The following is a 57,671-nucleotide window of genomic DNA, read 5'->3' as shown; positions in this document are numbered from 1 at the left end:
GATTCAACTCAATCAACAGGGTAATCTCAAACATTTCTTGACCATTGACGGTCTTTCTAAAGAAACCCTGACCAAAATTCTTGATACAGCCAATTCCTTTTTTAATGATCAAAATCAACTGATAACGACGCCTTTATTAGAAGGTCGTACGGTCATGAATTTGTTCTTTGAAAATTCGACACGTACGCGTACCACTTTTGAAGCAGCGGCAAAACGCTTATCAGCCAATGTGCTGAATATCGATATTGCACGCTCAAGTACATCAAAAGGTGAAACATTACGAGATACCTTGTGGAATCTTGAAGCGATGGCAGCGGATATTTTCGTGGTTCGTCATTCAACTTCAGGTGCGGCACATTTTATTGCACAAACCGTTTGCCCGCATGTTGCGATTATTAACGCAGGTGATGGCCGTCATGCGCATCCGACTCAAGCAATGCTGGATATGTTGACCATCCGCCGTGAAACTAAAAAGCCATTCGAAGCTTTAAGTGTGGCCATTATTGGTGATATTAAACATTCACGTGTGGCACGTTCAGATGTAGCCGCATTGCAAACTTTAGGCTGTAAAGACATTCGTGTGATTGCACCCAATACTTTGCTGCCTTATGGCTTTGAAGAATATGGTGAAGATATTCGTCTGTTCAATAACATGGAAGCAGGGATTAAAGATTGCGACGTGATTATTACCTTACGTATTCAAAATGAACGGATTGATTCTCCAGCGCTGGCTTCACAAGCTGAATTCTACAAAATGTACGGTTTGAACAAAGAACGTTTAGCGATGGCGAAACCTGACTGCATCGTGATGCATCCGGGGCCAATGAACCGTGGAGTAGAAATTGATTCCAGTATTGCTGATGGTCCGCAAGCGGTTATCTTGCATCAGGTGACCAATGGTATTGCTGTGCGTATGGCGGTACTGGCGCTGTCTATGCAAGGTCAGTTGCAAGAAAAAGGTTTAATTGAAGCAATTGCGGGATAGGGTAAAAGTCATGAGTATTGTAAAAATTGAAAATGTACGTGTCTTAGACCCAATCAAAAAAACGGATCGTGTACAAACAGTATTTATCGAAAACGGCAAATTGGTTGCGGCAACGGATCATGTAAGTGAAAGCATTGATGGTCAAGGTCAATGGCTGATGCCCACCATGGTCGATTTGTGTGCACGTTTACGTGAACCGGGTCAGCAACAGCACGGTACCTTAAAATCTGAAGGTAAGGCCGCGCGTGAAAACGGCATTTTGCATGTCTTTACTCCGCCAGACTCAAAACCGATTGTGCAAGACAATGGTGCGCTGATTCATGGCCTGGTTGAAAAAGCCATGCTGGATGGCGGCATTTATCTACAAGTGATTGGTGCGCAAACTCAAGGTTTGCAAGGTCAACAACCTGCAAATATGGCGGGCTTGAAAAAAGGCGGTTGTACTGCTGTTTCGAATGCCAATGCACCGTTTGCTGATGATGATGTGGTGATTCGCACTCTTGAGTATGCTGCAGGCTTAGGCATGACTGTAGTGTTCTATGCAGAAGAACATCAAATTGCCAAAGATGGTTGTGCACATGAAGGCTTTATTGCTTCACGCCAAGGCTTGCCAATGATTCCGGCATTGGCTGAAACCGTTGCGATTGCTAAATATTTGCTCATGATCGAAGCAACTAAAGTTCGTGCACATTTCGGGTTGTTATCTTGTGGTGCATCTGTTGAATTGATCAAAATTGCCAAAGACAAAGGCCTGCCTGTTACTGCTGACGTGGCGATGCATCAATTGCATTTAACCGAAAGTTTAACTGATGGTTTTAATTCTTTGGCACATGTACGCCCACCATTACGCGCTGAAAAAGATAAACAGCTATTACGTCAAGGCGTAAAAGACGGTGTGATTGATGCGATTTGTACCCATCATGAACCGCTCAGCAGTTCTGCAAAATTAGCCCCATTTGCCGAAACACAACCGGGTATTACGGCTTTTGATACCTATGTTGCGTTTGGTATTCAACTGATTAATGAAGGACTATTTGAGCCTTTAGAGTGGGTTGAAAAAGTGACCCTTGCTCCTGCTAAAGTGGCGAATATGGTCGATCGTTGGACTGATGAATCGGGTTGGGCGTTGGTTGATCCTAAACTTGAGTGGATGGTCTCAAAAGAGTCAATTCTTTCACAGGGTAAAAATACCCCGCTCATTAATCAAAAAGTGGTAGGTAAAGTGGTTCAAACTTTTGTGGCTTAATTGATTTAATATTTTTTTATGATTTATAAAAGTCAGCTTCGGCTGGCTTTTTTTATTGCTAAAAAATAATAGTATTCAAATAATACAATTAATTACACTGTCTAAAAAATGAGCATATAAACTAAAAATGCACGTAATAAAACGAGAATAAGAGGAATAATGGATGAATACTAATTTAATTGATTTACTCAAGCAGAAAGTATCTGCGATTGTCCTTGAGGGTGAAACGGAATATCTCAGCGAAAAGAGTCAGGCATTAAGCAGTTTTTTTCCTATCCTCCTGTCACTTTTTAAATCTAAGCCAGAGCTTATTGAAAATTTACAGCGGCAATTAAATCCGAGATTGACGGATATCTTTGCAACACATCCCGATTTAAAGCAGGAATTTTTAGAACAGGTTTCTGGAACAGTCCCGACCGGTGCAATTGAATCTACTTTAAATCGCTCGATTTCGCCCACACTGGGATTTTTAGAAACTGAAGCCGGTTCTTCTGAACCAAGTGCGATTGCACATCTTATTGAAACACATTGGCCAGCAGTGTCGAGTGCCTTGCCACATTGGGCTACAGCACTTTTAAGCGCTTTGGGTGTCGGTATTGCATCTGGGCGCACTTTGCACCAAGCTACCGAAGCTGAACCTTATAGAGCGGTTGAAGAAAAAAAGAAATCAAGTTTTCTCTTGCCGCTCATTGCTTTCATTGTTTTAGCTGCACTGCTGGCTTTAATGTTTAAAGCCTGTTCAGATAAAAAACAAACTGAGCCAGCAAGTGGTGTACCTGCACAGACGGCAACCAGTGAGCCAGCAAAATTACAACTTAATACCGGTTCGACAGGAGAGTTAACAACCTGTCAGGTATATTCTGGCAATGCGAGTTATACCGATATTCTGCAAAAAGAAATTAAACAAATTTTTAATCACAATATGGGTTGTGGTGTAGAGACGAACGCAAGCTACCATACCGAATTCATTGATCAAGATGCCATCCCAAGTGTATTGAAACTGGTCAAAGGTGTGCCAAATGCTTCATTAACCTGGATAGGTGATCAACTGTCTATTCAGACCGCTAATCCTGCTGATGCAGAGCAATTGGCAGCTAAAATTCGACCACTTGTTAAAAATATGACAGTGATGACGCAAGCAACTACCGCTGCTTCTGCACCTGCTGATAGCACTACTGCAATAAGTACAGGTAATACCAATGCAGAAAAAGCCTTGGCAGAAATTAATCCAGATAATATTCGCGCATTAGATGTTGCAACTGCACTGAACATGCAAATTATCAATTTTGATACCGCAAGTACAACTATCCCAGAGGCCAATAAATCGATATTAGATCAAGCTGCTGCATTGATTAAACGGGCATCACACGTGCATTTAATGGTTAAAGGTCATACTGATGCTGTGGGTAATGCTAAAGCGAACAAAGCATTATCACAAAAACGTGCGCAAGCTGTTGTAGATTACCTAGTGAAACAAGGTGTTGACCCTGCACAGTTGCAAGCTGTCGGTTATGGTTCGGAACAGCCTGTTGCAGATAATGCAACACCTGAGGGTCAGTTTAAAAATCGCCGTATTGAGTTTGAAGTGTTAAATACTGAAACAGGCGTAGCTCGTGAAGTAAATGAGCAAGGCGTCAACAAACAGTAGATATATAGTTTTAATAGCTTGATAGTCTTCATAACAAAATCCCTGTATGACGCAGGGATTTTTACAAGAATGCTTTTAAATGCTCATTAAACAAAAGGACGAATTGATTCGTCCTTTTTTTATTGGCATGCTGTGGTTAATTGTAAAAGGTGAAAATATTATGCGTATTAGTTTTATTGGGGCGGGACGGGTTGCGCATCATCTTGCTCATATTTTAAGTCAAGATTATCAAATTATTCAAATTTATAGTCGTACTTTAGCGCATGCACAGACTTTAGCTGCACAAGTTGGTGCAACGGCAACGGTGAATATCTCAGAAATAAATACTGAAATTGATTTAGTGATTATTGCGGTGAGTGATCAAGCGATTGCATCAGTGATTGCAGAAGTTCATCAACACTTACCTGATGCTCTGATTGTACATACCTCGGGCAGTACAGATATTGAAGTCTTGGCAAAAATTCATGCCCGCGCTGGCGTATTTTATCCTTTACAAACCTTTAGTCTGGATCGGGAAATTACATGGTCAGATACGCCACTATTTGTAGAAGCCAAGTCTGAAGATGATCTGGTTTTATTAACAGAGCTTGCCAATCAGTTAAGTAAATGCGTTTATCAATACACATCGGCACAGCGTTTAAGCCTGCATTTGGCTGCGGTGTTTGCCTGTAATTTTAGCAATTATTGTTATGACATGGCGAAGCAGATTGTCGATGCACAGCAGGTCGATTTTTCATTGCTTTATCCACTAATTTTAGAAACAGCCCGTAAAGCCGTTCAGCATGATCCTGAACAGATGCAGACTGGACCTGCGATGCGGGGTGATCAAAATATCTTGAATATGCATCAACAGATGTTACAAGATGCTCAGCGAGAAGATTTAAAAAAAGTGTATAACTTGATGAGTCAACAGATTTTGCAATCGCATCATCCTAAAGAGTCACTTAAACTGAAATAAATAAATTTAAGCAATGTATTGTAAAAGGAGGCGCGTATGGCAAAGGATTTTAATAGCCAGTATGTTGTTGATGGCTATGATGAGCATATTCGGAAATTAATTCCCGGCTATGATGTTGTACACCAGCAAATTAAAGCTTTATTGCAAACATATGCAGATGAATATGCACATGTATTGATTGTGGGTTGTGGTACAGGTTATGAGCTGGGTTATCTATTGCGATCGTTTCCTGACTGGACGTTTACTGCAACAGAGTTGTCGGAAACCATGCTGGAGAAAGCCAAACACTATATCCATTCCTTAAATGCATCGCATAGGGTGGAGTTTGTGTTGGGAGATGTAGACCAGTTAAAAAAAGGTCAAACATACGATGCTGCACTTTCTATTCTGGTCACGCATTTTGTGAATTATTCAGATAAGCCCAAGTTCTTTAAAGCGATTTATTCACGTTTAAAACATCAAGGACTATTCATTACTTTTGATTTGACTCGAATCAAGTCAGAGCAGGAACTGGAAATACTGAAACATGTATGTGAGGCAAACTGCTTAACGACTTCGCAATCTGCGGCAATGATTGATCGTTTAGAAGATGATTTTTATCCGCTTTTGGAACAGGAAACATTTGAACAATTGAAGTTGAGTGGATTTGATTTTGTAGAGCGTTTTACCCAAATTTTATCCTATCAAGGTTTTATGGCACTCAAAGCTTAAACTTTAAGAATAAAAAAATGGCCCATACATCGATGAGCCATTTCTAAGGTATCAGTTAAAGTTATTTAATTTTCTTGAACAGGAAGTCGTTAATTTGATGACCTTCCTCAATCCCGCGACGTTCAAACTTGGTTTGTGGACGCCAGTCAGGGCGAGGGTAGCTATTGCCTTTACCTGCCATATTTTCAAGATTTGGACGGTTATCTAAAACATCCAGCATCCATTCAGCATACGGTACCCAATCTGTAGCCGAGTGAAATGTACCGCCCATTTCCAGTTTTTGTTCAACCAGTGGCATACGGTCATGCGATACGAAACGACGTTTGAAATGACGTTTCTTTTGCCAAGGATCAGGGAAATAAAGCTGCACGGCATTAATGCTGTTCTCAGGCATTTCACGAAGCACTTGAATGGCATCGGCATCGAGTAAACGTAGGTTGGTTATACCTGCCATACCGGCTTCATATACACATTGCGCAATACCGGGTACATGTACTTCGATACCGACATAGTTGCGTTCAGGATTGGCTTTTGCCATAAGCACAAGCGAACGGCCCATACCAAAACCAATTTCAACAGTTAAAGGGCGTTCTGGATGTTCAAAGTGTTGACGTAAATCACCCACCGGATATTCCAAAATTAGGTGACCATATTGTTCAAGCGCAGTACGTTGAGAGGTATTCAGTGGAGATGAACGACGCATAAAAGTGACAATTTCGCGATGTTCATTCAAGTTGTCCAGCTCGACGACTTGCGGGTCTAATTGATCGTTCGACATAACTTTGGCAAATGTAAAAAATTCGAATGCGGTATTTTAAGTCCTGAGCCTAACAAGTCAAACTTTTTCATTTTTAAGATGCGACAAAGACAGCAGAGTCATGCTGTTATTGCGTCATTATTTGTTGTAAGGGCGGTTGAGACCTAGGAAATAACTGGATTGAGTGATGCATATTTATTGTTTTATAAAAAAATTGGCTTAGAAAATGTTGAAAGGGATTTACGTTATTTTAAGGCAATTGTGAGCACGCCCAGAGCAATCAGGACAATGCCCAAGTATTCTTGTAGGCTTGGTCGTTCACCTAAAAAAAGCACAGCAAATAGGGTCACTAAAACCACACTGAGTTTATCAATCGGTGCCACTTGCGATGCTTGACCGAGTTGTAGCGCTCGAAAATAACACAGCCATGATGCGCCGGTCGCTAAAGCCGACAAAGTCAAAAACAACCAGGTTTTGCCTGAAAGTAACAAGGGATTCTGCCATTTACCTAATCCCCAAACCATTAAACTTAATACAAAGACAATAATCACGGTGCGAATCAAGGTTGCCAAGTCAGAATCGACCTGTCGCAAACCCACTTTGGAAAAAATGGCAGTTAAGGCCGCGAAGCAGGCAGATAATATCGCCCACATAAACCAGTGATTCGTATTCATAGTACTGCCTATAATTTTTTTAGTTTTGGGCTGCCATCATATTGGAAATTTAGGAACGATAGTAGCTATGATCTCACTGTTATTTTAATCAAAAGTTAAAGCGGATTATAGCGATCAATTAAAGTGCTACTCGCCTCATTTAATCCAATAATTTCGACTTCAATATTTTGATCTTTAAATTTCTGCACTACATTGTTCAGCATGTTGACCGAAGTAATATCCCAGATATGTGCATGGGTGAGATCAATCTCAACCTTGGAGATATTTTCTTTAAAGTCAAAAAACTGGAAAAATTTGTCTGAACTGCTAAAGAAAATTTGTCCAGAAACTACATATTGGCGTGTATTAGCGCTTAAAAGAGTAGAGCTAACCTTTACTTCACTTTCGAGCTTATTGACTAAAAATAAAGCCGAAAGTAACACACCGACAAATACCCCAAGCGCAAGGTTATGTGTTGCTAAAACAATAATGACTACAGCCAGCATCACGATATTACTTTGCTTGGGGTGTTTTTTGAAATTACTCACCGAATCCCAGTTAAAGGTGGTGAAAGCCACCATAATCATAATGGCAACTAAGGCTGCCATAGGAATGTAGGTTAGCCAGTCTTTAAAAAACACCACCAAACACAGTAAAAATACACCTGCAACCAAAGTTGATAAACGCGTACGTGCACCTGAAGATACGTTAATAATGGATTGACCAATCATGGCACAACCAGCCATGCCGCCCATAAAACCACTGACGATATTGGCATAACCTTGTCCACGGCATTCTTGATGTCGATCAGCTTCAGTTCCCGTAACTTCATTAATCACAGTGGTGGTCATCATGGTTTCTAATAAACCGACTGTAGCTAAAGTGATGGAGTAGGGAAAAATAATGGTTAAAGTTTCTAAGTTCAGTGGAATTTCAGGAATTAAGAAAATGGGCAAAGTGTCTGGAAACTGCCCCAAATCACTGACGGTACGCATATCTCCACCAAGGAGTATGGCTAAAAGACTAAGAACCACAATGCAAATTAAAGGCGAGGGAATCGCTTTACCAATTCTGGGAGTGTATGGGAACAGGTAAATAATGGCCAAACCTAACGCCATAAATAAATAGCCTAAGCCATCCATTTTGCCCATTTCAGGAAGCTGAGCCACAAAGATTAAAATTGCCAATGCATTTAAAAAACCATAGACCACGGACTGCGATACAAAGCGCATTAATTTGGCGACTTTAAAATATCCCGCAATCACTTGAATGATGCCGGTCAAAATCGTTGCTGCGAGTAAATACTGCAAGCCATGGTCTTTGACTAAAGTAATCATCAGCAAAGCCATGGCACCTGTGGCAGCAGAAATCATGGCAGTGCGGCCGCCAAAGAAAGCAATGGTGACGGCTATACAAAATGACGCATATAGACCGACTTGCGGATCGACACCTGCAATGGCTGAAAAGGCAATTGACTCGGGGATAAGGGCTAAACCCACGACCAAACCTGCTAATACGTCGGTGCGGATATTGGAAAACCATTCTTCTTTTTTAAGGCTAATCACAACGTTAATTTTCATCAAACTTTAAAGCTGGGTATGTTAAAACAGTTTTATAGAAAAAAGCACAGCAGATTGACTTGATAAATACTGCATTTTGGACAATATTCTAAAGGTAAAGGTTTTTTACGCATTGATGCTTTTTTGCAATTTACAGGTACGATCACTTGAAAGTTTGTTAGAAGAGATTTAAAACAGTTAATAGTTAAATAACAAGGATCAGATATGAAGCTTTATTACGCCCCTGGCGCGTGTTCACTAGCATCACATATTATTTTAAATGAAATTAATGTCGATTTTGATTTAGAGCGTGTAAATTTAAAAACCCATAAAACAGAAAAAGGTGCTGATTATTACGCAATTAATCCAAAGGGCTATGTTCCAGCTTTAGAAATTAATCCAGGCTTGATTCTGACTGAAAATGTGGCAATTTTACCGTTTCTTGCACAACATGATCCCAAACAAGATTTAATTCCGCCATCAGGTTTAGGGCGTGCCAAAGTTCTTGAATGGCTGGGTTACTTGAACTCTGAATTACATGATGCTTATGCCGTATTTTTCGGTGCATCATTGTCGGATGAAGCGAAAGAAAAAGCTTATGCAGAAATTGACCGTTTGCTTACCTATATTGAAAAAGCTATTGCTGAGTCTGATAACGATTATTTAGTTGATGATAATTTTGGTCCGGCGGATGCCTATTTATTTGTGTTAACCAATTGGTCAAATGGTATTGGGCATGATCTAGCGCCGTATACCAATATTATTGCCTTGCGTAATAAAGTGGCAGAACGCCAATCCGTACAAATCGCCATGCGTGATGAAGGCTTAATTCCTTAATTTTTTTGTATTGATCTGAATAAGCACCTGATGGTGCTTTTTCTTTGCTTTTAAAATGGTTCGATTTTGAATGATTTAAAATTCTATTGTTGATTTTTTATCAATAATATTTTGCAAATTTATGAATTTTTAGCAATAAAATATTTGAGTATATTGGCCACTGAAAACAAATCATCAAAGGCGAATGAATGAGTAATATCATGATTGTGAATGGTGCCAAGCAATTTGCACACTCGAATGGCGAGTTAAATGATACGTTGACTGAGTTGGCAAATACTGTGCTTGGCGAACTGGGGCATCGCGTTAAAATTTCTCGTGCAGATAGCGACTATGAAATTCAGGAAGAAATTCAAAAATATGTATGGGCGGATGTCATTATTTATCAAATGCCGGGCTGGTGGATGGGGGCACCTTGGACAGTAAAAAAATATATTGATGATATTTTTACAGAAGGGCATGGAACTTTATATGCCAGTGATGGTCGATCACGTTCGGATGCCTCGAAAAAATACGGTTCAGGTGGTCTCATTCACGATAAAAAGTATATGTTATCGTTAACTTGGAATGCACCCATCGAAGCTTTTAATGATGCTGATCAATTTTTTCATGGGGTCGGAGTTGATGGTGTATATCTGCCATTTCATAAAGCCAATCAATTTTTGGGTATGAAAAGCCTAAATACCTTCATTGTGAATGATGTGATTAAAATGCCCAATGTAGCTCAATATGAACATAAATATCGTCAACATCTTATGGATGTTTTTGCCTAATTGATGGGTTCTTTCAGGAGCAAACTATGTTGATCGTTATTGCAGATATTCAGATCCGCTCAGGTGCCCAACATCGTGAAAACGTGTTGAACGCATTTAGAAAAATAACACCTGTTGTTTTGCAAGAAGATGGATGTTACGGCTATGAGTTATTGGTAGATCATGAATCAGGGATGGATTATCAGACAAAAACACCTGATTCAATTACGATGTTGGAACATTGGGAAAGTATTGAACATTTGAATGCTCATTTACAGACACCGCATATGCAAGCGTATAAGCAACACGTTAAAGATGATGTGCTTGATGTTAAAATCCGGATTATGCAAAAGGGTTTAAGTATTTAAGTACATTCTTGAAATATAAAAAAAGGACTCATTTGAGTCCTTTTTAAGGTCTTCAACTTTATTTAAAGAAATAACCTGTTTCAGGTGAACTTGCATTTGCCATACGTTTACGTGGCATGCGACCAGCTAAAAATGCTTCACGACCGGCTTCAACTGCTTTTCTCATTGCAGATGCCATCAAGATAGGGTTTCGTGCAGCAGCAATCGCGGTATTCATGAGTACGCCGTCGCAACCCAGTTCCATGGCAATGGCAGCATCACTGGCTGTACCTACACCGGCATCTACCAATACAGGAACTTTAGCATTTTCTTTAATAATGGAAATGGTGTGCGGATTCAAAATACCCAAACCTGAACCAATCAGGCTGCCTAAAGGCATAATCGCAACACAGCCCATGCTCTCTAACTCTTGAGCCACGATTGGATCATCCGAGGTATAAACCATGATTTCAAAGCCATCGTCAATTAAAGTACGAGCAGCTTTTAAAGTTTCGGTGATATTTGGGTAAAGTGTTTTTTCATCACCCAATACTTCCAGTTTAACTAGGTTGTGACCATCCAGAAGTTCACGTGCAAGCATACAGGTACGAATAGCACTGTTGGCATCAAAACAACCTGCTGTATTGGGCAGAATGGTATATTTTTCAGGTGGCACAACAGAAAGCAAATTCGGCTGGTCAGGGTGCTGTCCAATGTTCACACGACGAATTGCAACCGTCACAATTTCTGCGCCACTGGCTTGAATGGCTAAATCGGTTTCAGTTAAATCTTTATATTTACCTGTACCGACCAATAAGCGTGAATTAAATGTACGAGAACCAATTATAAGCGGGGTATCTTCCATGGGAGCTCCGAATTAGCCGCCACCGACGGCATGAATAATTTCGATATGATCTTCAGCGCAAATAGGGGTTTGTGCCAATCTGCTTTTGGAAATGATCATTTCATTCTGTTCTACAGCAAAGCGTTTGCCTTCCAAGGCTAATTCTTGAATCAATTCTAATAAATTAGTACATGAGGTATTTTGCGATTCGCCATTTAAATAAATATGCATAGTCATTTCTCCCTGTTCCTTAACTTTATTTTGCATATTTCAATGCATTCCAAGCCAGTACCAGCCAACCTGCAATCATTAAAGCCCCGCCAATTGGTGTGATGGCGCCTAAAACACGCGGTAAGCCTAATGCCATCACGTAGAGCGAGCCACAGAAAAAGAAAATACCGACTTGAATCAGGATAAAACTGGCTTTAATAGGCAGTTGGGGAATAACTTTGCTTAGAATGGCGAGCGCCAAAAGTCCAAGAGCATGATAGAAAAAATAGTCAGTTGCTGTATGCCACCAAGCCAATTGAGCTTCGCTTGCATGTGCTTTTAAGCCATGCGCGCCAAATGCACCTAGCATGACCGCAAATGCCAAGTTAAGGGCTGAAATTGCAATCCACATAAGCAATGATCACCTGAGTAAATTTGCGCTTAACTTAGCATATATTAGCGTTTATACGAAAGGCAAAAAGCAACAATACAAATGTCTAAATATAAAAAAAGGGCACGCAGCCCTTTCTTTAAAAACGAATAAAATGAGTCCAATAGCTTAGTTAGAAGACATTGCGACTTTAATTTTTTCCATTGCATTTTTTTCGAGCTGACGAATACGTTCCGCAGACACATTATATTCAGCCGCCAATTCATGCAGCGTTGATTTTTCATCATCTAGCCAACGGCGCTGCAAAATGTTACGCGAACGATCATCAAGCTGATCCATTGCACTATGTAGTGCAGAAGTACTTTGTTGCTCGTAGTCTTCTTCTTCAGCTAAACGTGCTGGATCGTAACGATTGTCTTCTAAATATAAAGCCGGTGCGACATGAGTTGAACCTTCATCATCGTCATCACCCTGAGCTTCAAATGCTGCATCATATGCTGTTAAACGGCCTTCCATTTCCAAGACTTGTTCTGGTGTCACATTTAAGTCATTGGCAATCGATTTTGCTTCTTCGAGTGTCAGCTTTTTACTCGATTTTTTTAGGCTACGTAAGTTAAAGAATAGTTTACGTTGCGCTTTGGTGGTCGCAATTTTAACAATACGCCAGTTACGAATCACATATTCATGAATTTCAGCTTTAATCCAATGCACGGCAAAAGAGACCAAACGCACACCCATATTCGGGTCAAAACGTTTAACCGCTTTCATTAAGCCCAAGTTGCCTTCTTGAATCAGGTCGCCCTGTGGCAAACCATAGCCTGCATAACTACGTGCAATATGGACGACAAAACGCAAATGCGACATGACCAGCATTTTTGCGGCGTCTAAATCTTGGTCGTAATAATACCGTTCGGCCAACTCTTTTTCTTGTTCAGCCGTTAAAATAGGAATCTGATTGACAGTACTGATATAAGCACCGAGATTTACCCCTGGCGCCGATAATGACAGGGGCATCAATTGATTGCTGCTGTCACTCATGTGTTCTCCTTCAGAATGGATGACATAACCACTTAAATTTTATCTTAATCCAATATTTTCCTGAAATAAGGAATATTGGGTAGCGAAATGTAATTTTTTATGCAAATTTGAAAAGTTCTAGTTTAATTGAAAATAATTAAGATTCAATTAAGTAGTGATATTCAGTATCAGTTATTTTTGTCATAGTGCATTTCAATTGATGCATTTGGCAATAACGGGTTACATCTTGCTGACTATGTGGATCTGATGATTTTAATAAAAATAGATGATCTGATTTATTCTTGATCGCTCGCTTAAGCATCAATAATGGCATGGGGCAGGGTTTGCCCATCGCATCTATGATAATCGCTGGATTGGCTAGATCATTCATCTCATTAAATTTCTGAAAAAACGTTCTGAAATGTTAGCAAATTTGGTGCCAAAGCTAAATGAAATTATATAATCTCAACATAAAAAGTACTGATATAAAATAGATAAATAATTAGTAAAATAAAACTCGATCAAAAGGGAAATTATTCAAAAAAAACAGTATGAATTGTTATAAACCCATGGTAAGCTCGTCGCGTATTCAGATTAATGACACAGTTAAATTTGTCTTAAACTTGAATATTGAAATGGATGTAACCGGGATTTTGTTAATAGTAATACAGAATGATTACAAGCTTAGAAATAATAAATATTTTTAAACCTTGTTTACTCTGCTGTTTGCAACACCGGGTGGTCCTTCTATTAAATACAATGAGGATTAACTTATGACAGCTCGTGAACAAGGCGTAGTTAAATGGTTCAACGACACTAAAGGCTTCGGCTTTATTCAACGTAACGGCGGCGACGACGTATTCGTTCATTTCCGCGCTATACAAGGTGACGGTCACCGTTCACTTCGTGACGGCCAACGTGTTGAATTCAGCGTAGTTAAAGGTCAAAAAGGCTTCCAAGCTGAAGAAGTACAACCTTTAGACTAATCGCCTGATTATTCATGAGAACGCCCCAATGTAATTTGGGGCGTTTTTGTTTATAATAGGCTACAATTTTCCTGATTATTAAGTTAGAGCGCATTTATATGTCATCTGGTTTTGAAACCTTAAATTTACATCCGAAACTTAAACAAGCTATTGATGCCTTAGGTTTCAAAGAAATGACACCGATTCAGGAAAAGGTTTTGAAATTCACTTTGGCTGGACATGATGCCATTGGTCGTGCCCAGACAGGTACCGGGAAAACAGCCGCTTTCCTTGTTAGTGTGATTAATGATTTGCTTAATAATCCGATTAAAGAACAACGTTTTCGTGGTGAAGCACGTGCCTTAATTCTTGCTCCAACACGTGAGTTGGCTTTACAAATTGAAAGTGATGCTAAAGATTTAACCAAATTTACCGATTTGCATGTGGTTACCTTGTTGGGTGGTGTTGATTTTGATAAACAAAAAGCACAACTTGATAAACAGTTTGTCGATATTATTGTGGCGACACCGGGTCGTTTAATTGATTTTGTTGAACAAAAAGAAGTTTGGCTGGATCAAATCGAATTTTTAGTGATTGATGAAGCAGACCGTTTACTTGATATGGGCTTTATTCCGTCGGTAAAACGAATTGTGCGTTATTCACCGCGTAAAGAACAGCGTCAAACGCTCATGTTCTCTGCAACCTTTAGTTATGATGTTTTAAATTTGGCGCAACAATGGTTGTTTGAACCTGTTACTGTTGAAATTGAGCCAGAAAAGAAAACCAATGCAGATGTTGAACAACGCGTTTACATGGTTGCAAAAACAGATAAATATAAATTGTTGCAAGAAATTTTACGCGATGAGCCGATTGAAAAAGTCATGATTTTTGCGAATCGTCGTGATCAGGTGCGTAAACTGTATGATCATTTAAAAAGAGATGGTTATAAGGTCGTGATGTTGTCAGGTGAAATTGCACAAGACAAGCGTACCAAAATGCTCGATCAATTTAAAAGTGGCCAGCATAATATTATGATTGCAACCGATGTTGCCGGTCGTGGTATTCATGTGGATGGTGTTTCACATGTTATAAACTTTACTTTGCCTGAACAATCAGATGATTATGTACACCGTATTGGTCGTACCGGTCGCGCAGGCGCACAAGGTGTCAGTATTAGTTTCTTGTCTGAAGATGATGCGTTCTATCTTCCAGAAATTGAAAAAGCCATTGGTCAAAAACTACCGTTAACCCGTATGGAAGGTTATTGTTAATTTTGGTATTAAATAAAATGTAAAAGAAAAGCCGCTTATTTAAAGCGGCTTTTCTTTGTATGCTCAAAACATCATATTTTATTGATGTAATCACATAAAATTATCATTTAGATATTTAGTTTGCTCGGCAAGTAAAGGTTAAAACTGTTTGATAGTCGTCATCACGAGCGAGACTGCCACTTTTTCCTGCTAAAGTACCTAGAACGCTGGTTGCAGCCTGAATCATTTGTCCTGTTTTTTCATCAACAACGCCTTTTAAAGCACCGTTGTATTCAGTTTTTTCATCAATCACAACTGGAGTGGCTTTTTTGCCGCAAGCATTGTTGGCAGCAGTAATCGCATTGTTTTTAGAAATGAGATTACTTTTACCTACGCCGGTCACTTCATATTGGTTATTTTGTTTTTGAATGGCTAATGATGTGGTTGGGTTGGATGTACATGCAGTTAAGGCAAGAGCAACGGCAACTGTGGAAGAGAGTGCAAAAACTTTATTCATCTTTTTCCCCTGATTCGTTTTAAAAAAGAATAAAAAGCATTTGAGCATAACTTTTTGGATGCTTTTTGAAAGACTTGTATAAAATATGCAGTTTTATATGGTCCCTCTGTGACTGTCTTATAAGTAAGGGGGGAATAGAGTGAAGGGCGTTGCCTAATTGCTCTAGAGTATCTTAATAAGAATATGCTAATCTTAATGAAATATTTTAGTACACAGATATAGAAGTTAATGACTGATTCAGCGGTAGATATGGTTCATTTTAATATTCATCAACGTCAGTCGATTGGCCATTTAGTTGAGCCTGCGCCAAATGCAGAACAGTTGGAAAAAGCCTTTCAAGCTGCATTGACTGCGCCAGACCATCATCGTTTAAAGCCGACCCGTTTTGTGGTGATTTCAGCGGATCAACGTGAAGCTTTTGGTGAATTATTGTCTAAAGCTTTGGCGGATTTGGGTGAAACCGATCAGACTCAGTTAGACCGCGTCAAAAATCACCCATTTCGTGCACCACTTTTGGTTCTGGCATTAACGAAATTTCAGCCACATCCCAAAGTTCCTAATTTTGAACAAACCTTAAGTACTGGTGCGGCAATACAAAACTTTTTATTGTCGTTACAAGTGCAAGGTTTTTCAACCATGTGGCGCAGCGGTGTTGTGATTGAGTCGAATCTGTTTAAACAGGCTTTAGGTCTTGCAGAAGATGATTTAATTTCTGGAATTATTTATATTGGAACGGCAGCAAAAGCCATTCCCGCACGTGCAGAAATAAATACACAAGATTATGTGAGTTATTGGAATAAATAACTTTATTGAATACTGAGTCATTAAATACTGAGTCGAGATATAAAAAGAATGTCAGAGTTGAATTTTTCGGATCTTGTTGAACCTGTTTTAGTTGATCAAAAAACGGCGTTACGCGTAACAGTTTTAGGTGGCGGTAGTTTCGGTACTGCAATGGCAAATACTGCGGTACGTAATGGTTGCGATACCATGATCTGGATTCGTGATGAAGTTGCCGCAGCAGAAATTAATCAAACCCACGTGAATAAACGTTATCTACCCGATTTTACTTTAGAGTCTGGTTTGAAAGCGGTGACCGATTTAGAAACGGCTATTTGTAACCGCGACATTATTTTAGTGGCGATTCCAAGCCATTCTTTTCGTGATGTGCTGAAACAAATTAAACCATTTATTACTTCACAAGCAGTCATCTCTTTAACCAAAGGAATTGAAGCTAAAACCTTTAGTTTTATGAGCGATATTATTCGTGAAGAATTACCTGAAGTGCCTTATGGTGTGCTTTCTGGACCGAATTTAGCTAAAGAAATTATGGCAGGACAACCCGCAGGAACCGTTATTGCAAGTGAATCAGAACTGGTGCGTTATGCAGTACAGCAAGCCTTACACAGCGCATTATTCCGTGTGTTTGCCAGTGATGATGTACATGGTGTGGAACTTGGCGGTGCTTTAAAAAATATCTATGCTGTTGCAATGGGTATGGCTGCTGCCTATAAAGTCGGTGAAAATACGAAGAGTATGATTTTAACCCGCGCATTGGCCGAAATGAGCCGTTTTGCAGTGAAATTGGGTGCAAATCCGCTGACTTTCTTGGGTTTGTCAGGGGTCGGTGATTTGTTTGCGACCTGTAGTAGTCCACTTAGCCGCAATTACCAAGTCGGTTTTGCTTTGGGTTCTGGTAAGAGCTTGGAACAGGCAACCAAAGAATTGGGTCAAACGGCAGAAGGGATCAATACCATTATTCAGGTACGCAGCCGTTCAGAAGAATTAGATGTGTATATGCCAATTACCAGTGCTTTATATGATGTGATTTTTGAAGGTGCACCGCCTTTAAGCATTGCACTTTCACTTATGAAAAATGGGCATCGTAGTGATGTGGAGTTCGTTTTACCTCACCATGAAGTATAATTTTCAAATAATGGAATATTCAAATAATGGAATAAATAAGCTCTGTCATAAAGTTGGGTTATAATTGCGGCATATATAGAATAAGGAAATTTTATGCAACTCACTTTAGTCCGTCATGGTGAAGCCTCTCCTGCGGTCAATGGAAATGATGACAAGCGTCCATTAACCAAGCGAGGGCATAAGCAGGCGCAACAAACTGCAGAATATTTAAAGGACATGATTAAACCCGATGTATTTGTGGTGAGCCCTTTATTGCGTGCACAAGAGACTTTGGCGCATCTGCAACATTATTTTCATGATGTACCTGTGCTGGTATGTAATAAGATTAAACCTGAAGATGATGCGAAATCAGCAGTTGAATGGTTGTCCCAGTTGCCTTATGAATCGATTGTTGTGGTGTGTCATATGAATGTGGTGGCGCATATTTCATCATTATTGACATCCGAGTCGTTCCATCCGTATGCTCTGGCTGAAGCGCGCATATATGAGCAAGCAGTCATTGCTGCCGGATTATCAACACAGTTAAAAAGTTTTATTCCAAACACATAAAATATTAATTAAAACGGCAGAAAAACATTAATGTTGTATTTATGGATGCCTGAAGCCAATGGGGTTTGGCAATGGTCGACTGGAGAGAGCTGGTATCCAGTCTCTAGTCTCGAGCATTTGATTCAAGAGACTCAAGCCCATCATAGGGAAGAAGCCATCGTGTTTTTTCCAAGCCGTGATGCGCAAATGCTGCAACAGACTTTAGCCAAATCACAATATAAAAAATTGGGTGTTGACGGGGTTAAATATCTATTAGAAGAATTTGTGGTTTTACCCATTGATTCAATGAAGGTATTGCATCATTTTCAAAATCTAGATCAGTTGGTCATTTTGGGTGTGGCAAATAGCACAGTGGAAATGCTGCAAAATGCCTTGAGCTTGATTCCGGTCAAAGTCATTTCCCTATTGCCTGATTTTCTGATTTTACCTATTCCTGAAGCAGGACAAACCATCATTGCCAATGTATCAGGACGTTTGCTGGTACGTGAAAACGAATTTATGGGAAATTCGGTTGATGATTTAGCCTTATTTTTAGATTATCAGCCGAAAGGGCGTCGTTATAAAGTTAGTGATTTTACTGCTGAACAAATGCAAAGCCTTGAAGCAATGGTCACGCATGAGCAGATTGAATCTTTTCATTATGAGTTGCCTGTCTTAAAAAAAGCCAAAGCTCATCCTTTTAATATCCTGCCGAAAGCGAAAAACAGCACCGGTGTAGCAGGGTATTGGAAAGCATGCGCTGCCGTGTTGGTCGCTGCTTTGATGGTTCAGTTTAGCTATGATGCAACACGCTGGTATAAATATAGAAAAGTGGCAGATCAGACTGCGCTACAAGCGATTGATCAATATAAATACTGGTTTGGGCAAAGTAGCCGTGTCACTGAACAGAATTTAAAAAGTCAGTTTGAAAGTCATGTGCGTTTGAATAAAAGTGCTAACACTCAAGCCTTGCAATTACTCAGTCGTGTGGGTCCCATTTTAATGCAAAATCAAATTGTAGCCAATCGTATCAACTACGATGCTTCAGTTTTAAATATGGAATTGAAAGCCAATTCTGCTACGGCATTGCAAACTCTAACGCAACAACTGAATCAGCAAGGGTTTAAAGTTGAATTAGGCAATATTCAGCCGAATGGCACCGGTGCACTTGGATTGGTGAAAATACAATAATGAAAACATCAGAAAAACTGCAAAGCTCGATTGATCAATCGATAGAGAGAATCGCGGATTATTTGGATCGGTTGTCTGTGCGTGAACGCTATATGGTGATTTTTACCACCATTTTTGTTCTGGTTGCGGCGATTGGTTCGGCACTTTGGTTTATGCATGCAGCGGCCAATAAACAGCAAAATCGGGTCAATGATTTAAAAGACATGATGGTCTGGATGCAAAGTAATGCCGTGACCATGAAACCTGCCGATGATTTGCAGTTAACTGCGGCAGATAAAGTACAACGTGTTGCTCAGCAACAAGGACTATCGGTTGCATCACAGCAAGCAGGTGAACAAATTCAAATTGTGGCAGTGCATGAAAATTACGCCATTTTGGCAAATTTTTTAACCCAATTGGCTCAGATGGGACTAAGTCTTGAGAAAATAGAGTTAATTTCTGAGGCAGGTCAGATTAAATTAACAGCGACAGTGCAATAATGGGTAAAAATAAAGATCTGCTAAGCATGGTGTTTTTCATGGGCTATGCCTATAATATGGCGACTTAAAAAGCAGTAGACTTTTACAGATATGTTGTATTCTCTTGCCCGCCCTTTGTTGTTTTCTTTAGCACCAGAGCGTGCACATGAGCTGACACTATCGTTATTGAAATCAGCTCATCGCATGGGCATGATGCGTCAAAGCATTGCCTCTAAACCAGTGACTTGTATGGGGATTCAATTTCCCAATCCAGTGGGTTTAGCTGCCGGCCTAGACAAAAATGGCGCTTATATTGATGCCCTGGCTGGACTGGGGTTCGGTTTTATTGAAATTGGAACCATTACACCGCGTCCACAAGCGGGCAATCCGCATCCTCGTTTATTCCGTTTACCTGAAGCCAAAGCCATTATTAACCGTATGGGTTTTAATAATGACGGGGTAGACAAACTCATTGAAAATGTGAAAGCTGCAAAATTCAAAGGCATCTTGGGGATTAATATTGGTAAAAATGCCGATACTCCGGTTGAAAATGCAGTCGATGATTATCTGATTTGTCTTGAAAAAGTCTATAACTACGCTTCTTATGTGACTGTCAATATTTCATCACCGAATACCAAAAATTTGCGTAGCCTGCAAAGCGGTGATGCGCTGACAGAATTGTTGGAAACATTAAGAAAGCGTCAGCTTGAACTGGCTGAAGAACATCAGCATTATGTACCTTTGGTGCTTAAAGTCGCTCCAGATTTAACCCCTGAAGATATCGAATTTATTGCAAAGCAATTGATCCAGTTTAAAATTGATGGTTTGATTGTGACCAATACCACTTTGTCACGTGAAGGCGTGGAAAATCTCAAGTATGGTAATGAAGCGGGTGGCTTGTCTGGTGCGCCAGTCTTTGAAAAAAGTACCGCTTGTCTTGCAGCATTTTCAAAAGCATTGAAAGGTCAAATTCCATTGATTGGTGTCGGCGGTATTTTGTCAGGTGAGCAGGCAGTTGCAAAACAAGCTGCTGGTGCAAGCCTTGTACAAATTTATAGTGGCCTCATCTATACAGGTCCAACACTGGTTAAAGATTGTGTTGATGCGCTAAATACACCATGAATACATTGGATATCTTCATACTGATTATTTTGCTCATTGGAGGGCTAAACGGTTTGCGACAAGGATTGGTTTCAGCCTTTGCGAACTTGGTAGGATGGATTTTTGCACTGATCGTAGGTGCAAAATACGCAACCATTCTGGCACCTTCGATGGTCTCACTCAGTGGAGACCCAGTAGTACAAAAAATTGCAGCTTTTGCATTTATTGTATTGGTCATGGTGGTGTTAACCTGGGTTATTACTGCATTCCTCAACAAGATATTAAAGAGTCTAAAACTTGGCCCCCTCAACAGATTGGCAGGCGGTGCTTTTGGCTCTTTAAAGGGCTTAATGATTGTACTTATTACCATGCAGGGCATCGGTCCTTGGGTGGAAAGTTCTCCGCACTGGAAACAGTCTAAATTTGTACAACTCCTGATCCCTTATGCACCATGGGCCGCTGAGCTTTCTAAAGAAGCCGCACATGGAGCGCTCAATCATATCAAGTCCGATGAAGGTGCGCCGGCATCTTCCGACTCATCGTCTGATAAAACGCAGAAGCATGCAGCGCGTACAGATGAATCAACAAATAATCCTTTTTATTAATCCTAGCTTGTTTGCGAGGTTGCTATGTGTGGAGTAGTTGGTATAGCTGGTAAGTCACCCGTTAACCAAATGTTGTTTGATGCATTAACGATGTTACAGCATCGTGGTCAGGATGCAGCCGGAATAGTAACTTGTCATGAAGGGCGTTTGTTCCTGCGTAAAGACAACGGTATGGTACGAGACGTCTTTCATACGCGTCACATGCGTGCACTGCTAGGTAATTACGGTATTGGTCATGTGCGTTATCCTACAGCGGGTTCTTCAAGCAGTGCGGAAGCACAGCCGTTTTATGTGAACTCGCCTTATGGTATTACCTTGGCGCACAACGGTAACTTGACCAACGCTGAAGAAATTCATGATGATTTGTTCAAAACAGATCTTCGTCATATGAATACCGATTCAGATTCAGAAGTGCTTCTAAACGTTTTTGCGCATGAAATGCAAAAAAGTGGCAAGCTGAATCCAACTGCAGAAGATGTTTTTCAGGTGGTTTCACGGGTACATGAGCGTTGTAAAGGTGCTTATGGCGTTGTGGCAATGATTACTGGACATGGTTTGGTTGGCTTCCGTGATCCAAACGGTATTCGTCCACTGATTTATGGTTCGCGTGAAACTGAAAAAGGCATGGAATATATTATTGCTTCTGAATCAGTGGCAATTACTGCTTTAGGCTTTAAAGTTGAACGTGATATTGAGCCGGGTGAAGCAATTTTCATTACTTCAGAAGGTGAAATGTTTACCAAGCAATGTGCGGAAAATCCTGAATACCGTCCTTGTATCTTTGAATATGTCTATTTTGCACGTCCAGATGCAATCATTGATGGCATTTCAGTTTATAAAGCACGTTTGAAGATGGGTGAAAAACTCGCGTATAAAATTTCGCGTGAGTGGGGCGAAGAACACGACATTGATGTGGTGATTCCAATTCCAGATACATCACGTACTTCAGCTTTAGAACTTGCCAATATCTTGGGTGTTAAATTCCGTGAAGGCTTCATGAAGAACCGTTATATCGGACGTACCTTCATTATGCCGGGTCAGCAACAACGTGAAAAATCAGTTCGTCAAAAATTGAACCCGGTTGAACTTGAGTTTAAAGACAAGAATGTTTTACTGGTTGATGACTCGATTGTTCGTGGTACGACCTGTAACGAGATTATTCAAATGGCGCGTGATGCCGGTGCGAAGAAAGTATTCTTTGCTTCAGCTGCACCGATGGTGAAATATCCAAACGTGTACGGTATTGATATGCCAGCGAAAGACGAGCTGATTGCATCGGGCCGTAGTGTGGAAGAAATTCGTGAAATTATTGGTGCCGACCGTTTGATTTTCCAGGATTTGGAAGATTTAAAAGGTGCTGTTCGTACCAGTAAAGTACCCGCCCTACAAGAATTTGATTGTTCAGTTTTTGATGGTGTGTATGTGGCGGGTGGAATTGATGCAGCTTATCTGGATGAGCTTGAGCGCAAACGCAATGATTCTGCAAAAAAAGCCGTCGGTGGTTATATTGATGTGAATATTGATGCTGCATCGGTTGATCTTACTGGAGTGAAAGAAGAATAAAATTCTTCTTAATTCTATGAAAAGCGGGAATTTCCCGCTTTTTTAATTTATGATGTTTAAACAAAATATAAGGTAACAAAGGATCTTCACATTGAAGAGTGCGGGTTATTCTTTTATTCAAAACAAAAATATGGTTTGGTCTGCAAGTATTTGTATGCTTGCGGTATTACTCACACTATTCTTTTTAAATACAATCACCGGCTTGTGGGTATTTTATTTTGATCATAGCCAGTCTATTTTTTGGCATGTTTTGAGTCCTTATTTAATCGTGCTGCTGCTTGGCGTGATGGCTATTTCAGTTTTGTATGAGTTTTATGTGTTTCGTTCCGGTGGGCATTCACTGGCAAAACAGTTGGGTGCACGTCGCTTAAGCTTAATTGAAAGTATTCCTGAAGAAAGTGTTGCGCTCAAAATTACTGAACAATTGGCAGATACCTTTGTAATTGATACCCCCGCAGTCTATGTACTTCCCAATGAAGTGGGTGTAAATGCCCTCACGGCAGGTTTTTATCCGCGAGATATTGTGATTATTCTGACTTGGGGTGCATTACAAAATTTAGATGAATTGGAGCTTTATGGCTTGTTAAGCCATGAGTTTAATAAAATTTTATCCGGTGAAACGGCAGAAAACACCCGTCTAAAAATTCTTTATAGTAGTCTGACGACCTTTAGCCAGTGGGGCAGTAAAATTGCCAAACAGGGATTTACCAAACATGGTCAAGCGCGTACGCATAAATTTGCCACTTCTTTTGTTGCAATGGGTGGTGTGATCTGGTTGGTGGGAAGCTTGGGTATTTTGATTACCCGATTTATTAAATATATTTCATTGGGTGGACGGACATTTAAAAATGATCAAAAAACCAGACGCCTGATCCAAAATGATGCCAATGTGCAAACGCTATTAAGAATCAATGTGCATCATTCAGGTTCGCAAATTTATAGTGAATATGCGGAATCCATTTCTCATATGTGCTTTGCCAATTCTTTAAGTCCACAAAACTGGATGAATATTCATCCCAGTATTGAACAGCGTATTTATGAGCTGAATCCGGGTTTGGTGCAAGATTTACAGCTGGAAAATTTAAAAAAATTACGTAATCAGCCACTATTTAGTTTGTTCCGGTCACTGGATGAAGTGAATAGTGAAATATATTCACCGTGGAGTTCACCGCAACCGCTTCCACTGTTACGTTTATCACCGATTAGTTTTGCAATTAATGATGCGATTAAACCTTTAAAGCCAGAAATTAGAAATAATATGCGGCGCCCTGAGCTAATTCAGCGGGCATTGCAGACGGCAACTGGTTCGCGAGAAGTGATGGTGTCGATTTTAATGATTCGACAGTATCGTGAATTCATTCCCGCAGATGCGGAAGTGAGTCGGGCCATTGTTGATTCATTACTCAATTTAGACGGTCGGGTTCATATTTCTATTTTCCGTGAAGCTTGCAAAAATATTGGGGCAATGCCTGCCACCATTGCGCGGCAGTTTTTAATGAAATTGGCGCGAATTATTCAAGAAGATGGTGAAATCGGGCTGCTGGATGCCTTGCTGCTTGAATATGTGAAATTTGAATTGAATCTTCTGCCATTACATACACCGACTTCATTGGAAGAGGTTAAACCGCATATTGTGCGTCTGATCGATGCCTTGTTGCATGTGCAGCAAATCAATAGCCTAAATCAACTGGATGTACGTGAAAAGATTCTCAAGCGTGTCTTGACCGCAAAAGAATTAGAAATGTATACCGAAATCTCGGATGAACCGATTGATTTGGCAGAAATCTTAAATGATATCGCGGGTTTATTACTGCGTGATCGTTTAAGTATTTTGGGTATTGCCGAACTGTGCCTGTGGAATGACCGTATTATTACCCAGGATGAACTGGATGTTCTGGAATTGCTGTATTGGCGTTTTGGTTTTGAAACAGATGAAATTATTGAACAAATGCAGAAAAAAAATAGTTTGATGATTGTATAAACAAGCTGCGATAAAATTATAGATGAGTGATGATTAAACTAATCTTTAATAAAAGATCAGCAAAAGACAAGTAATCTAGTTAGAATACCAAGCATTCAATGGGTGATGAAAAAAGATGATAGGGCATCAGCGTGACATACTGGCAACATTAGGAATCGATATCTGGGTTCCTAAGGCTGCTGCGTGTCAAAAAATGCCATCTTCATCCATTTGGCGGGATCAAGCTGCCCCTGAATATCTGACTGAAATTGTGGTGGCGAAAGCTCAATCACCCATAGCTCTAGAGCCAAAGGCTGAACAGCTCAAAACGCCTGATCGACCAAAACAGTTGCCAACACCAACACTGGCTGTCAAAGAAGTTCAAGCTGAAGTTGTGCCTCAAGTTATTGAGGAACGACCTGCGCTACACATCGCATCTTTTCAATTGCAGGCTTTTGGTTTGCCACATTGTGTCATCGTGATTGATGCTACTGAACTGAGCGCTGAACAACAGCAACTGTGGAATAATATTCAACAAGCCCTTCAAGCCGAATATTATGAATTACAGTGGCCATTTCCTTTAATAAATTTTCAGGATGGCCGCGGTGCAGAAAGTTATGTGCAAGGCTTTATAGACGCGATTAGTGCAGATAAAAATATTATTTTATTAGGGCAATTCCCTTATTTTAATCATTCAAAAAGTATTCATTTAGCTGGTCTGCAAGAGATGTTGGATCAGCCATTATTAAAAAAACGTTTATTGCAATTTATGCAAAAAACTAAGCAAAACATGGATGCTACATGAAGAAGAAAGTTGTTGTTTTTAGTCAGTTAGATCAAGACATACTTCAGCGTTTACAAGCTCAATACCAGGTTGAAGTCATTAATCCAAAATTAGGTGATGTTAACCAGCAGATCCGTGAACAGGTCAAAGATGCCGATGGCATGATTGGGGCAGGGCGTCTACTCAATGAGAGTAATTTGGCAACGGCACAGCAACTTAAAATTATTTCCAGTGTCAGCGTGGGTTATGACAACTACGATTTGGCTTATTTAAATCAGAAAAAAATCTGGTTATCGAACACGCCTCATGTGCTTACAGAAACTACAGCCGATCTGGCTTTTACGCTATTGATGAGTGCTGCGCGTAAAGTCCCTTATTTAGATCAATGGACCAAGCAAGGTCAATGGAAACGTACAGCAGCTGAAGCTCAATTTGGACGCGATATTTTTGCTAAAACCTTAGGCATTATTGGTCTGGGTAATATTGGTGCTGCTGTCGCACGTCGTGGCTTTTATGGCTTTAATATGAATATTCTTTATCATAATCGTCGTGAAAAATTAGAATTGGCACAGCCTTTAAATGCACGATATTGCGGTTTAGATGAATTATTACAACAGTCAGATTTTGTCGTGGTTGCTGTCGATTTAAATACACAATCCAAAGCATTGATCGGTCAGCATGAATTTGATCAAATGCAGCCACATGCGGTATTTGTGAATATTGCACGTGGTTCTGTGGTGGATGAGTATGCACTCATTGACACCTTAAAAGCGGGCAAGATTTTTGCTGCCGGGTTGGATGTCTATGCAAAAGAGCCTTTGCAAGAATCAGAACTGTTTAATTTAGAGAATGTCGTGACTTTGCCACATGTCGGTTCAGCGACTACAGAAACCCGTAAAAAAATGGCTGAACTGGCTTATCGTAATTTGATCGATGCACTGGAAGGACGAACACCAGCTTATGTGGTGAATGCTTCATTTTCTTAAAATTTGATAACACTTCATTGCAAATCCCTCCAATTTTCAATGTTATAGTCTTATAAATTGAAAAAAAGCAGTTTGAGAATATAACATTGAAACGGTTTCTATTGGCTTGCAGTATTGGTTTGGTCTCAATTGTGGGGCCGACGCACAGTGCTAATGTGAATTCAACGCCCCAGTTTAATGTTCCTGAAATCGGCAGCGGAGTCGGTTTAATTGACCAGCAAAAAGAAAAAATAATTGGTGAAAAAGTATTCCGTGAAGTTCAAAAGCAAATGCCTGTGTTGCAAAATCCATGGTTGGAAGATCAATTAGGCAGTGTATTTTCTCATATTTTAAGTCAAACCCAGCTTGGGCAGCCTATAGGTCTGGTCATTATCAATGATCCTCAAATCAACGCTTTTGCCGTTCCTGGCGGGCTGTTTGCCATTAATACAGGGATGGTGATTTCTGCTCGCAATATGGATGAAGTGGCTGGGGTAATGGCGCATGAAGTTGCACATGTGTCACAGCGTCATTACAGCCGATCACAGGAAGCTTTTAAGGGGCAGGGCTTACTGACTTTGGCAGGCCTTTTGGTGGGTGCTTTGATTGCTTCGCAAGCGGATGGTGATGTAGGTACAGCAGTGATGTTGGGTTCACAAGCTGCATTAATGGATAAGCAGCTGAATTACAGCCGTAACCAGGAACGTGAAGCTGACCGGATTGGCATGCAATATATGTATAGCGCTGGTTATAGTCCGCAAAGTATGGCGGACTTTTTTGAAGTTATGGATCGATCAACCAGTAAAGTAAGTTTTTTGCCTGACTTTTGGTTAACTCATCCCTTAAGTACAGAGCGGATGAGTGAAGCGCGTTTACGCGCAAATCAGTTCCCTCGAGTAAAATCAAGTTTGCATGATGAAGATTTTGAAATACTGAAATGGTACAGTCGGGTAATTTCTAATCAAGCCACCGAACAGCAATTACAGATTTTAGCCAATCGTAAAAATTTTGCAGGGCAGTTGGCTCTATCTGCTTTTTATCTAAAACAAGGTGACTATGTTTTAGCTCAGCAAGTTTTAGATCAGGCAAAGGCACAGCAGCGCTTAAATAATTTGTTGGTGTTAATCCAAACTGATATTTATTTGGGGCAAAATAAAACCGATGAAGCGTATAAAGCGATTCAGTCTGCTGCACGAATTATGCCTGAAAATCGGGCTTTGGCTTTTAAACTTGCAGAAGTATATATTCGTCAAAAAGAACCTGCACAAGCATTAAATCTCGTTCAGCGTTTTTCCAATAAGAACCCTCGTGATATTCAGGCCTGGCGCTTGATGCAGCAAGCTGCAAATATCGATCAGCAATCCCCAATTAGAACGGTAAATGTATTGCGTTATCGTGCGGAAGTGGAATATTGGTCGGGCTGGGAAGAAAATGCAATTAAGTCATTATTGCATGCGCAGCGCTTGGTCAAAAATAATGAGCTGTTGTCTGCAAAACTAAAAATGCGCATTAATGAAATGCAAAAAGAGCGCCAACTAAGAATCTAATTGTAGATGATGATTTTGCAATGATAATAAAAAATAAGGAGTTGAGCATGATAGAAGGTCAATGCTTATGTGGAATAGTGAAGTATCGTTATCATGGTAAAATTGAAAAAACCATCATATGTTACTGCAAAGACTGTCAAATGGCTCAAGGTTCAATCTTTGGCTGGAACAGTCCTTTGCAGAAATCCAGATTTGAAATTAGCAGTGGAATTAAATTTCTAAAAGAATATTTTCATAGCCCAAATAAGGCACGTGTTTTTTGCCAGGAATGCGGTAGTCCAATTTATTCATATCGGGTAGATTCGCCTGAAATTATTCGTTTACGCTTAGGGACGGTAACTTCGGGTGAATTGCCGGCACCTTCAGAGCAAGCCTATACTCAATACAAGCCATATTTTTTGCATATTGATGAATAAAATCTACATCTAGAAACTTGAAGTATATGATAATCTTAGGCTGGATTTGTATTTCTAACGATGAACAATATTGATTGAATTATGAAAAAAATATTATTTTTTGGTTTTTTAATGGGGTGTGCGACATCAAATGTTGCCTTGGCAAGTGTTGAGCAGTATGTAACATCAGTGGAGAAAATTTCTGAACAATATAAGCAGGAAACCAGAATTTTTTTTAACAGTTTGGATGCTCAGCAAACCAGTTTTACTTCACAACAGCAAGTTCAATTCTGCGGAATCGTGAGTAATTATGTGGAGCAGTTATATCAAGCGGCAGATCGAAACAGGGATGCTTTAGACCGTCAATTTAGACAGATGACCAAGCAGGATGTGATTCATCAAGTGATGTTATCAAAGGAAATGCTGATTTTGAAAAAATATAATGTTCAGTGTGATCTGAAATAAGAAGTGAATACGCCTGAACTGTCTTTAAATAAAGGCAGTTCAACGTTAAAGAAAGAATGATATTAGAAGTGGGGTTATGCAAGTTTAGCTTTAATTTTAGCTGAAACTTGTGCAGGATCGGCGCGCCCGGCTATGAGCGGACGCAGAGAATTCATCACCTTACCCATATCTTTCATGCTAGTAGCTTCTTGAGCAGAAATAGTCTGCTCAATGATAGAATCAAGCTCTTCCTCAGTCATAGCTGCTGGTAGAAATTGAGATAAAATCTCAAGTTCGGCTTGTTCCTTACTAGCTAAGTCTTGTCGATTAGCGCCTTCAAAGGCTTTAATCGAATCTTTACGTTGTTTGATTTGCTTTTCAATGACCGCAAGAACTTGAACATCGTCAAGCTCTTTGCGCTCATCGATTTCGATTTGCTTAATTGCCGCCTGAAGACCACGTATTACCGTTAACTTCGACATTTCTTTGGCACGCATAGTTGCTTTCAAAACGTCCGTTATTTGGTTTTTTAAAGTAGTCATTTATCTTGTCCAGGCAGTCAATCACAAATTAATCTTAGTAAAGGCGAGTAGTACGTACAGACTCACGCGCCAATTTCTTTTGGTAGCGTTTAACTGCAGCAGCTTTTTTACGTTTACGTTCTTGAGTTGGTTTTTCGTAGAATTCGCGTTTACGAACGTCAGCTAAAACACCAGCTTTTTCGCATGAACGTTTGAAACGACGGATGGCTACGTCTACTGGTTCGCCTTCTTTCAATTTAACTTGTGGCATGAAGAATCCTCATAAGTTATGGATAAGATCTATGGCACGATTGCCTTAGATCACAAGTGAAGGACAGTATTTTACTCATTTACATCTCATATCACAAGTCTATAATAGCTTTAGCAATATTTAGATACGGGTAAAAGGCAGTTTAATGATCGTTCTTGGCTTAGAAACTTCTTGTGATGAAACTGGGTTAGCACTCTATAACAGTGAAGTCGGCTTGATAGGACAGGTGTTATATAGTCAGATTAAACTGCATGCAGAATATGGTGGTGTTGTTCCGGAACTGGCTTCACGTGACCATGTAAGAAAATTAATTCCTTTAATTAATCAGTTGCTTGAACAAAGTAGTATCAAAAAATCACAAATTGATGCTATTGCGTATACACGTGGTCCAGGTCTGATGGGCGCATTAATGACGGGCGCATTATTCGGTCGAACCCTGGCATTTGCACTCAATAAACCGGCAATTGGTGTACATCATATGGAAGGTCATATGCTTGCGCCTTTATTATCGGCTACGCCACCAGAGTTCCCGTTTGTCGCTTTATTGGTCTCTGGTGGTCATACACAGCTCATGGCAGCGCATGGTATTGGTCAATATGAATTGCTTGGCGAATCAATTGATGATGCAGCGGGTGAGGCTTTTGACAAAGTTGCAAAAATGATGGGCTTGGCCTATCCGGGCGGACCCAATATTTCAAAATTGGCGCTGCAAGGTAGTGCAACAGCGTTTGATTTCCCACGTCCGATGTTGCATCAAGGGCTAGACTTTTCATTCAGTGGTTTGAAAACTGCGGTTTCAATTCAATTGAAAAAAGTTGAAGGTCAAAACCGTGAAGCCGATATTGCGGCATCCTTCCAAGAAGCATTGGTGGATACCTTGGTGAAAAAATCGGTTAAAGCACTCAAGCAAACCGGTTTAAAACGTTTGGTGATTGCGGGTGGTGTAAGTGCCAACAAACGTTTGCGTGAACGTTTAGAGGCAGATTTAGCCAAAATTCAAGCACAAGTTTATTATGCAGAACCGGCTTTATGTACCGATAATGGCGCAATGATTGCCTTTGCCGGTTATCAACGTTTAAAAGCAGGGCAGTGTGATGGTCTGTCGGTAACAACGACTCCGCGTTGGCCGATGACAGAATTGACCAATCCTTCAGAAGCTTAAGTTTTGATTATTTAAAAAGAGGCGTAATGCCTCTTTTTTTATCGGGCCTGTTTCAGCATTTATAGCTTTAAACAGTTAATTGTTATCTTGAATATATCTTTTGAATTTTCCAATGTGTCATATTTCAGCTTGGTGATGACTGCATTGCTACTTCTTATAAGATAGAAAGACTTCTTTGTTGATTAAATTATAAAAGTTAAATCAGCCTGTAATTTTAATTTTTAGAACAAAGCCATGAAATGCTACACGTTGAAAAATGATTTTAAACAAAGAAAAGAGCAATTTCTAAATTTGAAATTGCTCTTTTAGGGTTAACGATCATTGATAGTTCAATGACAGCATTCAATTAATCCTGACGGATCAACTCATTAAATTGTTCTTTAAGCTCAATGTATTTTGGATTTAATTTTGCTTGATCGCTCTTATCTTTAAAGATTTTCGCAACAGTAGCTTTGACCTGATCTTCAGTGCTACGTGGCTGTTTTTCAGTTGTAACAGCATCGTTGAGTTCTACTTTAACCTTAGGTGTAACGCCTTTATTTTTTCGGCCGGTTTTGTGGGTACCTTTTTTATGATGTGCATAACGACGTGCACGGGTGTAGCCCATCAGCAAAAACTTTCTTGCCATGTCTGCGCCAACAAAATCATTTTTCTCTAAATAATCTAAAAATAATGCAAAAATCTTCGCGCTACTTTCAGTGGCTTGAGCTTCATCTTCAAATTGCCACAATGGCAAAATTTCAGATTTATACGGTTCAACCAATAAAACACCTTCTTCACCACGACCAATGCGATACAACTCTGGACGCTTTCTAAAATTAATCTTTTCAAAGTCGAGTGAAAAGTCAAAGCTGCGTGAAAACGGTTTGGCGTCGGGCTTAGGCGTTAATGAATCTTGTTCGTTATTGGTCATTGGGAGATTCCTTAAAATGTGAGAGTCCACTGAATAATGAACAATATTCGCGACTCTCAAGAGGTTTTGCTGAGTTTGAAGCATTTTGATGGACTTTGATATGTCAAAATTGCAATGAACATCACAACAGTTGTTTATATCGTCCAAATAAAATGATTCAAGTCTTTTGGGAAAAAGATCTGAAAGAATAAATAATCCAGAATTTTTTTAAAACGGTAATGACCGAAATAAAGATCTAAAACCATCTTGATGTGAAGTTTAGATCTTTATTTCAGTATTCAAAAAAGATTGAAAATGGCTAAATGATGAAAAATTATAACGATGCCAATTTTTGCGAACCAATCCAATGTTTAGAGAACTGATACGCTGCACGCCCTGAGCGCTGCCCGCGTGCCTGACACCAACGTAACGCTTCAGCACGTGTATGTTCATCCAATGGCATATTGGCTTTTGCTAAATAATGCTCAACAATTTCTAAATACAAATTCTGATCCATTGGATAGAACGACAACCACATTCCGAAACGATCAGATAACGAAATTTTTTCTTCAATCGCTTCTTGCGGGTGGAGCTCGGTATATTGCGGCACATCCACGCGCGTTACAGGCGTATTTTCATGCATGAATTCAGGTAATAAATGACGACGGTTACTGGTGGCGTAAATAATAAAATTACTTGAACCAGATTGTAATGAACCATCTAGAACACTTTTTAAACTACGGTAGTTTTCATCTTCAGCGTTGAAGGCTAAATCATCACAATAGACAATAAATTTTTCCGGACGGTTTTCAATAAGCTTCTGGATTAGGGGCAGGTCAGACAAATCATCACGTTCAATTTCAATCAAACGTAAACCTTCCGATTCATATTGGGTGAGCAGGGCGCGGACAATAGAAGATTTACCCGTACCACGTGAACCAGTAAGCAAAACATCATTAGCGGGTAAGCCCTTCAGGAATTGCAGTGTATTTTGAATCACTTTTTCTTTTTGTCTTTCAATACCTTTTAGATCATCCAAATACATTTTTTTGGGCTGTTGAATGGCTTTTAATTGTTTGTCTTGCCATTTATAAGCAGATGTTGAAAAGTCGGTTTCTTGTTTCAGTTCTGGTAAATTTTGCTGTAGTTGTTGGAGTACAGTAGAAAGTGCTTGTAATATATGATCAGGTAAATCAATTGTTGCCATGATTGTTCAGCTTATACGGGTAAAAGTAAAAGGATAGTTTTACTGAAGAACTGTATATCAATTAGTCGTGATTTGCTAATGGAATAGGCATTTTTGCAATGATAATCCGCTGGGTTTTCTGTCAATGTTATGCATGATACCCTATCATGAATAGCAAATAAAAAATGGCAGTGTTTGAGGGATAGATATGTTATTTAAAGATTTCACACAAGATATTAATCCACATCAGGCGTATCGCATAAAAAAATTAAAGCGCCAACTTGAAACAGCTGAAACATATGAAGAATGGAAAAGCATCGCACTTGAATTAGATGAAGAATCAGGTGCTCAAGAATGGAAATATGATAACTGTTCACCTTATTTTGATGCTGAAATTATTTCCGAGCGATTAAGCCGGTTAAAACGCTACCGTTTTCAAAAACGTACCGAAGATCTCATGTACATATTACGTGAAGGTTTAAGTTATGATATTGCCAATATTGCAAATCCGATGTTATTTACTGCCACATATGTGGGGACAAAAAAAATCATAGAAGATTATGTGGAAGAAGTCAGTGAAAGCCTTGCCTACATTGCTTCAGATGGTTGTACTGGTTTATGTCGGGCTGAAAAAATTGAATTTTTTGAACATTGTAAAAAAGCATATGGCCAACCTGCCATCATGTTTTCAGGTGGTGCGACGTTGGGGCTGTTTCATACAGGCGTGTGTAAGGCATTGCTTGAACAGGATTTAATGCCCAAGGTGATATCTGGTTCGAGCGCGGGTGCAATTATGACCGCAATGTTGGGAACTTCAAAACCGTCAGATATTTCAGGACTTTTAAATGGTGAAAATTTCTTTAGTGAAGCTTTTCATTTTCGTAAATTTGGCGACATTATAAAAGGCAACGGTGGTTTTGCCGATGTGATCTACCTAAAGAAATTCTTGGTTGAGAATTTGGGTAATGTGACCTTTGAAGAAGCGTTTAAAATCTCTGGTTTGCATATTAATGTGGCGGTTGCCCCTTATGATGCTTCACAAGAAGCCCGGATTTTGAATGCCTATACTTCGCCAGATTTGCTGGTTTGGAGTGCAGTATTGGCATCCTGTGCTGTGCCTATTTTATTTCCACCGGTTAAACTCACCAGTAAACGTCAAAATGGTCAACTAACACCTTATATGGCAAATACGCGTTGGGTAGATGGCAGTGTACGCAGTGATTTCCCTCAAGAGAAAATGGCAAGACTGTATAATTTAAACTACACCATCGCCAGTCAGGTTAATCCTCATATTGTGCCGTTTATGCAAAGTGATGCAGAACGCCACCGTCGAGATCTGTTGAGTTGGCCAGAACGGATTATTCGTCGTCAGGGAAAGGTGATTAGTAAAGGGATTATGGATTTTGCTCGGGGGCGGGTCGGAAAAATTCCACCAGTGCGACGATTGCTCGATCATGGTTTTGGTGTGATTGATCAAGGTTATTATGGCGATGTAAATATTGTCGGTGATTATAGTTTGCGACACTATAGTTATATGTTTCAGAACCCGCGACCATATTTATTCAAATTGTTACAACGTGAGGGTGAACGCGCGACCTGGCCTAGAATATCCTCTATTGAAACGCATGCCCGCGTAGGTAAAACCATTCAACATTGTTTGGAACTTTTAAATTATCAAAATGATCCCGCGCAAAAAGAAGCAGAATTTATTGCAGTTTAATGATGAAGATATTCATCGCTTTAATTTGATTCAAAAGACCAAGCCTAAAAGTTTAACTTTTGGGCGTTCTTTATATACCTTTGAATATCAGCGACAACACTACTGGCTAAAAACCCAAGCACTCAATATAAATCAAAGTTATGAAGCTGGATTTTTAAATGAATTGGCTTTTTATCAGCAATTTGTAGATCAACCCAATTCTTCCAATAACCCGCCTGATTTTTTATTACCTTTTCAAATGATTCCTCACTTAAAAAGTGGAGAAGGGCAACAGGAATCGGGAAAATCTGCCTTGGTTTTGAGTCATGCTGAATCACTATTAGGTGATTGTTCTGGTATGTCGCTGAATGAGATTAAAAAGACACTGTTAAAAGTACTTGATGTCGTTGATCAATTACATCAACTCGGTTGGATTCATGCTGATTTAAAGCGCGAGCATTTTGTTGAATACCAGCAGCGCGTGTGCTTGATTGATTTTGAACAGGTTCAAAAAATCAATTCACCAATAAAATTGCAAAATTTGACCGCAACTCCACGCTACATGGCACCTGAACTTTTTCATGTTGCAGAGAAAAATGTACAAACCGACATTTATGCATTGGGGATTATTTTTTATGAATGGCTCACTGGGCAGCGTTTAACAGCAGAAAATTATCAAGATTGGGCATATTTACATTGCCAACGGTTAAGTATTGAACTTCCAGAACATTTCGCACCTTTAAAAAACCTTTTATCTGGGATGTTGGCTAAGCAAAAAGAGCGAAGATTTACCAGTATTTACACTGTAAAACAGTGCTTACTCACTGAAAATGTTCAATAAAAATACAAAAAAACCGTTTTTGTTTTTTATTTAAACAAACAAGTGGATTTTTCATAAAAAGGTCTTGTCATTAGGAATCGATCTCTATAATATACACAGCCATTGGGGACGTGGCGAAATTGGTAGACGCACTGGATTTAGGTTCCAGCGCCGCAAGGTGTGAGAGTTCGAGTCTCTCCGTCCCCACCAATTATTATCAAACTTGTTTGGTAATAAGGCTATAGAGGATTGGTGTAATGGTAGCATGACGGTCTCCAAAACCGTTCGTCAAGGTTCGAGTCCTTGATCCTCTGCCAAGTTTTAAAAAAATCTAACATTATGTTAGTACCCTGATGGGGACGTGGCGAAATTGGTAGACGCACTGGATTTAGGTTCCAGCGCCGCAAGGTGTGAGAGTTCGAGTCTCTCCGTCCCCACCATCTAGATATTGAAGCAAGGTATATACCTTGCTTTTTTATTGCCTGAAAATAAGTGAAAGATAAAATAAAAAAGCCCAAAAGAGGGCTTTAAAGATTATTTTGAATTAGTTGTTTTTATCTCGATTCAAACGTGAAATATATTTTAAGCTTTTAAGTGATCTTCAAACTCTTCACCGAGTTGCATAGCCAGTGAATTACCCGCCAAATCACAAGTGACCAAACCATATTCTTTTTTAAAGCTAAAAGTAAATCCACGATTGTCGGTTAATGATTTCACCGAATAGCCTAATTTTTCTAACCAAATACGAAACGCAATTAAATTTTTTGCCTTAACAACTTTCTTCACGAGTGAACTCCTTGTGTATATGGGTACATTGCAGTATTAAATTAATAATAGGGATGCAGATTTTTTTTTAAAGGGTGGCTTTGTGTGGTTTTTTATAAAATAAATAATTTGTATTTTATATCAGCAATAATTGAATAAATAATAGCTAAAATTGAAGATAAAATTTACCCGTATATTGAAATGAATATTCAGGTATCTATCTGATTTTTATTTATTTTAATTGATTTTTTTAGGGTGTTTGGAGATGGAAATATTTATACACAATTTTCAATGTAGCTTAAATGTTTCTATATTTGAGCTGTTTTGGGGATTGTTTAGAAATACGGACCTGAAGTGGGAAATTATTATCATTTTATAAGCGACTCAGGATGAGTCAAAAAAATCGCAATGCTTCCGATATTAAAAAAAGATAAACTGTATTGCACCCATGCAGGATGAATGTTTTGTATTCTGTCTGCTATGCAATGTTTATTAAGATGATGATTAGATTGAAATGACGACAGAAACCATTGAACAAAATGTATTGAATCAAATTCAACATATGCAGCAACAAGATTTAATCCCTGTTGCTGTCATGTTAGGACATGAAGATTGGCTGGTCTTCACGGAACAATCAAAAGTGTCTTATACCCCTTTTGGCAGTGCTCGACGTTATCAGCCTGCTTTAGCTGGTTTGCTATTGGTTCGTGTTGATGAAATGAATATGACCCGTGTGGTGACACAAGCTGAGCTGGATGCTTATGCTCAAATGCATCAACTTTTATAAAGCTTCCATATTCGCCCTATATTAAAAATTATCTTTTAACTCTCGTAGGCGTTGGAATTCATCAACGCTTTCAACTCTTAAAAATGGATTGGTATCTAACTCTAACTCAATGGTACTCGGTAGTGTGCATTGACCGAGCATACGTTGTGCTTCGACTTTTTCGAAACGCTGTTGAATCGCCAGATTGTGGGGTTCTGCCTGTAAGGCAAATTTTGCATTTGAAAGGGTGTATTCGTGTGTGCAATACACTTTAGTTCGTGCAGGTAAAGCGGCTAAGCGATTAAGCGAATGATACATTTGCTTATAGGTGCCTTCAAAAACGCGCCCACAGCCCATCGCAAAAAGCGTGTCACCGCAAAAAAGAACATCTAAAGCATCAATAAAATAGACGATATGTCCCAGTGTATGACCAGGTACGGCAATAATCTCAACATCTAAATCATGGAAAGTAATATGGGCTTCATGTTGCAGGGGATGGCTAATAAAAGGAACTTTAGTTAATTCTTCACGTGGACCATAAACAGGAATATTGCGATTGAGTAAAAGTGCAGGTACGCCACCGGTATGATCTTTATGCCAATGAGTCAGCCAAATCTGACTCAGCTTCAAATTGTTTTCTATACAGTATGTTTCTACCAAATGCGCTTCGGTGGGATCAATTGCGACCACTTCCTTACTCGGTGTATGTTCTAACAACCAGATATAGTTTTGTAATTGATTTTTGACATCAATCATGTGAATTTGAAAAGTCATGAGATAGGCGATCAATGAGATAGATATGAATAAGCTATCGTTAAAGTCGATTTTTTTCTAGTGGAAGATCGCAAATCTATACGGATGATTAATTTTCAACAAAGCCGTGATTATCGGGGTTTTGTCAAAAAATGAACTATAGAAATCATTTTTTTAAATCTTTTTCTCTATTCAAGTTTTTCAATCGCTAAAATGGCTACAAATAAAATGGGATAAATTGATATGAAAATGTATCAGGTGGATGCGTTCACAAATGAGCTGTTTAAGGGTAATCCTGCAGCGGTGATTGTGACCGAGCAATGGTTAGATGAAACCTTGATGCAAAATCTTGCCTTGGAAAATAATTTGTCTGAAACGGCCTTTGTGAAAATCATTGATGCAGAGAATTATGAAATCCGCTGGTTTACGCCGACCACAGAAGTGGACTTTTGTGGACATGCGACTTTAGCCAGCAGTTTTGTGCTGTTTAAAGATTTTACATCGGCTAAAGTCATTCAATTTCATGTGAAAAATCTGGGCATCTTCGTAGTTAGCCAAGAGGCTGATGGCAAAATCAAAATGAACTTTCCTATTCGTCGTGCAGAGAAAGTTGAGACTTATCCTGAAATTTTAAATCAAGCTTTAACCAAGCCATTTAAAAATGTCTATTTGAATAGCCAAGCCTATATTGTGGAATATGAAAGTCCGCAAGATGTAATTGATGAAACTCCAAATTTAGAATTACTCAAACAGTTGGGGCGAATTCGAACTGCAATTACAGCACAAGGGACATGCGTGGATTTGGCCTTAACTGCGCAAGCTGAGCAATATGACTGTGTTTCGCGTTATTTTGCACCTGCCAATGGTATTGATGAAGATCCAGTAACGGGTTCAATTCATACCGCCATTGCGCCACTGTGGGCTGAAAAGCTGGGTAAAAGTGAAATTGTGGCTTATCAGGCATCAAAACGTGGCGGGGAATTGCATTGTGTTATGCTTGAAAATGAACGTATTGAAATTTCAGGTTATGCAAAGTTATATATGCAGGCAGAGTTGTATCTATAAAATGTGTAAATAAATTTGCTACAAAGCCGTTGCAATAAACGGCTCTTTTTTCAAAAAACTACTACTAAAAATGAAATGCATTTTCTAAGATGTCGTGGGTTATAAAAATTCATATTGTTGAATAAAATTGGAATAATTATGTTAATGCGGTTTAAACAACTTACCATCTCTTTATTATTTGTCGGCATTAGTGCAACCGCTTGGTCACAACCTGTTTTAGTAAAATCTCAACAGAAGATTGAGGAATATAAATTAGATAATGGTTTGCGTGTCGTTCTTGCGCAAAATGACAAAGAAAATAAAGTATTTATGAATACCGTTTATCTCACGGGTTCATTAAATGATCCACAAGGTAAAGGGGGATTGGCGCATTTGTTAGAACATTTGGCATTTAAAGGGACACAGAATATTAAAGGCGAAGAGTTTCAGCGCCGTCTGGATCAATACACTTTAATGACCAATGCCAGCACCGATTATTACTCGACCAAATATACCAATATTATTCGTCCAGAACAGAATGTAATAAATGAAGTGATTCATCTTGAAGCGGAGCGAATGGATAAACTGGTTCTGCAAGAAAAGTTTGTACCTTCTGAAATTTCAATTGTGAAACGTGAACGTGAAGTTCGGATGGATCAACCTTTTTCCGTCATGATGGATCAAATGTGGAAGTCGGCTTATGGCAATCGATATCTGGGACGTCTGCCGATTGGCGACTTAAACGAATTACAGTCGATTAAAATGGATGAGTTGAATAAATTTTACCGTACCTGGTATGCGCCGAATAATGCCGTAATGGTGATTTCGGGTAAATTTGATAAAGCTGAAGTGTTAAAACAGATTGATAAAAGCTTCAGTCCAATTACGGCACGCCAAGTTCCAGCACAAACTAAAGTTCCAGTACTTGATTCAGCCAAAATCCAGAACAGAAACTTTCTGGTACAAAAGGGCAGTGATTTGGCCAAATTCAATATTTATCTGAATGGCAAGAATGAAAAGATCAAATCTGCACTCGCCTTAGCACCGTATTTATATACCATGCAGCCAAGCGGACATCTTTACCAAAGTGTGGTCGAAACAGGGGTAAGTACCGGGGTTCAATCCACCACATGGTTAGATCAGGACTTTAATTTAGTTTTTATGGGCGCTGTTTATGCCCCAAATCATGATGCAAAGAAAGTCCAATCTGAATTGGTTTCAGGGGTTGAAAAAAACAAGCCATTCAATGAAACCGAGCTGAATCGGGTAAAAAATCTGATTCAAAATCAGGCAGACAACATCCAGAGTAATGCCGCAGCTTTGGGCGGGCGTTTGAGTGATTATTACGTCTCTTATCAAGGGAATTGGTCACAATATTTTACTGATCTGGATAATGTAAAAAAACTAAAACTTAATGAGGTTAATCAAAATTTAACCCAGTTTTTAGTCCCCGAACATCGTATTTCCGGGGATATCAAACCGACACCTGAAGATCAGAAAAAAGCACTAGAGCAAAAACAGGCGTTGGAACAACCTAAAACGCTTGATCAAAATGAGGTTAAAGAAGAACCTTTAAAAGATAGTAGCGTCTATAAACAAGAGGTTGCCGAATACGTCAAAACCTCGAAACAATATTTAGTCGATACCGAAAAGAAAATTCAACGCGGAACATTGAAGAATGGCATTAAATACGCGTTGTATCCGACATCGACACGTGATGACAAAACCTATGCCACCATTTCTGTCGATTTTGGTACGGAAAAATCATTATTTAATAAAGGTGAAGTGCTCGATTTGATGGCGTATTTATTATTACGTGGATCAGATCAATATAGCTTGCAAGATATTGCCGATAAATCAATTGAAGCGGGTGGTGGCGCGACTGCAACTGCATCAGCCAATAGTATTACCATTCAGATTGTGGCAAAAAAAGAAAAGTTTGATGATTATTTTAAATTTATGATGCAGGTTTTGAAAAAGCCGAAGTTTGAACAATCACAATTTGATTTGATTAAATCGCAAACTTTATCTGCATTGGATCGTCCTTATACTGAGCCTGAAACAGTTGCTGCGCTCACCATGACCCGTTTGTTAGAGACCTATCAACCGGGTGACTTGCGTTACCATTTTGAGCCTGATCTTGCCAAGCAACAAATTAAAGCTGCAACGGTTGAGCAAGTGAAGCAGTTGTATCAGGATTTCTTCGTCAGCAACCATGCACAAATCGCGATTACGGGTGATTATCAAGCCAAACCGATGCTCACATTAGTGCAAAAAGAATTTGGTGGTTGGAAAGCACAATTGCCATACCAACGTCTAAGCTCTGATTATCAAGCGTATCCGGCACAGAAAATTCATGCTTTGTCTGAACAGCGTGAGTTCGGCAGTTATCAATCGATTTTGACTTTCCCAGCTGGTGCAAATCATGCCGATGCTACAGCGTTAATTGTGTTTAGCTCTATTTTAGGGGATTCACAACTCTCTTCACGTTTAGCACAAGAATTGCGTGAAAAAAATGCACTGGTGTATGGTTTTGGCAGCGATGTTGAACTGGATGACTGGGTCGATTCTGGTGCCTTAACCATTGATGCCAATTACAGGGCAGGTAAATCGGCAGAAGTTTCACAAGCCGTACGTAAAGTCTTGAGTGACTTACTCACTAAAGGGGTGACCGAGCAAGAACTGGAAGCAGCCAAAGCCAATATCCTGAAAAAACGGGTCACCACTTTGGAAGATGAGCGCAATATTCATCAAATGTTAACGCCACAATTAGAACGTAATCGTGATTTATTGTTCCGTGAGAAACGTGATCAGGCGCTCGCAAAATTGACCAAAGCCGATGTGGATGTAGTGATCAAGAAATACATGAAGCTGGATCAACTGGTTGAAGTCATGGCTGATCAGTATGGGAAACCACAAAACAAATCATAATTCTTAATCCATGCCTTTATCTAGTAGTGCCCCTTTTATCTTAAAAGAGGCACTAAAACTCCTCCCTTTTAGAAAGGTAAAAGCTCTTCGTAAGGGTAATGCTGATCAGTTCAGGGATTTGACCATAAACTCCTTAACTTTTGGGTTATTCTCAGCGGATTCTTATCTTTTAAAATCAAATATTTGGAGTTTATTGGTTCCTTGCGAAACAGTGTTTCTCATTAGCTAAATGAGAAGCGAAGCTTCACAAGAAAAGCATCTTATAAAGACTTTAAATAATTTATTTAAAGCCTTTTCATCGCAAAACTCGTCCACTACCACCGAATAGCAAATCCATCGCAGAAACAGTAACTTCTTAATCTTGCGGTGCAATGCACCTCATGCCTCAAACAGTTGCGAATGACGTATCCGCGTATCAAAAATATGATGAATTCAAAATAGAAAATGCCAGTCAATTTCTTAACTGACTGGCATTACTTCGTAAAGGGAGGAGTTTTAGATTGGGGAGGATTGCATAAAACTATAAGTGATAAAACTGCTTCGCATTGTGATGAAAGACTTGTTCTAATGCATTCGGGTCAAAGGCTACAACTGCATCACTAAAGGCATCAATAATATTCACCAATGATGAGCTGACGCGATCCATCGGAAAGTTGGAAGCAAACATCACCCGATATGTACCAAAACAGTTGAGTACATGGCTAATTAGTGGCATGGCTAAATCATAAATTTCCTGTTTGCTGGCGAGTCGATCCTGCTTATGGAATTGATGACCTAAGACAGGCATCAACAAGCCTGACATCTTGGTGTAAACATTTGGGCAGGTAGCCAGTTCAGCCATATCTTCTCGCCAGCGAATTAAAATATTTTCCCGGGCTATTTTTGTCATTCCTGTCAGTGTTCCGACTTGACCAAAAAGCCCTGCAGGTGTTCCAAAATGATCTAGTACAATCGAGGTTTCAGGGAATTGTTTGGCTAAGGCAATCACATCACTGAGTTGAGTTGAATAGACCCAGGCATCAAAAGTTAAATTGGATTGTGCCAAGGCTTCGAAGCCTTTGAGAAACTTTTTATTCAAATATAAATGCGGTTCATCCGCCCAGGCATGAATATCTTTATCTTCATGCACTGCTGCCATTTTACGAATGCCTTTAAAGCGCGGTGAGGCTTTTTGGTGTAGCTGTAAAATCTTTTTAAAATTACTGTCTCGTGGATCTGCTGTTGCAACAATACCGCCCAGTTTTACCGTCCCCAGGTTAAAGGGCAGAGATTCAATAAATTTTGTTTCGCCTATAACGCCTTTGCCTTTATTTTTATGCCAGCTGGCTTCAACATGCACCACTTGTTCGACCTGATAATGCCCAATATCTTGCATATAATTTTCAGGTAAATAAGGCGCTGTAATGTGATTGGTGAGTCCCACCGTTTCAATGAGATCATCCGATTTCACCAGACGAATAAATTTATCGAGCAAGTAAGGATGCTTGCCCAATAATTTAACTGCCAAAGCTGCCGCATGGGGCGTGTTATAAGGATCCCATTGGTGAATATGCGCATCAATAATTGCAAAATCCAGTTGTTGCATCTCTATCCTTAATTCGGCAGCTCTCTGTTATAACCATACTGCAAAGTGGCATGGCTTTGAATGACCTTTTATCCAAAAGTAGTGGCGTAAAAAAAGCCCTTACGGGCTTTTCATTACATGATCAGTGTTTATGATCATGGTCATGCTTGTTGGCATGAAATTCTTCGTTATGACGGAAGCGAAGATAGTTTTCAAACTGTTCGCAGTATTCGTCATAGTTGTCTTCAAGCATCATCTGGAACTGCTGCATGATGTATGACATGACTTGATCTTTGGCATCACGCATTTCATTGCCATCTTTAAAGTTATTGGCTGCCACCCAGGTATTAAAGCGGGCAGTACCAAACAACATTGCAGCACTGACTTGACCGCGCATTTCAGCGGGTTTCACTTGTGAACCTTTTTCAACACGACAAAAGTCATTTGCTTGTTTGATAAATTCATCAGCACGTTCAAAAAAAGCAGCATTTAACGCTTCTTCTTCGGTTACATCTGTTGCTTCAATCTTTTGAACCATGAACTTTTCCTGCAAAAACGATCTAATGGCATATTATAGGCAAAGCCTTGCAGAAACTAAACCTTTGGATTAATCTAAAAATAGCCTAAGCATAAAAATGGATAATTCAATGCAAGATGCCATTGCGGTACAAAGTCTAAAAAGTGACATTGCCTTATTACGTCAAAACATTTGGCCACCGGCAAATTTGGCCAATGTGGAAGGCTTGCCGATTTATTATGGCTCGAAGTCAGAAGTCGAAGAATATTACCGGCAATGGACGGGCTTGATTGAAAGGGCGCAAGATTTGTTTCAACCCTTTATGGAAGATGAAACACTCGATGCAGTTCATTTACCCAGTCATTTGAATTTGCCGTTGTTTTATTTTCATGTGGATCGAATCCGGATTAATAAAACCCGTGCCAAAGAGTCGAAAACCTTTCGCGGTATTGCCAGCCTGATCGAGAAATGCGGGCAATTTGAACCTGAACAAATTCAAGCCATGAGATTCTGGTTAGACAGTGATGATACTGCTGCCTTGGTTGCACACCGTGAATTTGTTGATTTGCGTACCTATGTGTTTCAGCATGGGCAAAGTGAATATACGCGTACACGGTTTTATGTGAATGGCATTGTGTTAAGCACCGAGTCGCATTTTGAATTGGTGGATGCGCGAGATAAGCCTCGCAAACAGCGTAATGACAGTTATAGCGATCCACTGGCGGATAACAATACCTGGAAAATTTTTGGCAAATATCGCTAAGCAAGTGTGATATCGAAAATTTAAATTTTCGGTGTTACCAGAAAGTGTCGGTTTTAGCATAAGTGTCTAAATGCTCTTGAGCTTGTTGCAGAATGTATTTCTTCTCATTCGCAATCCAGCCCAATATAAACCACACTTTCTGTTTGCGTTTAACCAAGTCTTGAAACAGGGTTTCAGCCACATTTAAATCATTAAATTGCCCCAAGCTTTCTTGAGCAGGTTTTAAATCTTTCAAGTAATTCTTTACCTCTTTGCCCGGATAGAGCGAAGCAATAAACTCGATGCAATAACGTAAGCGTTTGACCCGTTTACGAGTGCGATGCTGGGATGAAATATCCAGCTCCAGAAATTGATCGGCATCTTTGCAAATTTGTTGATGCAATTTCTGAAGTTTTTTTGCGATATCTTTTTTTAATCCAGATTTTTTCTGGTCTTTACTGGGCTGATGTACAAATTGCAGTAAAGCCAAGATTAAGTTGATCGAGTCTAAAGAACGCAAAGACTCCTCAATAGGAATGCTGTTTTCTTCAGGGGCATCCGGAAGTTGCACAAAAGGTGCACCTGCCTGTTGCAGTTGGGGTAAGAGTCCTTCGCTTAAAGCATCGCGGTCTCGGGTTGAACCGAGTTGACGAAACAGTGTTGTCAGTTGTTCTTGCCAATCAGGATCGACATCTGTTGACCAATCGCCGAAAACACGTAAGACACTTCTTAAACGACGAATTGCGACGCGAGTTTGATGAACATGCTCGCTATTATACTGTTCAGCCGCAATAGCTGTCGCATTCGGCAAAAGGTGTTGCAAGGCATTATTGACGATCTGTTTTAATGCACTATCTGTTGAATCTTTTTGATTTAGTTGTAATGGCGTTGCAAATTGAGTGGGAAAAATCTCTAAATTTTGTGCCAGTAAATCACCGCGTTGAGCTTTGCTTCTAACATCTAGCCATAAATGATATTGTTTAACCCAGGGCTGAATAAATTTCATTAGGTCTTGGATAGATCCTTGTTTTAGCTCAAATTCAATCTCATAAATCGCTTGTGTTTGATTATCATGGCGGATCTCACCACGATCTAGACTGACTTCAATTTCGGCACGATTATAATGAACCACATACACCAGACGTTCTACTTCTGTTTCAAATTGCTTGATTAAATTTTTGGCCTGTTTGCCTAATACCTGTTGCAGCAATTTTTTTGCCTGAGAATTGGATTGATAAAGCTCAAGATCTAAAGCAGGATGATCTAATTCACCTAAATCATTTTCTAATTCAAAACGTTCTAAATGATGACCGCTCGGAGCTTTTAAAGTTTGTATCCAGTGCGTGTCTTCAAGGCGTTGACGCAATGAGATTTTTTGCTCGGCTAGGTGCCGTTCTGGCGTATCGTAGTATTTTGCATATAAAGAAATCGGGCGAGCGTTCTTGGACAAAAATAATTGATAGATTTGTTTTTGTTGAGACAGCGGGATCTGAAATTTTAATTCTACTTCGAGCATGTCAAAACTCCTGGCGCTTTATCATTTCTGTTGTTATGACACTAATTGTAAGCCAGTTGTATAAAAAGAGCAGTGTGCGCTTGTAAAGAGATAAAGCGTATGCCTGAGATATAATGGAGATCATTAAAATATCGTGCAATACGCTTTGACTTAACTGTTTTATTTATTACTTAATAAATTTACGACTCACTAAAAATTGTTCTGTCGCTTCAAGTAAATTTTGTGCATAAACTTCCTGTTTCGCCGTCAGCCAGCCCAAAACGAACCAGTCACTGGCTTCAAGCTCAGTTTGCTGAATATAATCTGCAGAAGATGCCAAAATTTGATACTCACTTGCAGCAAGTTGTGCATCATTCAAAGCTTTGCTGTATTTCTGCAAATTTTTGACATCATAAATAGAGGTTAGAATAGGGAAGCTAAACTTTAATTCATGAATCTTGGTGGCTAATTTATCCAGGCTCTCAAAGTCAGCAATGTCGGCACTGTTTAAACTGTCTTGCAATTGTTTGTATTGATTCTGCAAGGTATTTTGCGCAAACCATCTTAAGTCGTGAGATTGAGTTTTTTCTTCGGTGTCTAAACTAAACATCAACAATTCTAAATAGTGATGTACATTTTGAGTGGAGCGAACCAGGTTAGACAACTTTTCTTTGGCATATAAAATATCTTTGGTTAAGTTTGATGCGGTATTGGGGTTTTGTAAAAATGCACCCAAAGTCGTCTGCATATGTTCTAAATGCTGTAAATGATCAAACTGCTGTTTAAATGCCCCCAGTTGCATCGCCCATTTGTCTGAAACAGCCTCATTCCAATCTTTAAATAGCGATAGCGTCAAATTTAAATGATCTAGGGCAATTTGCGCTTGTTGAATATGTTCCTTCTCAGAAACCGCAGCTGAAATAGCGGCAATGTTTGGCAACAAATGCTGTAATTGTTGGGCAATCAGGAGGCGTAAATTTTTATTGGCCGGATCTTTTTTGCTTAAAATAAATTCGTTGGCAGATTTTGCCGGACTGACTTTTTGAGTCGTCGCCAAAAGATTGCCAATTTCAGCTTTACTGCGCACATCGAGCCAAAGTTGGTATTTTTTAACCCATTCAAAGCTGAATGCCAAAAGTGATTGGACAGAACCTGCTTTAAGTTCAAATTCAACTTCATGCACTTCACGCTGCGAAGTTTCAGTCCGTACTTCACCAACATCTAAACTGACTTCAATGTCGGTTTCTTCGAATTGAATCACGCGAAAGGTGCGCTGAATATCTGTCTCAAATTGTAATTTAAGTTGCTCTTGTGAGTCACCTAAAGCATTTTTTAAGAGTTGTTGCGCTTCCGCATCTTGCTCATAAATACTTAAATCAAGCTGTGGCGCCTGTTCAAGTTCACCAAGGTCATAATTATGCTCAAAGCGGTGTAGGTGGCTTTTTCCCGCAGCTTTTAAGGTTTGAATCCAGCGTGTACCTTCCAGTCGTTGGCGTAGCGCAACACCATGTTGGGAAAGCAGGCGCTCTTCAGTGTCATAATATTTTGCTTTAAGTTGAATAATTTCCGATTTTTTAGGATCTAATGCTTTCAGTAAAGCATTACGTCTTGCTTCAGGAATTTGAAATTTTAATTCAACTTCGACCATGATCTTTCATCCTAATTTTTTGACGCTATTTCAGAAATGAATCGCGTCATCTTTACGGTACAAATGCGTTATGAAATCTATTCTTTTATAGCGCTGGAATTGTATTCTTGATTTTAAGTCCCCGATTGTAACGAAAATGATTTTTCATGTAAGACTTGACGAAGCAATTCTTAAGTAATTGCTTTTGAAATGAACAAAAAGTAAGAGTAAACTAAGCTTTTATTTGTGCAAAATATACGCTAACGTAAATAAAAATAATCGGGATGATGACAATGAATGGACTTATCAAGCTAAAATTTGAACACAACCCAGAACCCGAACTTCAGCTTCCGATTCAAAACTATCATGAATTTTATCGGTTTTATTTGACCGAGCACCGCAATATCACCAGTCGCCGTTTGCATGTATTTGGCAGTAGTGTCGGTGTGTATTTCTTTGCTCAGGCCATTCGTCAAAGAAAACCCAAATATTTGGCTTATGGTTTATTGTCTGGCTATGCCTGTGCATGGGTAGGACATTTTATGTTTGAGAAAAATAAACCGGCCAGTTTTAAACAACCCCTGTATAGCTTTATTTCGGATTGGCGTATGTTATCTGACGTGTTACGTGGGAATCTGAGTTTAAATGATCGTTCACTGGATAAAATTCAAAGTTAATGAGTGATGCATTTTTTGCGAATAACAGTAACTGTATCAAAACCCAAGTTTTACTTTAAGATAAAATAATACAGAATTTTTAATAACTCAGGCTTGCAAAAATAGAGTGAATATTCTATTAATGGTTTTGTGCTTATTTAATTCATTTTTCGGATTGAATAAACAAAGTAATCTTAAAGTTTTCCAAGCCTAGAGCGACCTTTCTCTGGGCTTTTTTTATTGATTTATTTAAGTTGAATTTGATCGTGAATTGAAAAAGAGAGTGACTCTCTAATCCTTCGTTCGCTTCCCCAAGCGCGTTTTATAACAAAGAATTAGAAAGTCAGATTGTAGCTCCAAGTTTTATTTTTATATTGTAGTTGTTGTTTATTGTTATTCTGTAGACTGATTAAATCGTTTAATTCACACATGATCTATCACTGAAAATAGGTATTTTTTCACTTAATGGTAAAAAATATGAGAACGGTTACCATTTTCTTGGTTTTTTGAAAATTTATCGGTAACAATCAATTTGTATTTGCGTGATATGCGCTGAATCTTGCTCTTGATATGCATATAATAAGACAGTTCTAGTTTTGGCAGCTTTTTTATGCGCGGTTTATATTTAATTACCAATGATGATCCTTTAGAGCTTTTATTGGCGAAGTTGGAAGGTGCAATGGCTAATGGCGGCATTGCGGTCTTGCAATACCGTCGTAAAAAAATCGCGAAAGAGGATCAAATTTACGAAATCGAGTATATGAAAGCCATGTGTGCTGAATACAGTGTGCCTTTTGTCATTAATGATGATCTTGAAATGGCGGTCAAATACGGTGTAGGTGTGCATTTGGGGCAGGGTGATGGCTCTATTGTTGATGCTGTTGCGCGTTTGCCTCAAGGTGTGTTGATTGGCCGCAGCTGTAATAACTCACTTGAGCTGGCTGAACAGGCGATTGCAGATGGCGCAAATTATGTGGCATTTGGTGCGATCTATGCCACCGACAGCAAACCTGAAGCAGGTAACATTGGCTTGGAAACCTTAAGAATTGCCAAAGAAAAACTCAATGTACCACTCTGTGCGATTGGTGGTTTAACCGTTGAAAATTCCAACGAAGTCATTGAATCAGGTGCAGATTATTGCGCAGTGATTAGTGATATATTGGGACTTCCTATGCATGCCATTCCTGAACGTTTAGATGAATGGTCTGCGCTTTTTCAAGCTACAGCATAAAATATTTTTGATAGATTTAATTTTTAGTCGAGTACCTTCATGAGCTTATCTCCAAAGCAAGAACAATTGTTCAAACAAGCCAGCAAACATATTCCAGGTGGGGTGAATTCACCTGTACGTGCTTTTAATGGGGTGGGTGGTACGCCTGTATTTATTGAAAAAGCCAAAGGCGCGTATTTGTTCGATGTCGATGGTAAACGCTATGTCGATTACGTGGGTTCATGGGGGCCGATGATTTTAGGACATGCGCATCCAGCAATTATTAAAGCCGTTCAAGATGCTGCTGTAGATGGTTTAAGCTTTGGCGCGCCAACAGTTCATGAAACCACACTGGCTGATATTATCTGTGAAATTATGCCGTCAATTGAATTGGTTCGTATGACCAATTCGGGTACGGAAGCGACCATGACCGCGATTCGTCTGGCACGTGGTTATACCGGTCGTGACAAGATTGTAAAATTTGAAGGCTGTTACCACGGTCACTCAGACTCGCTTTTAGTCAAAGCAGGTTCAGGTATGTTGACCAGTGGTGAAGGTGAGGCGACCTCTGCGGGTGTACCTGCTGATTTTGCCAAGCATACGCTTACGCTTCCATACAATGACATTGCTACCCTGAAAGAATGCTTTGCCAAGTTTGGTCATGAAATTGCCGGGGTGATTGTTGAACCGGTTGCAGGCAATATGAATTTGGTGAAACCGATTGATGGTTTCCTGCAAGCGATTCGTGATGTATGTGATGAACATGGTTCAGTGTTTATTATTGACGAAGTCATGACTGGCTTCCGTGTAGGTCTTGGCGGTGCGCAAGCACATTATGGCGTAACACCGGATTTAACCACCTTGGGTAAAATCATCGGTGCAGGCTTACCTGTGGGTGCTTTTGGTGGTAAACGCGAAGTGATGGAATGCATCGCGCCACTGGGTAAAGTTTATCAAGCAGGGACATTGTCAGGTAATCCGTTGGCGATGCGTGCTGGTATTGAGATGTTCAAACATTTACGTGCCGAAGGTTTTTATGAAAAATTAACAGCACAATTAGAAAAATTGCTTGTCGGTTTACAAGCTGCTGCGGATGAAGCAGGCATTCCATTCAAGACTCAACAAGTGGGCGGCATGTTTGGTTTGTACTTTACCGATCAAGAAGACATTACCAGTTTCGATTCAATGCTGAAATGTGATGTTGCTGCTTTCCGTAAGTTCTTCCATGGCATGTTAGACCGTGGTGTGAACCTTGCACCATCTGCATTTGAAGCAGGCTTTATTTCAGCAGCGCATTCTGATGAAGATATTGCCTACACGATTCAAGCGGCTAAAGAAACTTTCGCTGAAATGAAAGCTTAAGCTTTTTAGCTTTGTAGAGAATTAAGCCCGAATTCGTTCGGGCTTTTTTATACAGATTTTGAAAATGGAAAAAGACGGATGCAAACTAAACATTATTTAACCTTAAGTGATGCGGAATTTTTGTTAGATCAGGCTCATCAATATGCCATTCAGAATAATTTCAATGTCAGCATTGCAGTGGTAGATGAAACCGGAACTTTGTTAGCGATGAAGCGTATGGATGGAGCTTCTCCAATGACTGCAAATTTGGCAATCGAAAAAGCCAAATGTTCTGCAATGAGTCGTCGTCCATCCAAGTTGTTTGAAGATATTATCAAAGGCGGCCAAATGGGTTTTCTGACTATGGACAGTTTTTCTGGCATGCTGGAAGGTGGTGAGCCAATTTTGTATCAAGGGCAACTGGTTGGTGCGATGGGGGTGTCGGGGGTGAAATCTTTCCAGGATGCGGAAATTGCACAGCAGGCGATTGAGAAGTTTTTGGCACAAGTTGACTAAAATTTTGAGTGACGTTGGAATTCCTAACTATATTTAATAAGGTCACGGAAAGTTATATGAAATTTAAGTATGGAACGTGAAAAATCATAAATAAGGCATTTCAGTGCGCTGAACACTGGAGTGCCTTTTATTAGGATATTAATTATAAAATTTTTTTTAAAATGGTACTAAAATAAAATGGAATTAACGCCTAAGCAATTAGAATTAAAAAGAGAAAATCACTATGTATGGGCTAATTATTTAAAAAATTGGTCCTTTGATAACTCTAATGTATGGTATACAACAAAAAAACTTAAAATTGCTCATGATAGCGTCAAAGCAATTGCTAAAGAAAAAGACCTATATAGATTTCAGTACATTACAAGACAGCATTTAGATTTAATTTTGTTTTTCTCAAAACAATCACCTGAAGAACTACAGAAGCATCATAAACTTTATCTAGATCCATTCTTACAATTACAAGCAGCAGAATCTCTATATATAAAATCAGGCAAAAGAGATGAGAAGGTTCTAGCTCATATTGAAGCGTTTAAGAGCAATACAATAGAAAATCTTCATACGGCACATGAAAAAGGTGTTGATGCTGTCCTAAAAAGCTTACAAAGATACGATTTAACAGTTTTAGACAATATTCAAAGTATGTGTAAATTTATGAGCTATTGGGGACATCAGATTGCTAGAACGAAACCATTCAGAGATAAAATCTTAGCCAGTCAAACAAACCAAGAATTACAGAAAATTTATAAAGAATCTTGGTGGTTCATTAGTTATATTCTTGGTATGAACTTAGGGAAAAGTTTTTTCGAAACACGGAAAATTGATACACATTGCTTATTAATCAATGAGACAGATGAGGATTTTATAACTTCAGATCATCCAATTATTAACATACATGAAGCACTAAATGAAAATGATATGGCAGTTCCATCTGATGAGGAAGCTGACTTTTTTATGCGATTTCTCCAAAATTGGGATACATGATTAATAGATCTAACCGTTTTAAAAATGGCGTAAATCACGTATCACTAGATTTTGTTAAGGAAGTTAATAGAAAATTAGCTTTTAATGCAGATCAATACATTATTGGTACTAATGAAATTCAATTGAAAATTTATAGGAAATTTGTTGGTAAAAGATTGAGCGTTATTAAAGAGATAAAAACTAATTAAGTCGATAATAACTAAAATTTATTCCTATTTAATATAATGGTTGTTATATGGAATATTTAAGATGATTTCCAATCTATTTAAACTAAATTTTTAAAACTCATCTAAGCTAAAATATCTAGCAAACGTCGCTCTAGAGTCTCCCATGCTGTACCCAATGCCCAAAAAAATCCAACTCGCTCCATCTCAAGCCAAATGGCAGCTTGCTGCTGCAAATTCAGTATTGGTACTTGTCGGATTGCAAAATTTGCGGATGCAGGCAGGGATTCAAGACACTGACCTGATGGCAAATCTAATCCAGATTAGCAATAAAGCCAAAGCACTAGATATTCCCATTGTCGACTTATACGGTGATGACTTGATGCAAGGGATGCAACAACTTGGTGAATATGCATCATCGAATCCACAAATGATATTTGCAGGACAGGTGAGTCCGATGTTCAAGCAGATATTGCCGCATTTGCAAAGTGTGACTGAACAGATCTGTGTGGTTGATGATGCAATTTTATTGCCGAATCAAGATCAGCATATTCAATGGATTGATAACATTTCGGGACAAGGTTTGCATCATATGAATAGCTATAGTTTGACTCGGCTATGGGATTTAAGTGCACCGTCAAATTATGTGCTTTCCACCAAAGGGATCATGCTTGCCGTTGCTGAACAACTGAACATGGATGCACTTGAAATTGATCCTTATGTCGATTTGAAACAATACGGTTTGGATTCTGTTGCCATTGTCACTTTGGTCGGTGTTTGGCGCGCGCATGGTGCAAATGTAGGTTATGAAGATGTCTTAGAACATGCTTCTATGCATGAGCTGGCGGGTTTTATATTGCAATCAGCACGTTCATGATGCGAGATTGAAATAATTTTTGAGCAAAATCGGAAAATCCGTCGCCAATTGTAGTATTGCGCATTGTAATTCTGCGCCAAGCTTTCTATCATTGCCGGCTTGTTTTCGCGATCAGCCTAGGATTGAACATTGAGTAATTTTCTAACCGAACACCTGATACATCGTGACGAAGATTTTATGGTGATCCATAAACCTGCAGGTGTACTCACCGTTCCCGGTAAAACTGAAGATTTACAAGATTGCGTAATCAACAGATTATTAAAAATAGAACCCAAAACTTTACTGATTCATCGTCTGGATCGTGATACTTCAGGTATCCTGGTTTTTGGCTTGACCAAATGGGGACAAAAAACCATTTCCCGTCAGTTCCAGGAACGCCAAACCGAGAAAACTTATCAGGCCATGGTTGCCGGACATCTTGAAGGCGAAGGCACAGTTGATGTCCCAGTGATTTACGATCCTGAACATCCACCTTTACATATCGCTGCTCCAGATCACAACAAGCCTGCGTTAACGCATTGGCAAGCTATTGAACATTTTGAAATTCAAGGGCAGGCGGTGACGCGTGTCAAACTTACTCCCATTACAGGTCGTTCACATCAGCTTCGTGTACATATGCAGTATCTCGGTCATCCGATTGTCGGTGATACCTTATATGCAACACCAGAGCAGCAACAGTTGATTCCTCGACTGTGCTTGCATGCTGAACACTTGAGTTTTTACCATCCTCAAACAGAGGAACGTGTGGAGTTTTATTATCCTGTTCCTTTTTAAGGTAAAAACTTTTTAATCGTCATCGATTTTGCGCACTTTTTAGTGGGCTTTATGTCAAAATATATTGCTTAAGGACCTATTTTCTTGCTCAAATACTAAACAGGTTTTGAGTTTAAAAATAAGTCTCCTCATTTTTAGATAAAGGTGGAAAAATTGCATCAGTTTGCTATTGGTCAGCGTTGGTTATCAGATACAGAAACAGAGCTTGGATTAGGGGTTCTCATTGATGTAGATGAACGATCGGTTAGCATCTTATTCCCGAAGAGTGATGAAACACGTGTTTACGCACGTAACAATGCACCTTTATCGCGTATTGTTTTTAACATTAAAGATGAATTGCAGGATCAGGAAGGCACCAAGTGGCTGGTTGAGTCTTTTGAAGACCGTCATGGCGTGGTTCGTTATAACGTAATCCGTACCCTGGAAGATGGTACTGAAGAACGTAAAGCTTTAAACGAAACCCGTGTGGGCGCACATATTCAGCTTTCTAAGCCGCTGGACCGTTTGCTTGCCAGCCAGGTGGATTATAAAGAATGGTATGACCTTCGTATTGAAGCCTTGATGATGCAAGCCAATATGAAATCAAGTCCATTACGCGGCATGGTAGGTGCGCGTGTTGGTCTGATTCCACATCAGCTCTATATTGCACATGAAGTCGGTCAGCGTTTTGCGCCGCGTGTTTTACTTGCCGATGAAGTTGGTTTGGGTAAAACCATTGAAGCTGGTTTGATTATTCATCAGCAGCTCAAAACCGGTCGTTCTGAACGTATCCTGATTTTAGTTCCAGATTCACTGCAATATCAGTGGATGATTGAGATGCGTCGCCGTTTCAATCTACAGTTCTCTTTATTTGATTTGACCCGTACTGCGTCGATTAAAGAACACGATCCAGATTTAAACCCATTCCTGACTGAGCAATGCATTATTGCCAGTGTGGATTTGATGGTCGATCACGAAGATTTGCGTGAACAGGCTTTAGAAGCAGGTTTCGATCTTCTTGTCGTCGATGAAGCGCATCACTTGATGTGGAGCGAAGAAGAAGGTGGTAACGATCGTTACGATCTTGTTGAAGAGCTTGCTGAAAAAACTCCGGGCGTTTTACTGCTTACAGCGACACCAGAACAACTGGGTGTGGAAAGTCATTTTGCGCGTTTACGTTTGCTTGATCCACAACGCTTTAGTTCGCTTGACCGTTTCCTGGATGAAGAAGAGCAATATCATCACACCGCAAAAATTGCTGAAGTGTTGATGTCAGATCTGCCTTTAGAAGCAGCGCATTTATCTGCCATTGAAGGTTTATTAGGTCATAGTATTCAGGATGAGCCAGAACAGCGTTTCCGTGCCATTCACGAATTGTTAGACCGTCATGGTACAGGTCGTATTTTATTCCGTAATACCCGTGAAGCTATTCAAGGTTTCCCGGGTCGTGACTGTCAGCCTGCTGCTTTACCTACACCCGCAAACTGGTCGAAAGACGGCAAGCTACGTGAACAAATGTGGCCTGAAGAAGCACAGCTTGATGGCGCGTGGATGGAACATGATCCACGTGTGATGTGGCTGATGGAAATGCTGCGTACCCAGCTCAAACACAAAAAAGTGTTACTGATCGCGCGTAGTGGCCCAGTGGTTGAAGCTTTAGAAAGTGTGCTTCGTTTACATGCAGGCATTCGTACTGCCATGTTCCATGAAGGCATGAGCCTACTTGAACGTGACCAGGCTGCGGCTTATTTCGCTGAAGATTCTTACGGTGCACAAATTTTACTGTGTTCTGAAATTGGTTCAGAAGGACGTAACTTCCAGTTTGCCTCTGACTTAATCCTTTTTGATTTACCAGCAAACCCAGATATTCTAGAACAACGTATTGGTCGTTTGGATCGTATTGGTCAAGAAAACCGTATTCAAATTCATGTGCCTTATTTAGCCGGTACAGCGCAAGAGCGTATGTTCCGTTGGTATAACGAAGGTTTAAACATCTTCAGTAATATTTCACCAACTGCCCAAACCCTACAAGAAAACTTCATTGCTAAATTAAAAGACTGTTTATTGTCTGATTTGGGTCAACAGTTTGAAGATTTGCTTGAAGAAGTCAGTGTTCAGCGTGAAGCTTTGGAAGCTGAATTGCAGGAAGGTCGTGACCGCTTGCTTGAATACAACTCATGTCGTCCAATCGTGGCGCAAGAAATTGTTCAAGCACTTGAAGACTATGATGACAACACTACGTTGCCAATGTTTATGAAGCGCTTCATGGCATCGACAAACATCGATTTTGATGAGCAAAGCAACGGTACGGTGATCATCAAGCCAACTGACCAAATGCAGGTGCAAGGTTTATCTCTTGATGAAGAAGGTATGACTGCAACCTTCTATCGTGATCAGGCACAAGTTCGTGAAGATGCTCAATATTTAACATTGGAACATCCATTCACTGAAAGTGTGATGGAAATGATTAATACCCAATCATTTGGTAGCACCAACGTCGCACTTTTAAAATCGAATGCACTTAAACAGGGTTCTCTGTTATTAGAAGTATGGTTTAAAGTGGATGTGATTGCGCCTAAAGCATTGAATCTTCCTTCAAGCTTGCCACAACAGTTGATTCGCGTATTGCTTAGCGAAACGGGTCAGGACTTATCTGCCAAGATTGATCCAAGTATCCTGAAACCGTATTTACATCATTTAGATAGCAATAGCTGCCGTCAGGTGGTGAAAGCACGCCGTGATGTGATTGAACAACGTTATGCACAGGCGCTTGATATTGCTAAAACAGCATTACCGAACTACAAACAACAAGCCAAAGAAGTGTATGGTAATAAATGGCAATATGAAATTGACCGTTTAAGCTACCTGAAGCAATTTAATCCAAGTATTCGTGAAGATGAAATTGCACGGCTACAAAAATTTCAATCAGAAGGCATTAGCTTGCTTGATGGTTTATCTGTAACACCAGAAGCGATTCAGGTGTTAGTTGTGGTTAAACCATAATTTCGAAACTTGTTTAAAAAGCACCTTCGGGTCACTGCTGTCCCACAATTTTTCATAAAAGGAGGCTCAATTGAGCTTCCTTTTGTTTTATCGGTATTTTATCGGGCATGAATAAAGCTTTTAAGGTTTTTCTCTCAAACAGATTTACTTGGATCATTCTTAGTAACCGTTGAACCGTCCAGCCTTCTTGTCCTAAATGCCGGGCAAAACTCACCAGTAAATAGGCAATCAGGGCAATCCAAATTTGCGTCTGAATTGCGTTCCTGCTTCGGCCTATAAAGGCTTTTAATTTCAAATTCTGTTT

58 protein-coding genes, 3 tRNA genes and 1 pseudogene (1 of these 62 running past the window's edge) are annotated in these 57,671 nt (G+C 39.6%); 42 read left to right on the top strand and 20 right to left on the bottom strand.

What is annotated here, in order from left to right:
- The 5 genes from B9T23_RS12825 to B9T23_RS12805 all read left to right on the top strand — a co-directional run.
- Positions 1–985: the 3' portion of an aspartate carbamoyltransferase catalytic subunit gene (locus tag B9T23_RS12825; protein WP_086194378.1), read on the top strand. Its footprint begins 32 nt before the window's first position; 985 of the gene's 1,017 nt are visible here — the last part of the coding sequence; its start codon lies beyond the left edge, outside the window; the stop codon is at positions 983–985.
- Between the two features lie 10 nt (positions 986–995).
- Positions 996–2,231 (top strand): dihydroorotase, encoded by a 1,236-nt coding sequence (locus B9T23_RS12820; protein WP_086194377.1) that lies wholly within the window; start codon positions 996–998, stop codon positions 2,229–2,231.
- A 163-nt stretch (positions 2,232–2,394) separates the two neighbouring features.
- Positions 2,395–3,879 (top strand): OmpA family protein, encoded by a 1,485-nt coding sequence (locus B9T23_RS12815; protein WP_086194376.1) that lies wholly within the window; start codon positions 2,395–2,397, stop codon positions 3,877–3,879.
- A 160-nt stretch (positions 3,880–4,039) separates the two neighbouring features.
- Positions 4,040–4,837: a Rossmann-like and DUF2520 domain-containing protein gene (locus B9T23_RS12810; RefSeq protein WP_086194436.1), complete on the top strand. Its 798-nt coding sequence runs from the start codon at positions 4,040–4,042 to the stop codon at positions 4,835–4,837.
- Positions 4,838–4,873: 36 nt separating this feature from the next.
- A complete protein-coding gene (locus tag B9T23_RS12805; RefSeq protein ID WP_086194375.1) occupies positions 4,874–5,548 on the top strand; it encodes a class I SAM-dependent methyltransferase in 675 nt (224 codons plus the stop codon).
- A 61-nt stretch (positions 5,549–5,609) separates the two neighbouring features.
- Here the strand turns inward: B9T23_RS12805 and trmB are convergent, their stop codons facing one another.
- From trmB to B9T23_RS12790, 3 genes are all read right to left on the bottom strand, one after another.
- Positions 5,610–6,326, bottom strand: coding sequence for a tRNA (guanosine(46)-N7)-methyltransferase TrmB (trmB, locus tag B9T23_RS12800; protein WP_086194374.1), 717 nt, complete (start codon positions 6,324–6,326; stop codon positions 5,610–5,612).
- Positions 6,327–6,550: 224 nt separating this feature from the next.
- Complete coding sequence (locus tag B9T23_RS12795) at positions 6,551–6,979, bottom strand: EamA family transporter (RefSeq protein WP_086194373.1); 429 nt, start codon at positions 6,977–6,979, stop codon at positions 6,551–6,553.
- A gap of 95 nt (positions 6,980–7,074) precedes the next feature.
- Positions 7,075–8,523: a SulP family inorganic anion transporter gene (locus tag B9T23_RS12790; protein WP_086194435.1), complete on the bottom strand. Its 1,449-nt coding sequence runs from the start codon at positions 8,521–8,523 to the stop codon at positions 7,075–7,077.
- Between the two features lie 219 nt (positions 8,524–8,742).
- Between B9T23_RS12790 and B9T23_RS12785 the strand changes: the two genes are divergently transcribed.
- From B9T23_RS12785 to B9T23_RS12775, 3 genes are all read left to right on the top strand, one after another.
- The gene (locus B9T23_RS12785; RefSeq protein ID WP_086194372.1) at positions 8,743–9,354 is read left to right on the top strand and encodes a glutathione binding-like protein; all 612 of its coding nucleotides are present in this window, start codon (positions 8,743–8,745) and stop codon (positions 9,352–9,354) included.
- Between the two features lie 188 nt (positions 9,355–9,542).
- Positions 9,543–10,124, top strand: a complete 582-nt coding sequence (locus B9T23_RS12780) for an NAD(P)H-dependent oxidoreductase (RefSeq protein ID WP_086194371.1) — start codon at positions 9,543–9,545, stop codon at positions 10,122–10,124.
- A 26-nt stretch (positions 10,125–10,150) separates the two neighbouring features.
- Entirely contained in the window at positions 10,151–10,471 is a 321-nt protein-coding gene (locus B9T23_RS12775) for a putative quinol monooxygenase (RefSeq protein ID WP_086194370.1), read from the top strand.
- A 58-nt stretch (positions 10,472–10,529) separates the two neighbouring features.
- Here the strand turns inward: B9T23_RS12775 and B9T23_RS12770 are convergent, their stop codons facing one another.
- The 5 genes from B9T23_RS12770 to B9T23_RS12750 form a co-directional block, all read right to left on the bottom strand.
- Positions 10,530–11,315, bottom strand: a complete 786-nt coding sequence (locus B9T23_RS12770; protein WP_086194369.1) for a thiazole synthase — start codon at positions 11,313–11,315, stop codon at positions 10,530–10,532.
- 12 nt (positions 11,316–11,327) lie between these two features.
- The gene (thiS, locus tag B9T23_RS12765) at positions 11,328–11,525 is read right to left on the bottom strand and encodes a sulfur carrier protein ThiS (RefSeq protein ID WP_086194434.1); all 198 of its coding nucleotides are present in this window, start codon (positions 11,523–11,525) and stop codon (positions 11,328–11,330) included.
- A 25-nt stretch (positions 11,526–11,550) separates the two neighbouring features.
- A complete protein-coding gene (locus B9T23_RS12760) occupies positions 11,551–11,916 on the bottom strand; it encodes a DUF423 domain-containing protein (protein ID WP_086194368.1) in 366 nt (121 codons plus the stop codon).
- 147 nt (positions 11,917–12,063) lie between these two features.
- Positions 12,064–12,933, bottom strand: a complete 870-nt coding sequence (gene rpoH / locus B9T23_RS12755; protein ID WP_067723323.1) for an RNA polymerase sigma factor RpoH — start codon at positions 12,931–12,933, stop codon at positions 12,064–12,066.
- Between the two features lie 136 nt (positions 12,934–13,069).
- Positions 13,070–13,303 (bottom strand): sulfurtransferase TusA family protein, encoded by a 234-nt coding sequence (locus B9T23_RS12750; RefSeq protein ID WP_067723325.1) that lies wholly within the window; start codon positions 13,301–13,303, stop codon positions 13,070–13,072.
- 382 nt (positions 13,304–13,685) lie between these two features.
- Here B9T23_RS12750 and B9T23_RS12745 point away from each other — a divergent pair, with 382 nt between their 5' ends.
- Complete coding sequence (locus B9T23_RS12745; protein ID WP_004648643.1) at positions 13,686–13,898, top strand: cold-shock protein; 213 nt, start codon at positions 13,686–13,688, stop codon at positions 13,896–13,898.
- Between the two features lie 98 nt (positions 13,899–13,996).
- A complete protein-coding gene (gene rhlB / locus B9T23_RS12740; RefSeq protein ID WP_067723327.1) occupies positions 13,997–15,148 on the top strand; it encodes an ATP-dependent RNA helicase RhlB in 1,152 nt (383 codons plus the stop codon).
- Between the two features lie 115 nt (positions 15,149–15,263).
- Here the strand turns inward: rhlB and B9T23_RS12735 are convergent, their stop codons facing one another.
- The gene (locus B9T23_RS12735) at positions 15,264–15,644 is read right to left on the bottom strand and encodes a hypothetical protein (RefSeq protein ID WP_086194367.1); all 381 of its coding nucleotides are present in this window, start codon (positions 15,642–15,644) and stop codon (positions 15,264–15,266) included.
- Positions 15,645–15,872: 228 nt separating this feature from the next.
- Here B9T23_RS12735 and B9T23_RS12730 point away from each other — a divergent pair, with 228 nt between their 5' ends.
- The 14 genes from B9T23_RS12730 (at position 15,873) to B9T23_RS12665 (ending at position 29,132) form a co-directional block, all read left to right on the top strand.
- The gene (locus tag B9T23_RS12730) at positions 15,873–16,448 is read left to right on the top strand and encodes a nitroreductase family protein (RefSeq protein ID WP_086194366.1); all 576 of its coding nucleotides are present in this window, start codon (positions 15,873–15,875) and stop codon (positions 16,446–16,448) included.
- A gap of 48 nt (positions 16,449–16,496) precedes the next feature.
- A complete protein-coding gene (locus tag B9T23_RS12725) occupies positions 16,497–17,570 on the top strand; it encodes an NAD(P)H-dependent glycerol-3-phosphate dehydrogenase (protein WP_086194365.1) in 1,074 nt (357 codons plus the stop codon).
- A 93-nt stretch (positions 17,571–17,663) separates the two neighbouring features.
- Positions 17,664–18,119 (top strand): phosphohistidine phosphatase SixA, encoded by a 456-nt coding sequence (sixA, locus tag B9T23_RS12720; RefSeq protein WP_086194364.1) that lies wholly within the window; start codon positions 17,664–17,666, stop codon positions 18,117–18,119.
- Positions 18,120–18,149: 30 nt separating this feature from the next.
- Entirely contained in the window at positions 18,150–19,289 is a 1,140-nt protein-coding gene (gene gspL, locus B9T23_RS12715) for a type II secretion system protein GspL (protein ID WP_086194363.1), read from the top strand.
- Positions 19,289–19,768 (top strand): type II secretion system protein GspM, encoded by a 480-nt coding sequence (gene gspM, locus B9T23_RS12710; protein WP_067723339.1) that lies wholly within the window; start codon positions 19,289–19,291, stop codon positions 19,766–19,768. The genes gspL and gspM overlap by 1 nt, the downstream gene beginning before the upstream one ends.
- Positions 19,769–19,858: 90 nt before the next feature.
- Positions 19,859–20,869: a quinone-dependent dihydroorotate dehydrogenase gene (locus tag B9T23_RS12705; RefSeq protein ID WP_067723341.1), complete on the top strand. Its 1,011-nt coding sequence runs from the start codon at positions 19,859–19,861 to the stop codon at positions 20,867–20,869.
- Positions 20,866–21,453 (top strand): CvpA family protein, encoded by a 588-nt coding sequence (locus B9T23_RS12700; protein WP_067723343.1) that lies wholly within the window; start codon positions 20,866–20,868, stop codon positions 21,451–21,453. The genes B9T23_RS12705 and B9T23_RS12700 overlap by 4 nt, the downstream gene beginning before the upstream one ends.
- A 24-nt stretch (positions 21,454–21,477) precedes the next feature.
- Entirely contained in the window at positions 21,478–23,016 is a 1,539-nt protein-coding gene (gene purF / locus B9T23_RS12695) for an amidophosphoribosyltransferase (RefSeq protein ID WP_086194362.1), read from the top strand.
- 130 nt (positions 23,017–23,146) lie between these two features.
- Positions 23,147–24,997: a M48 family metalloprotease gene (locus tag B9T23_RS12690; RefSeq protein WP_171263105.1), complete on the top strand. Its 1,851-nt coding sequence runs from the start codon at positions 23,147–23,149 to the stop codon at positions 24,995–24,997.
- Between the two features lie 115 nt (positions 24,998–25,112).
- Positions 25,113–25,781: a hypothetical protein gene (locus B9T23_RS12685; RefSeq protein ID WP_086194360.1), complete on the top strand. Its 669-nt coding sequence runs from the start codon at positions 25,113–25,115 to the stop codon at positions 25,779–25,781.
- Positions 25,778–26,746, top strand: coding sequence for a 2-hydroxyacid dehydrogenase (locus tag B9T23_RS12680; RefSeq protein ID WP_086194359.1), 969 nt, complete (start codon positions 25,778–25,780; stop codon positions 26,744–26,746). Before B9T23_RS12685 ends, B9T23_RS12680 begins: the two co-directional genes overlap by 4 nt.
- Positions 26,747–26,832: 86 nt before the next feature.
- On the top strand, positions 26,833–28,272 hold the full coding sequence (locus tag B9T23_RS12675; protein ID WP_086194358.1) for a M48 family metalloprotease: 1,440 nt from the start codon (positions 26,833–26,835) through the stop codon (positions 28,270–28,272).
- 47 nt (positions 28,273–28,319) lie between these two features.
- Positions 28,320–28,688 (top strand): GFA family protein, encoded by a 369-nt coding sequence (locus tag B9T23_RS12670; protein WP_086194357.1) that lies wholly within the window; start codon positions 28,320–28,322, stop codon positions 28,686–28,688.
- Between the two features lie 81 nt (positions 28,689–28,769).
- On the top strand, positions 28,770–29,132 hold the full coding sequence (locus B9T23_RS12665) for a hypothetical protein (RefSeq protein WP_086194356.1): 363 nt from the start codon (positions 28,770–28,772) through the stop codon (positions 29,130–29,132).
- Between the two features lie 74 nt (positions 29,133–29,206).
- Here B9T23_RS12665 and B9T23_RS12660 read toward each other — a convergent pair whose 3' ends face one another.
- Together B9T23_RS12660 and rpsU are read right to left on the bottom strand one after the other, a co-directional pair.
- Complete coding sequence (locus B9T23_RS12660) at positions 29,207–29,653, bottom strand: GatB/YqeY domain-containing protein (RefSeq protein WP_067723359.1); 447 nt, start codon at positions 29,651–29,653, stop codon at positions 29,207–29,209.
- A 34-nt stretch (positions 29,654–29,687) separates the two neighbouring features.
- Positions 29,688–29,903 carry a 30S ribosomal protein S21 gene (gene rpsU, locus B9T23_RS12655; protein ID WP_001136722.1) on the bottom strand — a complete coding sequence of 72 codons (216 nt, stop codon included), beginning with the start codon at positions 29,901–29,903 and terminating at the stop codon, positions 29,688–29,690.
- A 145-nt stretch (positions 29,904–30,048) separates the two neighbouring features.
- On the opposite strand from rpsU, the gene tsaD reads away from it, so the two are divergent.
- Positions 30,049–31,065, top strand: a complete 1,017-nt coding sequence (gene tsaD, locus B9T23_RS12650; RefSeq protein ID WP_086194355.1) for a tRNA (adenosine(37)-N6)-threonylcarbamoyltransferase complex transferase subunit TsaD — start codon at positions 30,049–30,051, stop codon at positions 31,063–31,065.
- Between the two features lie 346 nt (positions 31,066–31,411).
- Here the strand turns inward: tsaD and B9T23_RS12645 are convergent, their stop codons facing one another.
- Together B9T23_RS12645 and B9T23_RS12640 are read right to left on the bottom strand one after the other, a co-directional pair.
- Positions 31,412–31,978, bottom strand: coding sequence for a DUF4385 domain-containing protein (locus tag B9T23_RS12645; protein WP_086194354.1), 567 nt, complete (start codon positions 31,976–31,978; stop codon positions 31,412–31,414).
- Positions 31,979–32,291: 313 nt separating this feature from the next.
- A complete protein-coding gene (locus tag B9T23_RS12640; protein ID WP_086194353.1) occupies positions 32,292–33,164 on the bottom strand; it encodes an ATP-binding protein in 873 nt (290 codons plus the stop codon).
- 187 nt (positions 33,165–33,351) lie between these two features.
- Here B9T23_RS12640 and B9T23_RS12635 point away from each other — a divergent pair, with 187 nt between their 5' ends.
- The 5 genes from B9T23_RS12635 (at position 33,352) to B9T23_RS12615 (ending at position 36,102) form a co-directional block, all read left to right on the top strand.
- Positions 33,352–34,863 carry a DUF3336 domain-containing protein gene (locus tag B9T23_RS12635; RefSeq protein WP_086194352.1) on the top strand — a complete coding sequence of 504 codons (1,512 nt, stop codon included), beginning with the start codon at positions 33,352–33,354 and terminating at the stop codon, positions 34,861–34,863.
- Positions 34,853–35,683 carry a protein kinase domain-containing protein gene (locus tag B9T23_RS12630; protein WP_228145931.1) on the top strand — a complete coding sequence of 277 codons (831 nt, stop codon included), beginning with the start codon at positions 34,853–34,855 and terminating at the stop codon, positions 35,681–35,683. The genes B9T23_RS12635 and B9T23_RS12630 overlap by 11 nt, the downstream gene beginning before the upstream one ends.
- A gap of 104 nt (positions 35,684–35,787) precedes the next feature.
- A tRNA-Leu gene (locus B9T23_RS12625) sits at positions 35,788–35,872 on the top strand.
- 33 nt (positions 35,873–35,905) lie between these two features.
- Positions 35,906–35,979, top strand: a tRNA-Trp gene (locus tag B9T23_RS12620).
- A gap of 38 nt (positions 35,980–36,017) precedes the next feature.
- Positions 36,018–36,102 (top strand) — tRNA-Leu (locus B9T23_RS12615).
- A gap of 142 nt (positions 36,103–36,244) precedes the next feature.
- On the opposite strand, the gene B9T23_RS12610 is transcribed toward B9T23_RS12615, so the two are convergent.
- Positions 36,245–36,448, bottom strand: a complete 204-nt coding sequence (locus B9T23_RS12610) for a hypothetical protein (RefSeq protein WP_004648669.1) — start codon at positions 36,446–36,448, stop codon at positions 36,245–36,247.
- A 493-nt stretch (positions 36,449–36,941) separates the two neighbouring features.
- Here B9T23_RS12610 and B9T23_RS12605 point away from each other — a divergent pair, with 493 nt between their 5' ends.
- Positions 36,942–37,214, top strand: a complete 273-nt coding sequence (locus tag B9T23_RS12605) for a hypothetical protein (RefSeq protein WP_086194350.1) — start codon at positions 36,942–36,944, stop codon at positions 37,212–37,214.
- A gap of 21 nt (positions 37,215–37,235) precedes the next feature.
- Here the strand turns inward: B9T23_RS12605 and gloB are convergent, their stop codons facing one another.
- Positions 37,236–37,967 carry a hydroxyacylglutathione hydrolase gene (gene gloB / locus B9T23_RS12600; RefSeq protein WP_086194349.1) on the bottom strand — a complete coding sequence of 244 codons (732 nt, stop codon included), beginning with the start codon at positions 37,965–37,967 and terminating at the stop codon, positions 37,236–37,238.
- Positions 37,968–38,189: 222 nt separating this feature from the next.
- Between gloB and B9T23_RS12595 the strand changes: the two genes are divergently transcribed.
- A complete protein-coding gene (locus B9T23_RS12595; protein WP_086194348.1) occupies positions 38,190–39,011 on the top strand; it encodes a PhzF family phenazine biosynthesis protein in 822 nt (273 codons plus the stop codon).
- 138 nt (positions 39,012–39,149) lie between these two features.
- Positions 39,150–41,921, top strand: a complete 2,772-nt coding sequence (locus B9T23_RS12590) for a M16 family metallopeptidase (protein WP_086194347.1) — start codon at positions 39,150–39,152, stop codon at positions 41,919–41,921.
- 520 nt (positions 41,922–42,441) lie between these two features.
- Here B9T23_RS12590 and B9T23_RS12585 read toward each other — a convergent pair.
- A complete protein-coding gene (locus B9T23_RS12585) occupies positions 42,442–43,506 on the bottom strand; it encodes an amidohydrolase family protein (RefSeq protein ID WP_086194346.1) in 1,065 nt (354 codons plus the stop codon).
- A 121-nt stretch (positions 43,507–43,627) separates the two neighbouring features.
- Positions 43,628–44,023, bottom strand: a complete 396-nt coding sequence (locus tag B9T23_RS12580) for a DUF3144 domain-containing protein (protein WP_086194345.1) — start codon at positions 44,021–44,023, stop codon at positions 43,628–43,630.
- Positions 44,024–44,132: 109 nt separating this feature from the next.
- Between B9T23_RS12580 and B9T23_RS12575 the strand changes: the two genes are divergently transcribed.
- Positions 44,133–44,765 (top strand): hypothetical protein, encoded by a 633-nt coding sequence (locus B9T23_RS12575; protein ID WP_086194344.1) that lies wholly within the window; start codon positions 44,133–44,135, stop codon positions 44,763–44,765.
- Between the two features lie 34 nt (positions 44,766–44,799).
- Here B9T23_RS12575 and B9T23_RS12570 read toward each other — a convergent pair whose 3' ends face one another.
- Together B9T23_RS12570 and B9T23_RS12565 are read right to left on the bottom strand one after the other, a co-directional pair.
- A complete protein-coding gene (locus B9T23_RS12570) occupies positions 44,800–46,260 on the bottom strand; it encodes a CYTH and CHAD domain-containing protein (protein ID WP_086194343.1) in 1,461 nt (486 codons plus the stop codon).
- Positions 46,261–46,426: 166 nt separating this feature from the next.
- Positions 46,427–47,887 carry a CYTH domain-containing protein gene (locus tag B9T23_RS12565; protein WP_086194342.1) on the bottom strand — a complete coding sequence of 487 codons (1,461 nt, stop codon included), beginning with the start codon at positions 47,885–47,887 and terminating at the stop codon, positions 46,427–46,429.
- Between the two features lie 272 nt (positions 47,888–48,159).
- On the opposite strand from B9T23_RS12565, the gene B9T23_RS12560 reads away from it, so the two are divergent.
- The 8 genes from B9T23_RS12560 (at position 48,160) to rapA (ending at position 57,367) form a co-directional block, all read left to right on the top strand.
- Entirely contained in the window at positions 48,160–48,543 is a 384-nt protein-coding gene (locus B9T23_RS12560; RefSeq protein WP_086194341.1) for a DUF962 domain-containing protein, read from the top strand.
- Positions 48,544–49,132: 589 nt separating this feature from the next.
- Positions 49,133–49,753 (top strand): thiamine phosphate synthase, encoded by a 621-nt coding sequence (thiE, locus tag B9T23_RS12555; protein ID WP_086194340.1) that lies wholly within the window; start codon positions 49,133–49,135, stop codon positions 49,751–49,753.
- A 39-nt stretch (positions 49,754–49,792) separates the two neighbouring features.
- Positions 49,793–51,094 (top strand): glutamate-1-semialdehyde 2,1-aminomutase, encoded by a 1,302-nt coding sequence (gene hemL, locus B9T23_RS12550; protein WP_086194339.1) that lies wholly within the window; start codon positions 49,793–49,795, stop codon positions 51,092–51,094.
- Between the two features lie 78 nt (positions 51,095–51,172).
- Positions 51,173–51,589, top strand: coding sequence for a GlcG/HbpS family heme-binding protein (locus B9T23_RS12545; protein WP_086194338.1), 417 nt, complete (start codon positions 51,173–51,175; stop codon positions 51,587–51,589).
- A gap of 177 nt (positions 51,590–51,766) precedes the next feature.
- Positions 51,767–52,570 carry a DUF4238 domain-containing protein gene (locus B9T23_RS12540; protein WP_228145930.1) on the top strand — a complete coding sequence of 268 codons (804 nt, stop codon included), beginning with the start codon at positions 51,767–51,769 and terminating at the stop codon, positions 52,568–52,570.
- A 330-nt stretch (positions 52,571–52,900) separates the two neighbouring features.
- On the top strand, positions 52,901–53,611 hold the full coding sequence (locus tag B9T23_RS12535) for a phosphopantetheine-binding protein (RefSeq protein ID WP_086194337.1): 711 nt from the start codon (positions 52,901–52,903) through the stop codon (positions 53,609–53,611).
- A 129-nt stretch (positions 53,612–53,740) separates the two neighbouring features.
- Complete coding sequence (locus tag B9T23_RS12530) at positions 53,741–54,385, top strand: RluA family pseudouridine synthase (RefSeq protein WP_086194336.1); 645 nt, start codon at positions 53,741–53,743, stop codon at positions 54,383–54,385.
- Between the two features lie 144 nt (positions 54,386–54,529).
- Positions 54,530–57,367 (top strand): RNA polymerase-associated protein RapA, encoded by a 2,838-nt coding sequence (rapA, locus tag B9T23_RS12525; RefSeq protein WP_086194335.1) that lies wholly within the window; start codon positions 54,530–54,532, stop codon positions 57,365–57,367.
- 52 nt (positions 57,368–57,419) lie between these two features.
- Here rapA and B9T23_RS12520 read toward each other — a convergent pair.
- A pseudogene (locus B9T23_RS12520) lies at positions 57,420–57,671 on the bottom strand (IS4 family transposase); the annotation flags it as partial.

The organism is Acinetobacter terrae, assembly GCF_002135195.1.
Lineage (GTDB): Bacteria > Pseudomonadota > Gammaproteobacteria > Pseudomonadales > Moraxellaceae > Acinetobacter > Acinetobacter terrae.
This window is presented reverse-complemented; position numbering and strand designations above follow the sequence as displayed.

Excerpts from the sequence above, each read along its gene's own strand:
- B9T23_RS12670 (WP_086194357.1), top strand. The coding sequence starts at position 28,320 with ATGATAGAAGGTCAATGCTTATGTGGAATAGTGAAGTATCGTTATCAT.
- purF (WP_086194362.1), top strand. The coding sequence starts at position 21,478 with ATGTGTGGAGTAGTTGGTATAGCTGGTAAGTCACCCGTTAACCAAATG.
- trmB (WP_086194374.1), bottom strand. The coding sequence starts at position 6,326 with ATGTCGAACGATCAATTAGACCCGCAAGTCGTCGAGCTGGACAACTTG.
- B9T23_RS12570 (WP_086194343.1), bottom strand. The coding sequence starts at position 46,260 with ATGCTCGAAGTAGAATTAAAATTTCAGATCCCGCTGTCTCAACAAAAA.
- B9T23_RS12750 (WP_067723325.1), bottom strand. The coding sequence starts at position 13,303 with ATGAATGATCTAGCCAATCCAGCGATTATCATAGATGCGATGGGCAAA.
- B9T23_RS12785 (WP_086194372.1), top strand. The coding sequence starts at position 8,743 with ATGAAGCTTTATTACGCCCCTGGCGCGTGTTCACTAGCATCACATATT.
- B9T23_RS12640 (WP_086194353.1), bottom strand. The coding sequence starts at position 33,164 with ATGGCAACAATTGATTTACCTGATCATATATTACAAGCACTTTCTACT.
- B9T23_RS12635 (WP_086194352.1), top strand. The coding sequence starts at position 33,352 with ATGTTATTTAAAGATTTCACACAAGATATTAATCCACATCAGGCGTAT.
- B9T23_RS12545 (WP_086194338.1), top strand. The coding sequence starts at position 51,173 with ATGCAAACTAAACATTATTTAACCTTAAGTGATGCGGAATTTTTGTTA.
- B9T23_RS12815 (WP_086194376.1), top strand. The coding sequence starts at position 2,395 with ATGAATACTAATTTAATTGATTTACTCAAGCAGAAAGTATCTGCGATT.
- B9T23_RS12805 (WP_086194375.1), top strand. The coding sequence starts at position 4,874 with ATGGCAAAGGATTTTAATAGCCAGTATGTTGTTGATGGCTATGATGAG.
- B9T23_RS12780 (WP_086194371.1), top strand. The coding sequence starts at position 9,543 with ATGAGTAATATCATGATTGTGAATGGTGCCAAGCAATTTGCACACTCG.
- tsaD (WP_086194355.1), top strand. The coding sequence starts at position 30,049 with ATGATCGTTCTTGGCTTAGAAACTTCTTGTGATGAAACTGGGTTAGCA.
- B9T23_RS12680 (WP_086194359.1), top strand. The coding sequence starts at position 25,778 with ATGAAGAAGAAAGTTGTTGTTTTTAGTCAGTTAGATCAAGACATACTT.
- B9T23_RS12540 (WP_228145930.1), top strand. The coding sequence starts at position 51,767 with ATGGAATTAACGCCTAAGCAATTAGAATTAAAAAGAGAAAATCACTAT.
- B9T23_RS12700 (WP_067723343.1), top strand. The coding sequence starts at position 20,866 with ATGAATACATTGGATATCTTCATACTGATTATTTTGCTCATTGGAGGG.
- B9T23_RS12760 (WP_086194368.1), bottom strand. The coding sequence starts at position 11,916 with ATGTGGATTGCAATTTCAGCCCTTAACTTGGCATTTGCGGTCATGCTA.
- thiS (WP_086194434.1), bottom strand. The coding sequence starts at position 11,525 with ATGCATATTTATTTAAATGGCGAATCGCAAAATACCTCATGTACTAAT.
- B9T23_RS12770 (WP_086194369.1), bottom strand. The coding sequence starts at position 11,315 with ATGGAAGATACCCCGCTTATAATTGGTTCTCGTACATTTAATTCACGC.
- B9T23_RS12665 (WP_086194356.1), top strand. The coding sequence starts at position 28,770 with ATGAAAAAAATATTATTTTTTGGTTTTTTAATGGGGTGTGCGACATCA.
- B9T23_RS12745 (WP_004648643.1), top strand. The coding sequence starts at position 13,686 with ATGACAGCTCGTGAACAAGGCGTAGTTAAATGGTTCAACGACACTAAA.
- rhlB (WP_067723327.1), top strand. The coding sequence starts at position 13,997 with ATGTCATCTGGTTTTGAAACCTTAAATTTACATCCGAAACTTAAACAA.
- B9T23_RS12590 (WP_086194347.1), top strand. The coding sequence starts at position 39,150 with ATGTTAATGCGGTTTAAACAACTTACCATCTCTTTATTATTTGTCGGC.
- hemL (WP_086194339.1), top strand. The coding sequence starts at position 49,793 with ATGAGCTTATCTCCAAAGCAAGAACAATTGTTCAAACAAGCCAGCAAA.
- B9T23_RS12725 (WP_086194365.1), top strand. The coding sequence starts at position 16,497 with ATGTCAGAGTTGAATTTTTCGGATCTTGTTGAACCTGTTTTAGTTGAT.
- B9T23_RS12685 (WP_086194360.1), top strand. The coding sequence starts at position 25,113 with ATGATAGGGCATCAGCGTGACATACTGGCAACATTAGGAATCGATATC.
- B9T23_RS12565 (WP_086194342.1), bottom strand. The coding sequence starts at position 47,887 with ATGGTCGAAGTTGAATTAAAATTTCAAATTCCTGAAGCAAGACGTAAT.
- B9T23_RS12820 (WP_086194377.1), top strand. The coding sequence starts at position 996 with ATGAGTATTGTAAAAATTGAAAATGTACGTGTCTTAGACCCAATCAAA.
- B9T23_RS12660 (WP_067723359.1), bottom strand. The coding sequence starts at position 29,653 with ATGACTACTTTAAAAAACCAAATAACGGACGTTTTGAAAGCAACTATG.
- B9T23_RS12795 (WP_086194373.1), bottom strand. The coding sequence starts at position 6,979 with ATGAATACGAATCACTGGTTTATGTGGGCGATATTATCTGCCTGCTTC.
- B9T23_RS12595 (WP_086194348.1), top strand. The coding sequence starts at position 38,190 with ATGAAAATGTATCAGGTGGATGCGTTCACAAATGAGCTGTTTAAGGGT.
- gspM (WP_067723339.1), top strand. The coding sequence starts at position 19,289 with ATGAAAACATCAGAAAAACTGCAAAGCTCGATTGATCAATCGATAGAG.
- B9T23_RS12560 (WP_086194341.1), top strand. The coding sequence starts at position 48,160 with ATGAATGGACTTATCAAGCTAAAATTTGAACACAACCCAGAACCCGAA.
- rpoH (WP_067723323.1), bottom strand. The coding sequence starts at position 12,933 with ATGAGTGACAGCAGCAATCAATTGATGCCCCTGTCATTATCGGCGCCA.
- sixA (WP_086194364.1), top strand. The coding sequence starts at position 17,664 with ATGCAACTCACTTTAGTCCGTCATGGTGAAGCCTCTCCTGCGGTCAAT.
- B9T23_RS12690 (WP_171263105.1), top strand. The coding sequence starts at position 23,147 with ATGGTTTGGTCTGCAAGTATTTGTATGCTTGCGGTATTACTCACACTA.
- gspL (WP_086194363.1), top strand. The coding sequence starts at position 18,150 with ATGTTGTATTTATGGATGCCTGAAGCCAATGGGGTTTGGCAATGGTCG.
- B9T23_RS12575 (WP_086194344.1), top strand. The coding sequence starts at position 44,133 with ATGCAAGATGCCATTGCGGTACAAAGTCTAAAAAGTGACATTGCCTTA.
- gloB (WP_086194349.1), bottom strand. The coding sequence starts at position 37,967 with ATGACTTTTCAAATTCACATGATTGATGTCAAAAATCAATTACAAAAC.
- thiE (WP_086194340.1), top strand. The coding sequence starts at position 49,133 with ATGCGCGGTTTATATTTAATTACCAATGATGATCCTTTAGAGCTTTTA.
- B9T23_RS12705 (WP_067723341.1), top strand. The coding sequence starts at position 19,859 with ATGTTGTATTCTCTTGCCCGCCCTTTGTTGTTTTCTTTAGCACCAGAG.
- B9T23_RS12585 (WP_086194346.1), bottom strand. The coding sequence starts at position 43,506 with ATGCAACAACTGGATTTTGCAATTATTGATGCGCATATTCACCAATGG.
- B9T23_RS12810 (WP_086194436.1), top strand. The coding sequence starts at position 4,040 with ATGCGTATTAGTTTTATTGGGGCGGGACGGGTTGCGCATCATCTTGCT.
- B9T23_RS12645 (WP_086194354.1), bottom strand. The coding sequence starts at position 31,978 with ATGACCAATAACGAACAAGATTCATTAACGCCTAAGCCCGACGCCAAA.
- B9T23_RS12735 (WP_086194367.1), bottom strand. The coding sequence starts at position 15,644 with ATGAATAAAGTTTTTGCACTCTCTTCCACAGTTGCCGTTGCTCTTGCC.
- B9T23_RS12730 (WP_086194366.1), top strand. The coding sequence starts at position 15,873 with ATGACTGATTCAGCGGTAGATATGGTTCATTTTAATATTCATCAACGT.
- rpsU (WP_001136722.1), bottom strand. The coding sequence starts at position 29,903 with ATGCCACAAGTTAAATTGAAAGAAGGCGAACCAGTAGACGTAGCCATC.
- B9T23_RS12580 (WP_086194345.1), bottom strand. The coding sequence starts at position 44,023 with ATGGTTCAAAAGATTGAAGCAACAGATGTAACCGAAGAAGAAGCGTTA.
- B9T23_RS12605 (WP_086194350.1), top strand. The coding sequence starts at position 36,942 with ATGACGACAGAAACCATTGAACAAAATGTATTGAATCAAATTCAACAT.
- B9T23_RS12535 (WP_086194337.1), top strand. The coding sequence starts at position 52,901 with ATGCTGTACCCAATGCCCAAAAAAATCCAACTCGCTCCATCTCAAGCC.
- B9T23_RS12775 (WP_086194370.1), top strand. The coding sequence starts at position 10,151 with ATGTTGATCGTTATTGCAGATATTCAGATCCGCTCAGGTGCCCAACAT.